Here is a 57,671-nt window from a genome sequence, read left to right as displayed (position 1 = left end):
GACAACTGCCACCAAGACATTTGGCCTTTGCTTGTTTTTGACTCCATAGAAATCACCTCTATACCGATTTTCGCACTAATGGTAATGTCATACAGCGAATACCACCACCGCCTTTTTCAAGCTCTGTCACGTCAATTTCCACAATATTTTTCTTTTGTAATTTTGGATGCGCTTTAAAATGCTGTTTAGTCGCCTTTTTACTGACTAACAATGTTTCGGGATTGAGATTTAAAAAATTGATATCAGGAATGGTGTTATACTTTTCTAACCAATACAACTCAAACCCATGACGATTGAAAAATTGTTCGGTCATATCAAAACGAGTCCCACTTGTTGTAATTATTTGGATAGGAAAATAACGCATAAAACTTTTCGCTATGACGACATCGTTGTTGGCAATATTACAATTCATATCTAAATGCAGTGTATCCGAGCTTCGAGGCAAATCAATAATGCCTATTTCAGAGAAACCTGCTTGAAAAATACTGTCTTTTATCTGCTCTACACCCTGCCTTGTCGTTCTTACACCTATATTAATAAGCACAGCATCACGATTTAACACCATCACATCTCCAAACTCTAATACATGGCTACTTTCCTTAGCGGGCATAAAGTGTTGCGGAAACCATTTCTGAAGTAATGTGTGCGCATGTCCATATTCAGGTCGTCTAATCGAGCTACCCGCTGCACCTGGTAGCATTCGGTTACCAAACACACATGCAAGATCACGCACAAAATAACGATTTAGAAGTTGTTCGCTAAGGTGCTGTGCATCTGCTAATAGATGTGTTGCGTAATCTATTACGTGCACGCCTGCCTGTTGTAAAGTCTCTTTCAACTCCATAAAACTGTCCATTGCTTGGGTATGTGAAACAGCCGCACTCCATTGTACATTTTCTGCCGTTTTTAAATCGGGTACATCTAATTTGGAAGGCGCACAAAGCATAACCGCAGTAAGCTCTCCGTGCTCCGACCAACAGCTTGGTTGAAATGACATCATGATGGTAACTCCCCCTTTTCGTCGCGATTATTGTTAGCCTTACCAGCAACTTAAAGATTATACGATGCAGCGCTACAAGAAAACACACCATACATAACGGTGTGTCTGAAAGTGTAAACAAACTCATAGAATGAAACTGTTTCTGGATTTCCACTTCGTACAGACGCTTTCAAGGAACAGCAAAAAATGAAATACTTCTTTTAAACGTTTACTATGACAATCTCATGACCACGTAGAATTCTTTGCAAAGGCGAGGAGGTATATTGTTACCTCAAAAATATTCGGCATGCTAGGAGCTTGACTAGTTGAGTGGAGTGGAAGGCGCGACACTCCAGCTCAGAACAACACGAGCTGAAAATCCATTTTTTACGGCTTTTGTCGCAAAAATTAGTTAAAGCCGTGCCTGCGGAAAGGGAGCGCCTGGAACGGAATTCAACGATATGTTTACGTAAAATACTCTAGTTTCGCATTGGGGAAAAATTTTTTCATATAGCCATAAAGATGTTCTTTTATGTCTTCCTCTTCTTCTTTTTGATAAATATATTTACCAATCCCATATTTCCCCCACTTGTATCTTCTCGCAGTTTCATCCAATTCTAATTTTGTCATCGGATAGTTTTTTTCGATTACCTTTTTCGCAGGCTTTGTAAAGCGATGTTGAATAAATTCAAAGGTAATATCGTCCCTTACATCATGGGGCAATTCCGCATCTAGACGCTCAAACATATGATAATAGCCTTCCTCCCAACCTTCGTGCAGATAAATGGGCGCAACAATAAAACCTAGAGGATAGCCTGCTCTCGCTACTTTTCCAGCCGCTTCAATGCGCTTATCTAAAGGAGATGTGCCTGGCTCAAAGTTTTTAATCACATAGTCCGCATTTACACTAAAACGAAATCTTGTCTTGCCATTATGTTTGGCATCTAATAAATGGTCCACATAATGGAATTTCGTTACAAATCGCAGTAAACCAAACTCACTTTGTCCAAAATGCTCAATCGCTCTTTTTAACGTATGTGTTAAGTGATCAATTCCAACAATATCTGATGTACACGATGCTTCAAAGCGCGTAATTTCAGGTGCTCGTTCTGCCATATAGTTGTCTGCAGCTTCAAGTATTTCCTCAACATTGACATATGTGCGAATATAAGGTTTGCTGCCCATCGTTGTTTGCAAATAACAATAATGACAATGCCCCATACATCCAGTGGCAAAAGGAATAGCATACTCTGCTGACGGTTTAGAAGTATCAAATTTTAATGTTTTTCGAATACCCACGACGAGCGTTGACTTGGCAATCCGATACTTTTGCAAATCATTGTCTCCAGGAAGATTGCGCACTTGATTATGAGATGTAGTATAACGAATTTCTATGCCCATTTGCTCAAACTTCTCTTTTAGTTCTTGTCCAAGCGGATAGTCGAGCGCATCAGGTTCAAAATAAACGAGCTGAGGTGTAAATGGTTTTCGCATCCTCTACCTCCATCAATGAAAGTATTGATGATATGCTTGCTCCGCATCCATCTCACTTGAAAAAATAACAAAGTCATTCGTTAACGGATAGTAAGTTTCAAAAAGAAATAACGCCAATTCATTTGGATTTTCCGGATTAGTAACAACTGCCGCTTCCTGTATATTTGCGACATCTTGAATATGTGGATTGCGGTAAAAGATATAAACAATATCCCCTGCATTGTATGATTGCTGTTGCATTTCTTCATCCTCCATTAGTCATTTCTATTAGTTTGGCTAAAGAAAGTGAAATTATGTTGTGTATTGAAATCATATTTCCACCTAGCTATTTACTCGAAGAAATTATTTCAAAATAACAAATCCTAAGACAGATCTTCTTATAATTAGATAAGTAATTATTTCCTTTTTCTACTCTATTCTTTTTATCAAATTCCGTTAACAAGCAGAGTTTACTTTATATCTCTAAGTACCAGTTAGTGCAAGATGTAAAACTGACCACTATTTTTTTTACAAAATTGATACTTTTAAATAGGCCAAGCCTTTGCTAATGTTATCCTAGCATGCAGCATTGATTTACGAAGTAAGGTTTTGCGCAACTATTCTTTGACATTGAAAAAGCAAATAAGGAAGGTTTACAACTATGCAAAAATCAATAAGCTATTCACATTCACGCACTTTTGATCTCATTCTATCAGCCATGTTAATTGCACTTGTGTTTGTAGCAACACTCACATTGAATATTAAACTACCTATTAAAGCAAATGGTGGATTGGTTCATCTTGGTACAGGTATGCTCTTTATCGCATCTATTCTTTTTGGTCCTAAAAAAGGTGCCATTGCAGGTGCAATAGGCATGGGTTTATTTGACGTTGTATCTGGATGGACATTGTGGGCGCCTATTACAATCGTAGCTCGTGGCTTACAAGGCTATATCGTAGGGAAAATCGCTTGGTCGAACGGACGCAAAGGAAACAGCATTGCTTTTAATGTTCTTGCTATGATTATTTCAGTTCCATTTATGGTAGCCGTTTATTATGTTGGGGAAGGTATTTTATATGCCAATTGGGTTGCACCATTGACTTCTATTCCTGGAGACTTAGTTCAAAATGTTTTAGGAATGATTGTGGCAATTCCGGTTTGTATTCTCTTAAGAAAAACACCGATTTTCAAATAAATATTCGTAGTTCTTTGAATTGTTCTCGCTGTTAAATCAGCGAGAATTTTTTATTTGCGATACACGCCTGTTCCCTTTACAAATAAAAACCCCCGTAAAAGTTAGATTGATGTCTAACTTTTACGGGGCAGTTCGCTTGCGCGAATGTGTTTTTTCTATTTGGATAAATCTATTTTTTTATTTAATAAGTAAATGGTCACGCCACCAACAGTCATCGATAATAATTCTCCGACACCAACCGTAAACCATGTCGCCCAAAATGGCAGATCATACAGTATCGTTAATTGGCCTGCAACAGTAAACATCGATAGTGCAAAAATCACTGCTGTGATGACCATTTTCCAACTATCCTGCTTAATGTTTTTAGTTACCATTCGACAAAGAATTAATACTAGAAATGTTGCAATTCCGCCAATAGGCACATCAAGAATCCAAGTCGGCGACATAAAATTTGCTAATACAACACCTAGAGTTACTGCTACTACATAGCGTTTATTGTACAGCGCCAAATAGTTGAACATCTCTGACAAACGTAGCTGCACTGCTCCAAAGCTAATCACTGACAATAATACAGTTACAGCCACATATAAGGCTGCGACAAGTGCTACTTTAGTAAGTTCCCTTACAGAAGTACGCGGTGAATCTTTTACAATAGATGTATTCAATTTACATTCTCCTTTGTAAAATAGCAAGTTGCTATTTTAGTAATAACTACGACCAAAGGAAGAGAGCATATTGCCCTAACTGAAGTGCCGTAGTGTAAGCTGTTTTTGCTTACTTGCGTATTATAGCAGAAGAATGATTCATTGACCAATACTATTTCGCAATCCAACCACCGTCAATTGGTACCACAGCTCCATGTATATAATCTGCGGCATGACTCGCCAAAAAAAGCGTTAAATTCGCCACTTCGCTTGGTTGTGCCCAACGACCCGCTGGCGTCTCATTGGCAACCCATTTTGCCATTTCACCATCGCCTTCAAAATCCGCTTTGGTCATAGCTGTTTGAATAGCTCCTGGTGCAATGGCATTCGCACGTATCCCCTCACGACAATAATCTAAATCCAACTGTTTCGTATAGCCCACAATGGCATGCTTGGATGCTGTATAAGCCGCACCCCCACCTCCTGCAATCAGCCCAGCAATAGACGCCATATTAACGATGATGCCCGATTTACGCTTTACCATATGAGGCAAAATCGTATTCGTTACAAAAAAAGTACCCTTTACATTCGTATTCATAATTTTGTCCCATAGCGCCTCATCGGTATCTAGTGTTTTGGCAAAACCATCTAAAACGCCAGCTGTATTCAGTAAGATATCTACGCTGCTAAAGCTTGCCATTGCTGCTTGAAAAGCGTGCTCTACATCACTTTTCTTACAGACACTTCCTAGCGTATAAGCAAAGCGCTCAGGGTATTGCTGCTGTAATTGCCCTAACCCTCGCTCATCTACATCCAAACCAAAAACATAAGCACCGTTTTCTAAAAAAGCAATAGCTTGTGCTTGGCCAATACCTGACGCAGCACCTGTAATAAACACTGTTTTACCATTATATTCTGCAAACTTCATAGGATCTCTCCTTTATAAAAAGTAATCTACTACTAAAAACACTGACACAAGTCGCAGCTCTACATGCATTGTGCCAGCTCTTATCAACTATACCGCCTACAAAGCTTAACCTTCATATCAAAAAAATAGCATACTAAGAATCACTTAGCATACTATTATAACCTTTGAAACGACACTGAATTTAGTTTACGATTTTCCAATCTTCGGCTAATAAATCACATACTGTTGGTGTGAACATCGTGTAACCCTCGCCACGCACATTAATTAAAAAATAGGGGTTCAAATTCTCTCCGTCGTGCACGCTTTGACCTACAAGCTTAACATATAATTCAGCACCGCCCCATCCTTCACGAATTACTTTCTCGCCCGCCTTTAAACGCGGTAATACTTCTTCAAACGTCATCTATACTCATCCTTTGTTAATCTTTTCTAATATGCCATACGAAAAAAGTATACTGGATATTTATTTTGTTTACAACAGAAGCTAGTTCATTTATAATTTTCATTCCAACTACTTTTTTGTTATATTAGTTCCTTATTTAGTAATATATTGGAAATTTAGAAACAACAGCAATATAAAAAAAGAATAGCTTCTCTACTTTTGCTCAACGTACCAACTCATTTCCTACCCCATGAAAAAAGAACCTTCAATCCAAAATGGATCGAAGGTTCATAAGTTGATTAGTTTTTGTTTAGACCTAGAGTCTCTGCTGTTGAAGTATGAACTTCTTCAAGAAGCTCTGGATTTTGTAATAATGAGATACCGTAAGATGGAATCATTTCTTTTAGTTTTGGCTCCCACTCTTTAGCTTGTTGAGGGAAACATTTTTGAATAACTTGCAACATAACGTGAACGGCAGTAGATGCACCTGGTGAAGCACCTAATAATGCAGCGATTGATCCGTCAGCAGCACTTACTACTTCGGTACCAAATTGTAATGTTCCTTTACCGCCAGCTTCAGTATCTTTGATAACTTGTACACGTTGACCTGCTACGACAATATCCCAGTCCTCGCTTTTAGCAGTTGGGATAAACTCACGTAACTCTTCCATACGTTGATCTTTTGATAATAACAGTTGTTGGATTAAATATTTTGTTAAAGACATTTCTTTAACCCCTGCCGCTAATAATGTTGTAATATTATGCGGTTTTACAGAAGCAAATAAGTCCATGTTTGAACCTGTTTTTAAGAATTTTGGTGAGAAACCAGCAAATGGTCCAAATAGTAATGATTTTTTGTTATCGATAAAGCGAGTGTCTAAATGTGGAACAGACATTGGTGGTGCACCAACTGCAGCTTTACCATATACTTTTGCATGATGTTGTTCAACCACTTCTTGGTTTTTACAAACCATAAACAATCCACTAATTGGGAATCCACCAATGTGTTTTCCTTCAGGAATGCCTGATTTTTGTAATAATTCAAGACTTCCTCCGCCAGCTCCAAGGAAGACAAATTTTGCTGTATGGTATTCCATTTTACAGCCATCTTTATCATGTACTTTTAATTCCCATAAACCGTCTTTCGTACGTTTAATGCTTTCGACACTATGGTTGTAGTTGATATCTACATCTTTCGCTTTTAGGTGGTCAAATAAAATACGTGTTAGAGCACCGAAGTTAACGTCTGTACCAGTGTCAATTTTTGTTGCAGCAATGGCCTCATTTGCTGGGCGGTCTTCCATAATAAGCGGAATCCATTCTTTAAGTTTTTCTGGATTATCAGAGAATTCCATCCCTTTGAAAAGAGGATTATTTGACATTGTTTCATAACGTTTTCTTAAATACTCAACGTTTTTTTCACCTCTTACCATACTCATATGTGGTAATGGCATAATAAAATCTTGCGGATTTTGGATCAGCTTGTTCTTTACAAGATATGACCAAAACTGCATCGAAACCTGGAACTGTTCATTAACATTAATTGCTTTGCTAATATCAATAGTACCGTCTGGTTTTTCAGAAGTGTAGTTAAGCTCGCATAGTGCTGCATGCCCTGTTCCTGCATTATTCCATTCATTAGAGCTTTCCTCACCGGCGTTTGAAAGTTTTTCAAACACAGTAATATTCCAGTCCGGTGCTAATTCTTTGAGCATTGTCCCCAAAGTCGCACTCATAATTCCGGCACCAATTAAGATGACGTCTGATTTAGTTACTCTGTTACTCATTTTTACCATCCTTATATTTTAAGATTTGCAGAAATGATGTAGGTGTAAACTAGTCACACACCTTTTCTGTATCAACTATAAACTTACAATAGTCTATCACAACTATTTAAAGAATAAAATATCTACTACAATATTATAGTAATAAACTAATTAAAAAGTAGTAAAAAGTGCGAAGTCCGCTCATAATGTCCTTTGTACATATTTAAAACAAAAACCTTCCCCCTGTTTCCAGGAGAATGGTGCATTGATCAAATCGGATAAATGCATCGTCTGAAAGATGTTATATGTTGTATAAAGTCAACTGATTGAATTTTAGTATGCTACTACTAAAATAATTTATCCATCATTTTTTAATGAAAGATATTTTTTAACTTCACTCATACTAAAAGCACTAGACCTTTTAGTCTAAAAGTGCTTAATCGACTCTATTTTACATGATTTGCTAACATTCACAAGGTACCTTCAAACTAATTTTCGCTTTTTCGACGGGATATTCCAGCATTTTCACTCCAATTATGTATAAAGGTCAAAAGACACACTTCTTTAAACAAACGAAACAATTACTTCCAATCCTCTTCAATAACAAAAGCTCAACAATTATTTTTTCTCATTAAGCTAAGTGTTACAAACCAAACGATTATCTGTCACTTGCCTCATTAGTTACTGTATACGCTTCCATTAAATCTATCAAGACTTAAACCTTGGTTTTATTATTCTCTTCCTTTTTAAGGAAATCATATACAACCTACAAAAATATTTTCTTCATATTGTTATATAACACAATCAAGTTTACCATACAACAACAAAAATTATTAGAATATTTTATTTTTTAAATAACTTATACATCAAGGAATTTATCTTTTCCAATAAATTCATTGCCCTAAACAGACAACTAAGGTAGGTCACTCAATGATAAGTGACCCGCCCTTTCGGTATACAAAATACAAATAATTATAAATTTAGATGTATATTTAATCGATTTTTATAATCTACCATACTACAGCGTACCTTCCTTATCTACGAAAAATAAGAAAACACCATAAGCTCTAATAAACGCAAGAAAAAAACGCCAATCCTGTATATGGATTAACGTCTCTATAAATCGGTATCGTACTTTTTCGTCGATAGAATATTGAACTATTGGTTGCCACAAACTATTACGCCCGTGCATATTAGTCTGACAGCACAATGACATTTTCTGCAACCTGCTTTTGATCAGTAGAATTGGGTATTTCAATTAAATCAAAGGAGACTTTTTGGCCTTGTTTCAGAAAGCGAAATGCATTTGGAAATCTTTCCTTATCCGGCAAAATCGAGCTAAAATGAACAAAAACATGATTGTCTTCCTCACCATTCAGCATAATACGTCCATAGCCTTTTTCATTTTTATACCATTTTACAATTCCTTCTCGTTTCATTTCTATCCCCCAAAATTATTATTGTAACGTCCCTAAGGTTGCTAAATCGGCTAATGTTAGCTGTTTTACAATTTCATAGCCATTACCCACACCTTTGGGCTTAATAATAACGGTTCCCATGCTTGTCATTTCACCTATGGCAGTCCCTTTCGGAAAACTGTGTGCAATAATTACTTGATTAGTCCCAGGTGGTGGTTTTACTTCTAGATGTTTTTGGGCTTCCATTACAATTTGTTGTTGTTCCGTAGTGAAAATCGTTTCTGCTAATTTAGTAATTGAAAACCAGAACGGGTCAATTTGTAGATACATTGTTGGAAATGCAAGCTGTGCGGTTTCAATTGTTCGACAAAACGGACTTGTCATTATAGGTGAACTAATTGGAATTTGCCAATACCGCAGCATTTGTCCATAGTAAACGGCTTCTCGCCGACCGTAATCAGATAAATTTCTTTGCGTATAGCAGTTTTGAAAATTAACATATGGCTGATCTTCACCAACAGTTGCTTCTCCATGTCTAACATATAAAATCAATCCACCTGCTCTTAGTAAATCAAGGATTGGCTGTTCCAAATTGTTTTTATCCTCCTAACCTGCCCTATTAGATTTACTGTTAATGTATGATTGATATTAGCTCATACATGCTATGCAAAAACATCCGCATTTTCTTAGCAACAAAAGCCTCCTACTCTATATATGTAGGAAGCTTAAGCTATTATTCTATCCTGTTAAAATGACTTTGCTTCACGCGAAAATTAGCCGTGAAGGAAAAAACTGCTAATAAACAGCCCTATAGACAAACCACATCAAAAAATTTTAATACTATCAGCCAAGTACATTTGCCCATTTACTTTAAAGGAATAATGACAATCGCTGTTGTCTCAAATTGTGCAGTAGATTGGATAGAAATGGTGCCGTTGTATTTTTTCACAACTTCTTTCACAATAAACAAGCCTTGGCCTCTAATTTTTCCTAGTTCAGCTTTTTTCGTTGTAAACCCTTGCTTAAAGATTTGATCAGGGTCTGGAATTGTTGGTCCTGTATTAACAATTTCAAATACATACTTCATTTCATCCGCATGACAACAAATTTTCATTTTGCGTTCACTTTCAGGCAATTCAGTTGTCGCATCAATCGCATTATCAATTAAATTTGATAATAATTTAATGATATCAGTTGTTTTTATTTTATCGAAAGTATCCTGTGAAACCGATATATCCATCTCAATATTATGATTTTGAGCAGCTAACTTTTTTGTTTGCAATAAAATTGACAGCCCCGGATGGTTAATATTTAATTTCAATGACTTTATTTCCTGTACCTCTTTAGATAATGATGATAAATACTGTTTCGCTTGATCTGGCTCTCCCAATTGTAAAAGCCCATGCAACACTTGAATATGGTTGGTAAAGTCATGTCTTAAGGACGATACAGAGGTAATTAACGCTTTTATTTCAGTTTGGTAGGTATCTTCTGTTACCTCTACTTCTTTTGTCACTTCTTTTTGATACCATCTCTGTAAAAAGAAAAACGATGCAATAACGATTACTATAAATATTCCATTGTAAATAAACAAGAATAAATTATTTTCTAATACTTTTCCTTTGTTACCATTAAGTTTGTCTGCGCTTATATCAATCCCGAGATAGCCAATAACGTGACCTTCTTCATTCTTAATAGGAGCGCCTACAGAAAGATAATCTCCGTGTTGAGGGTCATTAATGACATTCGTAACATATGTCAACCCTTGATAAGCTAGTTTGATTTGCTTTTCTGGAACAGTACAAATTTGTCCAATATCAAAGCCTACTGTGAGATGATTAGGAACACCGGCAATCATCGTTTTTGATACTTTAGGATTATCAATTTCTAACGTATAGACATTTAAGGCCCCTATTTTTTCTCGTGCATCATTTAAGTATTTTCTTATTTCCCAATAAGTTGCATTTTTCACAGGATTATTTGCAAATTTTTGATACAACTTAACATCAATTGATGATGCGATGGAAATAGCCGCTTCTAAGCTTTGGTTAGCGATAGATTCTTCCACCGTCTTTTTCATTTTCACATATGAAGTGAGCACATTTAAACTTGTGAACAATGACAATAAGACTGTCGCTAATACTAATATTAGTTTAATTTTACGATTTTTCATACAAACTGGTACTTCCTCATCTATTGTATTCATTATTTAACGATGTGTAATTACTCCTAGAACAAATTAATATTTATATTAATAACAATAATATTATACTATAGTAATTTTCGTTTTTTCATGTATATTTTTTAAAGTACGTTGAAAACAATACTTTTATCCAAGTTTATTTTTAAAACTTAGTAATTGTTATGCAAAAATGGAATAATTTATTTTTCTTTCGAAAAGCGAAATAGCTACAAAACGAAAGGAGAATAGCCCAACAAATGTTACGCCATTCCCCTATTTATTCTATTAAATTATAAACCAAGCCTAACAAATTAGATAGCCTGAATTATGTTTCCTTTAATGGTTATCGGAAAAATAAGTTTACCTTCGATAAATTGTTGGAGAGAAAATGATTGCGGCTCACAATTTTCACCTATTCCAACAACTACCTCTAATTGCTTCGGTGAGTATATAACAGTATGGAGAGTACCAAAATATTCTTGATATTGTTTAAAAAATAACGGAGAATCTCCATTATTGAAATGGTGATAGACAGACATGGTCGTACGCGCATCTACTACATAGCGATTTATAAAGCTTTTTCGTTGTTTTGAACCCTCAATGCAAGCTTTGTTTTTCCCTGCCAATTGTTGAGACTCAAAATGATTTGTGCATATAAGCGGATGTTCAGCAGAAACTACCCGCTCTATTGGTGTAGCCTCCACCACAACTGCTTTTCCACTTTGATCTGTCATGGAGTAATTGTAGCAATAGCGATGTGGAATTTTATTTAAAAGTGCAATAGCCTCTTCAATATTTTCACACTGTTCAAGCACTATTTTAACGATTGTAGTCGCCAAAAAGCCATCTCCTTTCCAATCATTATTGACAAAATGCAGCCCTACTACAAGCCCTTTTTCATTCATTCCATCTAACCTACCAATAATTTGCTGGCTAAAACCTACACTGGCATACCCTTTAGACGGTTTAGAAAAAACGAGTCTTGCATCATACATAACTGGACTAAAATCATAATTTCTTACATACTTCCCATTGTGTACAACCGAGGTACATCCCATATTTGGAAATATTATATTATAACCGCTATACATTTTTATAATGGTTTCATACGGCTGTTTTAAGCCAAACGCTAATCCCTTCATCTCTTGCAAAAGATTGGGCGAAACATGTCGCAACAGCTCTTGTACCCGCTGTGTATTACAAGTAGCAGATAAAGCTAACAGTTGTTCATTTTGCGCTAAATGTGCATTTGTTTTTATTTCGTTACTTTGTTGAAAACCTATTTCATAAGCATCGCCTCTTAAAGCTACTACAGATACGATTAATTCTTGATATTTATTCATTGAAATCCCTCCCATACAGCTATTCAATCTTCAGTATCATCGTAATCCTTCAAGTAACTGGAAGGTCAAGGGTATAAAAAAAGTTGCCTTCCTATAGGAAGACAACCTTTAACGTGACCAAATCAGTAGTAAAAGGTATAGATAAATTATTTTGGTGAAATAAAGATATTATCTTTATTTACATTATCCAAAACAAACGATACCCATTAGCTAAAGTTTTTTTCTTTTGATTTGAATGTTTTACAACACGTATCGGATGATTGAATGGCTGCTGCCTCTTCTGACATTGTATGCATTTCAAAGTCAGAAGCAAACTCCGCATCACGTTTGTTCGTATTACGTTTATCCATGTCGATTGCAATTTTTTCAGCTCCGCAATAATTACCTTTGGCATGGAAAACACAATTTGATACTGCACAGCTAACTTGGACATTCGGCATAACTATCCACCCCTTATGATTGGTCTTGAAAAATATAGAATGGAAAATCTAATCTATACTCTTCACTTTGTATTTTGTCCAATCCATAGGTTTTTACAAGTCAAGCTTAAAAATAACTTCAACATAATCGGTCAATACGATTGCAAGCAGCACATGTGATAGATGTAAATTGTCGTGCTACTGAAAGACATCTAATTTTTGCTCGATGACCTCGTCTCATCTTGAGGATGTAAAAATTTTGGTCGTTTACTATATCCTTTTGGCGATAGACGTATTAATGTTTTCTTGGTGTCGGACCAGTTTAAATTGGCACCAATATTTAAGTACGGAACGCTTAATACACGGATATTGGCAAAGTAAATAAGAATGAAAAACAAGGACAAAAAGAAACCAAATAATCCAAAGAAAGCGGCCATTGAGATAACAAATAACCTAAAAATACTCATTGCAGTTACAAAGGATTGATTGACAAGAGTATAGGCGGCAATACTTGAGATGGCAATCACCACGATCATGGAAGGACTCGTTATGCCTGCCTTGATTGCCGCATCTCCGATGATTAGTCCACCTACGACACTCATTGTTCCACTCAAAATAGACGGTAAGCGTAGATTTGCTTCGCGAAATATTTCAAACATAAATAACATTAGCAATATCTCCAATATCGTTGGAAAAGGCAAGCCAGTACGTGATTGGACAACCGTCGCTAACAGTAATATTGGCATCTGCTCTTGATGATAAGTCGTTAATGCTAGCCAAAAACCGGGTAAAAGCATACTTATTAATATCCCTACGATTCGTAACAGACGCTCTAATGTACCGACCATAGATGGATAATCATTATCCTCACCTGATTTAAAAAGTAGAAACATATTAGGCGGCGTAATAATTGCGTAAGATACGCCATCGACAAAAAGAAGTATTCGTCCTCTGACTAGCGCTTGTATTGCGAAATCTGGTCGCCCTGTATAATCATGTCGCGGTAAAATTTTCGCGGTTTTTTCCACACTTTCCATCATTATATCGCCACTAAAGACAACATCTGTATTAATTTTCCTTAATTGCTTTTTTAGTTCCGTGACCATATTTTTGTCCGTTATATCACCCATGTATAGGACAGCCACTGTCGTTTTAGAGCGCTTTCCGACTTCCACTGTTTCCACGCATAAAGAATTTGTAGGCAATCGCTTACGAATTAAGGCCACATTAATAAAAACATCTTCTATAAAATCATCTCTCGGCCCTTTTACCACTAGTTCTTGCTTTGTTTCTTCAGGATTTCGATTTGGTTTTTTTGTAATTTTACTTGAAAATAAAATTTTTTCCCCTTCAAAGTAAAGCAAAACAAACCCTGAATATACACGCGTAATAGCATCATCTAAATTGGTTACTTTTTGAAGATTAGGAATGTGTAAATCGTTTTTTATTTTTTCCTCTAATAAGTTTACAGAGCTGTCTTCAAACAAAGATTGAACTCGATCGATAATGACCTTATTCAATAAAAACTGATCGACCATCGACTCACATGTAATAAAATAAACATGCTGTTGTTGAAAGGTAAAAGATTGAAAAATTACGTCAGCAGAGCGTTGAAATAATTCTTTCAACATTTTCAATTCGATTTCTTGTTCTATTGATTGAATATTCCTCATCTCCTACTGAACCAAATTCAAACAAATTATTTTACTAAAATACTTATAAACATATATTTCCCAATGTCCAAAAAATTATGCAATAAATTTTACGACCATGCATCCTTTTAGCCAATCATTTTTTGTAAATTAGCCATTTCAATTGCAGACATCGCTGCATCATAACCTTTATTGCCAGACTTTGTTCCAGCACGTTCAATCGCTTGTTCAATATTTTCAGTTGTGACAATACCAAAAATCACTGGTACATTTGTCGAAAGCGATACGTTTGCAATGCCTTTAGCTGATTCGTTACACACATAATCATAATGCGTTGTAGAGCCACGAATAACTGTACCTAGACCTATAATGGCATCATATTTTTTCGTTTCAGCTAGTTGCTTTGCGATAAACGGTACTTCAAATGCACCTGGTACCCACGCAACATCTATTAAATCATCGTCTACACCATGACGCTTTAGCCCATCTAATGCACCACTTAATAATTTACTTGTTATAAATTCATTAAAACGACCAACAACCACCGCTATTCTTAAATCATTGCCAATTAATTGTGCTTCAAATGTTTTGCCCATCATTTCATTCTCCTCTTTTACATAGTAAGTGAATTTTCTATTTGCATATGTTGACGACGGTATGTTGCTAATGCGTCAATCGAAATCATTTTTAATTTATGTTTTTTTGCATATTTCACTAAATCATCAAAGCGTAACATTTCCCCATCATCGCCCATAATTTCACATATCACGCCAGCTTGTACACTGTTGCAAAGTTTAGCCAAATCGATAGTAGCTTCCGTATGCCCTCGACGCTCTAATACCCCATTGTCTTTTGCTATTAGCGGAAAAACATGTCCAGGTCTACGGAAATCCGATGCTTGTGCATGTGACGCTAGCATTTTTTGAATCGTCAAAGCACGTTCAAACGCACTAATGCCTGTTGTTGTCTCTTTATAATCAATACTGACAGTAAACGCTGTTTGGTGATTATCAGTGTTATCTACGACCATTGGCTGCAACGCTAATTTTTGTGCAAGCTGCTGTGAAATGGGTGTACAAATAAGCCCCCTACCATATTTCGCCATAAAATTAATCGTTTCTGGTGTCATGAACTCTGCAAGGGCCAGTAAATCTCCTTCATTTTCACGGTCTTCATCATCCACGACAACAATCATATTGCCCTGTTTTAAATCGGCAATCGCTTCTTCAATTGAATGTAGCAACATTGCCACCTCCTAATAGATATCACTTTATAAATTATGTTTTTTCTTTCTATAGCAGGTTAAAAACCATGCTTCGCTAAGTAATCTTTTGTAATAGTCGACGATTGCTGACTACCCTTTAGCTGGTGAATAATGTATTTGCCTACTAAATCGGTTTCGATATTGACTAGTGCCCCAACATTTTTAATTCCTAGTACGGTTTCTTTGTATGTGTGTGGAATAAGCGATACTGTGACACTGTTTTTTTCAACATGAAAGAGCGTTAAACTCGTTCCATCAATTGTGATTGAACCTTTAGGAATACAATAGCTTGTTAAGTCTTCTGAAAGTTCGATCTCAATATAGACCGCATTTGCCATTGGACGTTTACGTAAAATTTTCCCTACACCATCTACATGCCCTGAAACAAAGTGGCCACCAAATCGTCCATTGGCTGGCATTGCACGCTCTAAATTGACCGCATTTCCAACAGTTAGTTGCTGTAAATTCGTCGCTTTCACTGTTTCAGGCATTACATCCATTGTTAGCTCTTGGTCATTATAATGAGTTACTGTCAAACAAACCCCATTTACGGCTATACTATCCCCAAGCTTCACATCCGCCACTATTTTGGGCGAAATCACCGTTATTTCCATACTTCTCCTATCGCTTTGCAAGGTTTTTACTGTACCAATATCCTCAATAATACCTGTAAACAATTTTCCACCTACTTTCTTAACCCTATGTCGTAAACCTTTTGATAGTGATTATTTTAATTCCCCTTTCATTTTTTATAATCGAAACAAACAAAAAACCCCTTTCACATAAAAGGGGTTTTGGGAGTACTTGTCCATAAGACGTCACGAAATAAACCTAGTGGATACAAAAATTTTCCACAGGCTGCCATCTCATTGTTCTTCTCCCATCCAGACTATCACTGTCGGTTTTGGATTTGCACCAAATCAGCTTGCGCTCACGGACTTTGAATTGCTTCATCACCGCCGATTGGGAATTTCACCCTACCCCGAAGAACAGATATTTATTCAATTTTTGCCTAAATAAAAAACTTCCCAACAGAAGCGATGGGAAGTAGTATGCTATATAAGCGTAGCCAAATAGACCTTTTAAAGTCATACGAATTTAAAAAGCTTATACTTTCACCCTTCTCCCATCCAGACTGTAACTGTCGGTTTTGGATTTGCACCAAATCAGCTTGCGCTCACGGACTTTGAATTACTTCATCACCGCCGATTGGGAATTTCACCCTACCCTGAAGGATATATTATTTAGTTACTTCATACGATAACATTATTTTAATAGATTATCCACCTAAAATTTTATTAATATTCTCAGATCCTTACTTACTTTGGCACACAAACTATACGAGCAGATTTAAAATAATGATTTATCCTTTGTTTGGATAAAGCTCTTTAACAAATACTTTCATGACTATATCTTTAGGCTATATCCAATTTAAAACACCATCAATGTATGCTTCATTGTTTCTTAAAAGAAACTTTCATCTGTTATAAGCGTTACTTCTTACATGACCACATATAACCAGCTTGACATCTAAAAATTGGAATGTTAGTGTGTGTTATTATTCAACGCTACTCATATAACACAGTCGCTTGTTACTGGCATTGTCAAATTCCCCTCATAGGAGGTTTTTTTATTGTTTACTACTATTTTTAATACAATATCAACCCAACGGATAGTAATAATTTTTTTCTTGGTACTATGCTTTATAGCTTCTGTTATTTTCGTTCAACATAACGAAACATTTTATGAGCGTCCAATCGCAGAAGTTATAAAAACAGAATTGGAAGATTCAACATCTGTCTCAGATATGTACAGTAATGACGATTATTTATACACGCAGCGGATCACAGCAGTACTAAAAAATGGAAAAGATAAGGGGCGGCTTGTTTCTTTAATAAATGAGTATTCTTCTTCTGCCGCTTTTGATCACGAATACAAGGTCGGGAATAAAATATTTGTCTCTATTAAGGCAAATACAGATAATAACGGGACTTTAACAGGTACGATTTTAGACGTCAAACGTGACCAGTACGTATTAGTGGTTGCATGGATTTTTATTTTTTCTTTACTGATTGTTGGAAAAAGACAGGGCTTATTATCAATCATCAGTTTGATGGTGAATGCACTAATATTATCATTCGCATTGGATTTATATATAAAACACGCTAACGTTAGTTTAGTATTTGTCAGTGGTGTATGTATTCTATTATTTACATGTGTTTCATTGATTCTTATTAATGGATTAAATGAAAAAACCTATGCTGCTATGCTTGCAACAATACTAGGCACTTTCGTTTCATTACTTATTACCTTTTTCGTGTTATGGATAACATCGGAAAACGGCCTACGTTATGAGGAAATGCAATTTTTAACACGACCATATCGCATAGTGTTTATGGCTGGGTTATTTATCGGAGCACTTGGGGCTGTAATGGACGTTTCGATTACCATGGCTTCTTCCATGTTTGCTTTATATGAACAAAATCCTACTATTTCAGACAAAGCCTTAAAAGCTTCAGGTCTTGATATCGGCAAAGATGTCATGGGCACCATTACGAGCATTTTATTTTTCGTGTATATTTGCGGCTCCATCCCTATGCTTATTTTATATTTAAAAAATTCTTCTACACTAGGGCTAACACTTTCCATGAATCTTTCATTAGAAATAGCTCGCGCTCTAGCAGGTGGCATCGGCGTTGTTTTAACAATTCCAATTAGCCTTTACACTTCTATTTTTTTCATTAAACGAAAGAGGGTAACAGGATGAATGTATTAGTGTGGCTATCAACCATTTTATTTATTTTGATGCTCGTTATCGGTGGTAAAAAAGGGGTACGTTCATTTCTTTCGTTATTTTTAAACTTCGGGGTACTCTTTATAACAATTTTTTTAATGACCAATCCTAAGAACAGTCCCATTGTGTTAACGTTTATTGCCTGTACAATCATTAGTTGGATTAGCCTATTTTATATTAATGAAAAGAACAGCAAAACAATTACCGCATTTATTTCGACAATGATTACCATTGTGATACTGCTAATTTTTATTGTGGTTGTCACAGAGAAATCTATGATTCAAGGATTTGGAGAAGAATCTGCTGAGGAGATTAGCATATTTTCGCTTTATATTGGCGTTAATTTTGTTCAAATAGGCGCTTCAGTTATTATTATGAGTACAATTGGAGCTATTTTAGATGTCGCCATCTCCATCTCCTCGTCAATGCATGAAATTTTTCACCACAACCCATATATGACTAGAAAAAAATTATTCACATCTGGTGTAAATATTGGGAAGGATATTTTAGGAACAGATACAAATACGCTATTTTTTGCTTTCTTTGGTGGATACCTAGGTCTTTTAATATGGTTTAAAGATTTAAACTATTCGATTGGCGAAATTATCAACTCCAAAGTGTTTAGCACAGAACTTATTACAATTTTTTGTGCGGGTATTGGTATAGCAGCCATTATTCCTATCACGTCCTCAGTTAATGCCTATTATTTAGTCAAAACACGGGAAAAAGAAATTGCCAGTCAATCCAAGTGACAGGCACTTATATTCCTTTTTTGCATTCATGTCATCATGAACGAATGACTATATTGATTTAAGTATTATGAATGGTAAAGCCAAATACCCTTTAAGGAGAAAAATACAATGAAACATATAATATTTGATTTTGATGGCACACTTGCGGATTCCACGGCAGTGTTTGCTTCTGTATGGAATACGATTGCTAAAAAACATGCATTCAAAGAAGTACAGTTAGAAGATATTGATGCACTAAAAAAATTATCGATTGCTGAACGAAGTAAATTATTTAACTTCCCGTTACACAAACTACCTACTATACTCCCGCAATTTTATCGTTTATATCAGCAATCATTACAAGATGTTCATTTATTTCACGGTATGAAAGAGGTCATACAGGAACTTGATAAGAAAGGATATACAATTGCCATTATTTCCTCCAATTCAAAAGATAATATTTTGGCGTTTTTACAAACTAATGGTATCGACCATGTGTCCGAAGTACTTTGTTCGAGCCGTATTTTTGGTAAAGATAAAGTGATAAAAAAGTATTTAAAACAAGCCAATTTAAAAACATCCGATGTTTTATATATTGGGGATGAGCAACGAGATATCGTCGCCTGCAAAAAAGTAGGTATTCCAATTATTTGGGTTGGTTGGGGGTATGATGCCATTGAGATTGTCCAATCCGCAGAACCCGATTACAAAGTATTTACTCCTGCAGAAATACTAACTATTATTTAAGGTTTATGAACTCTATCACCACTGCCTAGGCTCTAAAAAAAGACACTCTTTATAAGTGTCTTAAAATACAAGAGAAGTTGATTATTATTCCTACATCAACTTCTTTCTTATTGTGGGGGAAGCTTTGTTAAAATTTCTTGGTATTTTTTTGCTGTCCTTATTTCCACTGTCAGAAAATCTTGTCCATAGGTCGCCTTAATTAAAAATGGTACATCACTGGTGTTTTGAAATCTAAAATCTAAGCCACCATAGGACACCGTTGCATCTCTGCCCTTTGGAACATATCCTACATCTAATGAATGATGGTGTCGCTCCACAAATTTAATCGGGAGTTGATCGACTGCATTAAACAATGTTGAAGATGTTTGGCAAATCCCCCCACCAATGCCCATAACAAGCTTTTTATTAATAATTTCAGGTGCGGGCTGATAGCCATTCGCTTCATCTCTAGGGCCTACAACAGTATTAAACGAAAAAGTATCTCCGCTACCAACAATCACATTGTGAATGGCTTTTGCTGAAAGTTCAATATTTTTATTTCTTCCAACATCCGCTCCATTGAAGTAGGTTGTATAAGAAGCCACTACAACATCTTCTAAATAGGGTATGTCTTCAAAATAATAGCCACTTTCAGTAATATACAGTGGCATTTCTACTGTGCCACCCGTTGCTGATGCTGCCATAATTTTTTCTACCAATTCACTTTCTTTTAAAATAACTAATGGACTACCTTTTATAATCCGACCATTGTCATCGACTTTATCAAGCATCATTCGCTTATCAAAACCAACTTTTGTTTCTGTGCCTCTCGCTAATTGTTGTGCCAATTGTTCAATGTTCTTTTTATACAAGACTGGGTCTGTTTCAAAGCCTAATTTTATGGGCGATACGATGTGGATGATTTCTTTAGATTGTGGATTAACAATTTCAACCACTACAGGACCTACTTCCTGCCCCTTGTCCTGCGTGTACATAACGGGTTGTTGAACGTCGTCTTTTTCAATTTGTTCATGCTTTATTTTATCCTGACAACCTGCTAAAGCCATTACACTGCCTAAACAAAATACAACCATCCATTTTTTCAATTTAAACACCTACCTCCGACTTACTTACAGCAACATCTTATTCGACTCGTTAAGATAGTGTGTTTCTTTTTATGGATTATTATTGACTGTTGCTTAAATATTTGTTCGTTTACTTTATCTTTTGCAATTAAAAACACACCCATTAAGATTTTGCTATTGCTTTAACAGCATTTTGTAATCTTTACAAGACTATAGTTATATATGTGTCGTTTCCCATGTGTCCTGTGCAAAAATAAGAGAGTACAGCCTTATTTGAGGTCTTTTCTCACTCATCCACCAAACGGAACATATGTTTGTTTATTTTCACTGTATTCTGTATAATAAAACAGAAATGGTGCTAAGAGGAGAAATTTGGATGTATTGGGGATGATGTTTTAATGACATTTGCAGTGGCGGGAAGGAACATTGCCAGTATGCCAAATTAGAATAAGATATTTTATAGGAGCATGCTACACTTACTATCCATAAAAAAAATTCCCTTCACGGTTTCGTTTTTTGTTCTCCACTCCCCTGAATTACACTAAAACTAGAGGTAGGTGCATAGATGATTCACTTAACAAACCGCCAGGCACGACAATTTCTGTTGTTGAAACATGGACTTTTGGACGACTATAAATTTAGCGGGAAACGGGGTGTAATGGACTTTACTCGACAAGTTGGTTGTATTCAATACGACCCTATCGATGTTTGCGGAAAAAATGCCGAATTGGTGTTACAGTCCCGAATCAAAGAATTTACTAAAGAAATGCTCGCCGATTTGCTGTATGAAGAAAGAAGCCTTGTCGATTATCCCGACAAGAACCTCGCTATTATGCCTATTGAGGACTGGCCGTATTTTGAACGCTATAGGGAAGCCGCCCGACAACATGCCAAACGCTATCCCGAAATGGAAGCGTTGACAACGCTAGTACGGGCTCATATCCAAAATCATGGTGCACTAAGTTCAGATGATTTAAAATTGGATGGAGATTTCTCTTGGCAATCAGCCATTCACTGGAGTAGCGGAAACAATCCATCTCGCTCAGTACTGGAACAGATGTATTCAACGGGTGAGTTGATTATCCATCATAAAAAGGGAAGCCGTAAATATTACGATTTAGCCAAGAAGTACATAAAGCCAACTCTGCTGACTGCATCAGAGCCCCTAGTTGATGAACTTGCGCATTATAAGTGGCGGGTACTACGTCGAATCGGCTCGGTCGGTCTCTTATGGAATCGTGCGTCAGATGCATGGTTGAATATTTGGGGGTTGAAAGCAGCACAACGCAAAGAGGTTTTTAGCCAGCTATTGCAGGAAGATCGTATTGTTGCCGTTACTGTGGATCAAATGAAGGATATGCTGTATTGCCTTGCGGAGGATTTACCGCTTATTGAAGTGGTTTTGCAAAATCCAGAACCAAAATGGCGTTGCGAGCTGATTGCGCCGCTCGATAATTTCCTTTGGGATAGAAAACTGATTACCGCATTATTTAACTTTGATTATACGTGGGAGATTTACACACCTGCAAGCAAACGAAAATTCGGCTACTATGTGCTCCCCCTCGTATATGGCGAACGCTTCATTGGACGAGCTGAGATTATCGCGGAGCGAAAAACTAACACACTCGTTGTTAAAAACATCTGGTACGAGAACAGTGTGAAGCAAACAACTCAATTGCGTACAGCTTTAAACAGCTGTCTCAAAAAATTTGCTACCTTTAACGGGTGTGAGACTATTTCGGTAGAGTCTTTGAACGAATAGCCATAATTTTTTACCATATAGGCGATATAACATACTTAATCTCTCCACTAGTATCATCATATAATTGTTACAGAGTTGGATGCCCAAAGTAAAAACGGCAGTTCTGAAAGATTCAAAACTGCCGTTTAGGTCTATAGCTATTCGCTACATTTTAAAATTAATTCATATCATCACGCAGTGCATCGACGATATTTTCTTTTTTAATTATGCGAAGTGCGTACATTGTTGTAATAAATATGACAAGGAATACCCCCAGTACACTAATGCCCATACTGCTCCAAGGGAATGTGAATGCAACTTCCGCTCCACCGATAAACATCCCTTTATAGATTAGCCAAGCTAAAATACCTGAAATAGGGAGTCCAAATAGTAATGTTTGGAACCCATAAAGAACACATTCAAAGCGCATCATCTTATTGAAATCACGATTGGACATACCAACTGAGCGAAGCATTGCAAGCTCTCGTCTACGTAATCGAATATTCGTAGAAATGGTGTTAAACACATTGGCGATTGCAATAAGTGACATCATTATGACGAAAACAATGGTGAACAAATCAATGATGAAGATAATATTGCGGTTCTGGTCAAATATTTCATTGGCATTGTATATCGAATATTCGTATGAGGTTTCTTCCGATTCGATTATTTTTTTCATTTCATCAACTGACTGCGATGCATCCTTTGATAGGAACGTTAAGCCCCAATCCATCGGAACATCAGCTAGTGCCCATGTATCGATTAATTGATATGGTGCAACAATCATAAACGTGTACGGTCTTACTTCAGACGGTAACTTTGGTAATGGATCGACAGGATACGTATCGACAAATGTAATCGTTACATTTCGCTCTTCATTTAAGATTGCGCTAGTATTTACGTTTGGTGTAATATCTAAATTCATCGACTGTTTTGTAAACATATCTATTATGTTGTCTTTTTCCGATGCAGTAGCCGTTTTATTTTTCACTTTGGCAACGGCAATGACTTTCGCATTTTCCCCTGTATATTCAGCTATATCTAAACCTAAGCTTTTAATAAAATCTAGGTAAACACTATCCTCTAAAAACTGCATGTCTAGCGGTACATCAATCGTCTTATCGAGCTCAACATAACCTGCTGCTTGACGGTAGTCTGCTGAGAAATCATGTAAGTTAATTTTACTTGCATATTCCATCATGGATTGATAAGAGCCTTTATAAACCCCATCTACATTTTGTAGTTTGTCAAATAGCTGAAATGAATCGTTTTCTTTCATGTTCTCACTAAAGAACATAATATCGTAATCCGTATTGACAACGGATGACTCTGCAGCCTGCTGGAGCGTTGTTTTAAATGCGCTAGACGATACAAACATAACTACACTTAATATAAGTGATAGGACGATACTGCGATATCGTCTTTTGTTTCGTTTAAAGTTTTTAAGCGCAAGTGTGCGTTCTAAGCCGTAAATACGCTCCATCCATTTAGACGTATTAATGGCTTTTGATTCCACTTTAATTTCATTTGTTTGACGAATACAAGCCATAACTGGAGTATTAGCAGCTTTGCGTGCTGGGATATAAGCTGAAATTAAAATGGTCATCAAACTAATAACGACTGTGGCGATTATGATAGGTATTGAAACGGTCAAAGTTAATGGTACATTATCATAGGCAATATTTTCAAAATTTTTCGACACAAGAGAAAGAACACCTTTGATACTTGGGATGCCAACTAGCACACCGATTGGTATACCAACAGCACCAATACATAGTCCTTCAAATAATACAGAATTTCGCAATTGTTTTGCCGTTGCACCTACTGACATCAGAATTCCATATTGTCGCATACGTTCGTTTAACGAAATGGAAAAGGCATTGTATATAAGGAAAACTGAACCGAGCATAATTAAGGCAACTAACATGCCACCAATTGAGTAGAGGAGACGATTAAATAGTTTATCATTTGACAGACCCATAAATCGTAACACGTTGTCATTTGTAACAAATTGATGTTCAGTTGCGAATTCATCTGCATAATCATGCACTTTACGAGGACTTTTCATTTTAATAAAGGTACTAAAGCTACTCGCTTTTTTCATAGCATCAGTTGTTGTAATTAATGTATAACCAGGTGCCCTTACCTCTTCGAATCCAGGTCGTTTGAATGTCCCAACGACTGTATAGTGTTTCTTACGCTCAGCTACAAAGCTTTCTGGATTAGTTGAAAGATAAGGGTCATATTGTGAGAGCTGTTTATCCTCGCTTATACGTCTTCCAACATTCAATGCAAGGGTATTACCTACAGAAATCGTCACGCCCCCATTTTCCTTAAGGTGCGAAGGAATGAGAATTTCCGTGTTATTTTTAGGGTATCGACCAGCAGTAAGTGTTATTGGTAAATGGGCATACGTGTCTTGGTCAAAGCCAGCAATAAAGAGATACGGCTTGTTGACGTTTTTACCTCCCTCCAGTTTGGCATAACCAATGTTTTCAAAGGTAATGGTATTGGCTATTCGATTATCTTCATTTTGTTGTTCGATAAATGTAGCGTCAACATCAGAAAATCCAACGTGCCAATCGCCGTATTTTATTATCGAGCCATTAATCATATAGTTTTGTAGGGAGGTCGCAAAGGTCGTAACGCCTGTAATCATCGCTGCAGATAAAATAACGCCAATAATGGTCACAATCGTTCGCGTGCGGTTTTTTAGTAAACTTTGCAAGGCGACTTTATTGAAAATATTCATTATCTTGCCACCCGTTTCTCATCTCGAATGACTTTGCCATCAGACATGGAAATAATCCGATCCGCTTGTAAGGCGATATTTTCATCGTGCGTGACTACAATCAGCGTTTGCTGATATTTTTCGTGGCTGGATTTTAACAAACGCATAATTTCATGCCCATTTTTGCTATCTAAACTACCTGTAGGTTCGTCAGCTAACATCACGGCTGGCGCGTTCATCAGTGCACGTCCAATCGCAACGCGTTGCTGCTGACCACCTGATAGTTGATTTGGTAAATGGGTTTTTCGGTCTTCGAGGCCAAGTAAGTTTAATAAGTCCATTAATCGTTCTTCATTCACTTTACGTCGATCCATCAAAATCGGTAATGTAATATTTTCTACGACATTTAACGTAGGAATAAGGTTATGAAATTGATAAATCAGACCAACTTCTCGACGACGGAAAATTGCCAGTTTTTCATGATTTTGAGCATACACATCTTGTCCGTTCAAGTAAATTTTTCCGCTTGTCGGTACATCTACGCCAGCTATTGCATGTAGTAATGTCGATTTACCTGAGCCAGATGAACCGATAATGGCAGTAAATTCCCCTTTTTCTATCGTAAGTGAAACATTGTCCAATGCTGTCACTTGATTTTCACCTTGCCCATATGTTTTGTATAAGTTTTCAATTTTTAAAAACTCCATTATGTGAGCCTCCTTTTGTGCTGTACCCTTATAATAGAATTTTTAACTTACATCCTCGTGACTCTAAAGTGAGAGATTCGTCACTTTGGGAAACGAATAGAAAAAATTGCGCCACCTTGCGGATGATTTTTGGCACTAATAGTTCCCCCTTGGCGCGTAATAATGGTTTTGCAAAGCGCTAGGCCAATGCCATATCCTGTCGTGCTCGTATTTTTCCCACGGTAAAATCGTTCAAATAAGTAGGGCACATCTTCTTTTTTAAAACCTGGTCCACTATCATGCAAGGTGATTTCTGTATACAGTATATTTTCCTGACAAACAATTTGAATCGTCCCGTTATTGCCTATACTCTCTATGCAATTTTTTAAAATGTTTTGAATGGCCTCTAAAAGCCAACCGAAATCTCCATGAATAACTAGTCTGTCCGCTGTATTCACTTGAGGTGTAATATTATGTAAATCCATCGACATAAGAAATGGATGAAGCGAATCCTTTATTAAGGTTGTGACATCCAATGGTTTCATTTTGAAATTTACAATATCTGCATCTAAACGTGATAATTTTAACAGAGAGGTTAATAGCCAATCCATTTGTACAAATAATTTTTGAATATCCCATAGCAACGTTTTACGCTCATGTTCCTCTGGATTGTTTTTCAGTAAAGATACAATCAAATTCGCTGAAGTTAGTGGTGTACGTAGTTGGTGTGCAATATCGGCTAGTGAATCAGCTAGATATATTTTCTCTTTTTTCAGTGCTTCATTTTGTTCTCGTATGCGAAGCGTCATTTTAGTAATTTCATTTTGTAAAATAGACAGTTCGCCTTCTTCTGCATTACCAATAAACAAATGATCTGTATTATGCAGCACTAAATTTATTTGCTCTGAAATTTGTGTAATCCTTTGATAATGCGCTTTTGTAAATAGGAAAAATAAGGTACCAAATGTAGCACAAGTAGAAAGTATTAATAGGCCAGCTACGGGCTGAATAGTAAAGCCTAAAATGGCGGTAATGATTGTGATGCCGGTAAATAAAAGTGTAAATTGTCGAATCTCCCTATTCCGCAACATAGCTAGCTCCTAGTCGGTATCCTGTACCACGAACAGTTAAAATATATCGCGGGTTGCCAGGATCTGTCTCAATTTTTTCTCTTAAGCGTTTAATATAGACAGTTAGAGTATTGTTGGTTACAAATTCGCCTGATGCATCCCATAATTCGTCCAATAGCCTGTCGCGCGTGATAATACTTTTAGGGTTATTTATAAACACTAATAATAATCGGTATTCAAGCGCAGAAAGAAAAACTTCTTGCCCATACTTTTTGACTACGCCACTCAATGGATCAACATGAAGGTCCCCCATTTCAAAGACAACTGGAGAATGGCCGTTTTTTCGTAATGCTGTTCCAATTCGAGCAATCAATTCGCGTGGACGAAAAGGTTTAGTAACATAGTCATCAGCCCCTATGTTCAGCCCCGTTACAACACTGCCTTCATCGCCAGAAGCTGTTAGAAAGATTACTGGAATGTTCTGAGTTTGCTTGATATCCGTACAGACTGCAAAGCCGTTGCCATCAGGAAGTGAAATATCAAGCAATGCCAAGTCATATTTCTGCGCAGCAAGCATGAGTATGGCTTCTTTTTGCGTCGCAGCATGGGTGATGGTAAATCCTTCAGAGCGGAGTAAAAGAGCGAGGTTTTTCGCAATTTCCAAATCGTCTTCAACTAAAAATATATGTTTCATTTATTATCACCAACCTTTATTAGCATATTTTGTATTTTTAATATATAGATTTTCTGTTTTAATCGGACCATAATCCATACTTCAACACCTCTGAAATTGATTTCAAGAGAAATCATACCATGTATCTCAATGATTCCGTACAGACTATAAAGTTTTTACATTCAATTAAGCTATGGTACCTGTCACACACTTTTCATGGATTACGTCGCACTTATGCAACGTTTCGATTAAAATAGACAATGATTGGAACTGTGAAGTGTTGAAACGAACCTATCCAATAAAGGCGCCAAGTGTGCCGAAATCGGGTCCGTTTACTTTAGGAAAAGAGGTTGAATATGGCGAAACAACATTGTTGTGAGTATATGGATTACCATGCAAATTTCAAATGTGACATGCATATCGAACCATTTGATTGTCCTGACAAAATAATCATTTTTTCGGATAAAGATAATACATACGGTTTGATTATTCATGATGGTGGTTCTTCAAGTATAGCAATTGAATTCTGTCCATGGTGTGGTTCAAAATTATAGTTAGTTGTTGGTGCATGTGTTTATCGAATACATGAATAGTAGAATCAGATACTGAAATTGTATTGAGGGAGAGTTATAAATGAAAAAAATTAGAGCAATATTTATTGGCGATGTCAGATTTGACCAATGTCCAGTGTTTGAACTTAATGTTGAAACAAATTATTTTGAAATGCTGATTGATAAAGAACTTAGATATGAAAAAGAAGTTGTAGAAGAAGATAATGATTTTTTAGTTTTTGAAATAGAAAACGATGTCGCAACATTGATTAAATAAAATTATGGCATTTCACAATGGTGAATATAATTTTCGAAAAAACGTTGCGAATATAAATATGAATAATCTATACCTTCACTCGAGTCTAGCATGTTTAACTAACGATTTTGATAGCGGTTTTGGACTTCCTCACGTCTTGTAAATATTAGATGTTTGGGGTAGTTCCCAACGTAAATACAAAAACCAATATTAGTTATATTAAGTAAATAATGTTATATTTAAATCATAAGTAATTGAATACTATGCATGAAGGTGCTCCACACACAAGCCTGCTTAATTAATAAACTTATTGATTTAAAGGGGGTTACATTTTTGAACAAAAATATATTAGGCGTTTTATCAGTTTTGACAGTAGCAATAAGTATCATTTTTTTCTTTATCATCAGAGGACCTAACGCAAACTTAACTTTGGGTATAAATGTGTTTACAGTGCTTTCTGTACTAGGCATTATCTTTGCTATCTTATCTAAAAAACTATGGTTTATTATTACAGGAATCTTGTTAAATGGTGCCGTGTTAGTATTTGTTTATTTTCTGTTGCTTGCAGTAGGAATTAGTGAACCATAAAAAAATAAACGTCAAGAAAATGGCGTGATTGTTGTATATCCTCGTTCCTGATTCGGCTAACGTGTGCTTAAATTTTAAGGATTTATAACATTTACATAAATAAACCTACTAACGTTCCCAAATACTGTTACGTTAGTAGGTTTATAATGAATATAAAATGGTTTTAGGAGTTACTTATTTATATCTTTCGAAATGGAATAAAACTAAAGACGATTTGCGTTCAAGAATGGATTTTCAGTTCATTCATAATAGATGTGCGCATGACTGGCTGGCAGAGCCGTCATGACTTTGATACTCTCTATTCTCGCTAGCTTGGGAGAACTTCCGTTGAATTCAACTCACATTACTTTAAGTTCATTGCTTCCTCTTCTTTTAAAATCGTTCAGAACCCAAACTTCCCTCTTTTTATTCCAATCGGCAAGTAATACGATAAATTGTTTGTAATCATTCCACCTATGCGTAAACCAATTGCGCTTGGCTTTCCGCTAATTAAAAAGCTACCAACCAATATGTCTCCTGTTTGTTTGCCTTTTTCACTGTGAAATGTTGTTTTTGGTTGCTCGATATATTGCTGATACACCTTTGTATAGTGATGATAAGATTTTTGTGCATCCGCCTTTAGTAAATGTCCATCTGCTTCATAAATCTCTATCGTATCCCCTTCACGACCGAATACAGGTTTTTTTACATAGCGCAGCCCTTTGTCCATAAAAGGGCTTTCTTCTAAATAGGTAGGTAACAAATAATCGGCAATCCACTCATGCTCTTCAGCAGAAAAAAATTCATTTCCTTCCTCGTGCAAGCCCCAAATGACAGCTTGTACTGCTTTGTTTTGTAGTAAAAAAGCAGAGGGTGGGTTGATAATCGTTAACAAATTTTGTTCAACTAACTCTAATAGCCACAAGCCGATTTTATTTTGTGCTTCATCCTCGTCTAGAATTAAATTTTCAATCGGAAACGTTTGACGATACAGGATATCGATTTGCTTCCCGTCCTCATCAAATAACCCGACACCTCTTTGAATTTGTAATTGATGCAACGGCGTAAATTTGGCTCCAGATATAAATTGCATTAAGTAAAGCGTTGTATAGTAGTCTTCTATATTTTGTTCATGCGCAGTAAAGACGATATGTGTTTTTGGAGAACATTTATTTTGTTTAACGCTTTCCTGAATCAAATCTTTTAAAACCTGCTCCGCTTCAGCATTCGGATTTTCCATTGCGAACGCATGACAAATGCGTTCGTTGACAAAAAATAATTCCTTAATAAACGTCGGTGTATCTGCATTCATTTCAATACATTTATAGCTACCGTTATGTGGAATAAAGTCAAAGCGCGCAATTACGCTTTCAACCTCCATCGTTTTTAAACGGAGAAAATGGAGCGTTTCTTCTGGATAACCCATTTCAAGTAATGTCTCATTGGATACGTTGCGTAATAAATGAGCCGTTTTAAAAAAAATTTTACCCGTTCGTTCCGTTGCTAACCGAATCTTTTCAACTTCTTCCTCTGTTATTTCATACATATCATAAAGGGCATATTCCTCGTCATATAAATCTGCCCAAAACTGTTCAATTTGCGTATAAAACTGTTGGCGCTCGCTTTTATACATGAAACCATTCAGCTCACTTTCAATTCCGTTACATAAATCACATAAACGCCACGGTCCTCATCAATTTCAGTAGAAGTAACAAGCATTTGTCCGATATTAGGAATATCTACAACATTCTTTAATAAATAGCGAATAACTTCAGTATGTGTCTCACAAGGGATACGTAAGAGCAATGGATAATTTTCACGTTCATTTGGACTTCTAAATTCGATATGTATGCCTCGTTCACGAAAGCTTCGCTCATCCTCACCTGATAAATTACGGCCCATCTCTCTTAATACAAGCACTTCCACATTCCCTTCCATCTCATTCGATATAAGCTCATATTGTATACCTTGCATGATAAAATATGTACAAAGCTGTCGCGCATAAAATTCATCTAGGCCAACTTTGGGTTCCATATATTCAAAAAACGGCTCAAAATATCCATTTCCTTTATCAATATAATAAATTAACTCCTTCAGAGCTACCCCTCCTCAAACTAATATGATAAACATTTCGCAACAATCCAACCAACTGCTAATGATAACGATAATAAAATTGTTCCAACTGCTCGATTATCTTCTTCAATTGCTTTTTGAATGCTAAAACGAATCGTTATTAGTTCTGCTATGAAAAACACAACGACTTGCGCTACAATGCCGATTGCACCCCAGATGACCATATCAAATAATGAAATCGAATACTCTACAGCCGCCCCTAATACGATGGCTAAGCCGATTACTTTACCACCTAATAGCATCGCAGCACTTACATTTTTTTGCGCAATTAATTGGAACTCTTTAATTTTTGGTGTACTTAGCGTAAATAGCAACATACCGATTACTAATAAACTAATGGATACACCTAGATATGATAAAAAATTTAAATACACATTCATATTTTTCGCCCTCTCTTATCCTCCGAAACTTTTTAATCCACTGCCAAACCCTGAGCTGGATCGCCCTGCTTTAGAGCTGGTACTGCTTTTATAATTTTTGTAGTCGCTGCTACTCTTTAACGCTGACTTGGTATTATAATAGCTTCCCCCGTAATAGTAGGCTCCATAATGCCCTGAACGACTTTCATCACATTGCCATACGCCCTCTTCCTCTGACCAATCCCAGTCATTACAGCTTTCATCTGTTGGCTTTGATGGTAAGCTACTTGTTGATGTGTCACAACCAGCTAAGCTTAACGTTAAGGCTGTTGCTGATATACCAACCATCATTTTTTTCGTTTTCTCCATTTCTATGAGCCTCCACTTCCTTTCCTACTTTAACGTACGAAAGAAGAACGAGAAAAGATTCAAAAAATTTAACATCGTATAAATCTTGGAAAAAAGTGAAACTGCAATCATCGGAAAATTCACTAGTATAGGTTTTTTTGCAATGTTAACTATCTTTGTGATTTTTCCCATGAAAAAAAGACCGCAAATGACGGTCTTTTTACTAAACATTCAAATCTCTTTTTTTATAATAAACATAGGTTATAACCAAAAATGATAGAATCAATATTAGGGAGATTACGACAAAGCTTATATCTAACCCACCGCCATACATTACATTTTTCGCTTCAAAATATTTAAATGGTGTAAAATATCTTATTCCTTTTATACTCTCATTCAGATCAATAATCATTGATAACACATACATAAGTAAGAGGATTCCAGTAGCCACTGATGCAGACGTTTTTGGTTTCTTCATTACAGCAGCAATCGCACTGCCAATAACCATAAACAACACCTGCAAAATGAACATTGCTACCATTAAGATAGCGATTTCACCATTTACCGCTTCGCCATCGCTGTATTTCCCTAAAAGAATAATAGACGAAACGAATGTTGCGAGATTGAAGATCACAATATTTATCAACGCAGCCAATAGCTTGGCTGTAATAACTTTACTTCTAGATACTGGTTTAACGAATAAAAACTCAGATGTTTTATCTCGCTCTTCTTTGGCAATAATGGTCGCTCCGAGCATGACTGCATGAATAGTTGCCATTAACACTAAATAGAGAAAAAGCATACCATAGTAGCCGCTAGCTTTCGTTAAATCCAAATCATTGAAACCGAATACAGCCCGTAGCGATTTTGGCATATCTGCCATCAATTTATTTATCGATTGGCCCGATGACGAATACGCTTCATATTTAGTCATTCCTGATGCCACCATCAGGAAAACACCGATGCTCCAAAATATGAGTGATTTTCGATGAGACTTCAATTCTTTTAAAAATATATTCATTACCGAACCCCTCCATTTCGCTTTCTACAAGCAAAGCTAACATTTTTAAACCGCATGGATATCCTTCTTACTATAGACAACATAACTAGTTGCAATTGCAAGAATAATAATCATTGCACCAGCAATTAAAAATGTTGTTTCATAGCTGGAATGTTTCATGATATAAGCAGTGTCGAAGTATTTAAACGGCGAAAAATAACGTTTCACTTCATCACCAGTCGTATCGCTGAACATTCCGACAAAGTAGAAAGCAAAGACGGTAGCTAGCGAGACGGTCAGCACAGATTTGATTTTTTGGACAGTAACCGAAATGATTATTCCTAAGGATAGAAATATCAGCTGAATAAAGAATATTGTAAGTGAAAGCAGCAAGAAAATTTTTAAGCTAAAATCATCCGTCTGAACTTGTAATGCCACAAAGCTAGCGGCAGCGAAATAAAAGATATTCGTCACGACAATCGAAACGAAGGCTGCTAATAACTTAGCTGTCAAGATTTTTGTACGGGTAACAGGCTTCGTTAGCAAAAAGTCCGCTGTTTTTTCACGGACTTCCTTATTGATAATGGACGTGCCGAGATTCATCGCCTGGATTGCTGCGCAAAGAGTAATAAACGATAACGGGAAACTATAGAATCCTAAAATAGTAAAAAAATTTTCTTGATTAAACCCCATTGCATTTCTGATCGCCTCTGGATAGTTTTCAACGATTTTCATAAAACCATTTGCATCTTCAGCAAATGTAGAATACATTGACATAAAAATAATCATAATGGCAATTAACGATAGCGACCAAATAATTGTAGACTTTCGATACGTTTTCAATTCATGTATCAAGATATTCATTAATGCTTAGACCTCCTTCTCATAATAATGTAAAAAGATCTCCTCAAGGTCTGGTTCTTCAATCCACAAATTCGTAATTTCAATGTCAGCGATTTTTTTCATCACCGTATTAATATTACCTTTAAATAAAAAGCTAGTTACGTTATTGTGAATATCTAATTTATTGACCCCATCGATTTGGAAGTAATTTTTGTCTAGAGGTGCATCCGTCTCAACTTTAAACTTTTTATAGTTATTCTCTTGTAACGTACTAATCTTTTCTACCGTTACAATTTTACCTTCTTTAATGATGGCAACACGATTACATAATCTTTGAACCTCACTGAGGATGTGCGACGAAAATAAGATCGTAGCACCTTTTTTATTCTCTTCCTCTAATAATTCAAAGAATTTTTGTTGCATTAATGGGTCAAGCCCGCTTGTCGGTTCATCTAAAATAATGAGTTTTGGCTCATGGAGGAGCCCTTGAACAATCCCGACCTTCTTCTTATTTCCTAAAGATAGGTCATCGATTTTTTTATTCAGATCCAAGTCCATCATTTTTGCTAACTCTTTCATTCTCTTACTGCAATCTTTTTTATAAAAGCTAGCTGAGTATTTTAATAGGTCCTTTACTTTCATATTGTCATAGTAAAAGATTTCTGATGGTAAATAGCCGATCTCCTTTTTTATTTCGGGTGCAAATTGAATGCAGTCCTTGCCAAAAATCGTGGCGCTGCCGCTCGTTGGGTAAATAAGCGATAATAATGTGCGAATTGTTGTCGACTTTCCAGCACCATTAGGTCCAATAAATCCGAAAATTTCACCCTGTTCAACGTTAAAACTAACATCAGCTATTCCCCTTGCTTTGCCGTAAGTCTTCGTTAGATTTTTAATTTCTATTACGTTCATTGATAATACCTCCCTTTTTCTTCTCAAACAGTTTCGCATTATGACTAATAGGATTGGATTACTGTCTTATTCGTAAGTCAGCTCACAGTCAACAACGATATTTCTCTTTTCACTTTATATATACATACATTAGTATTTTTGTAAATTACAACTTGCAACATTCATTTTCTCTAAATGGAATCTATAATAAAAGGGGTGTTAATATGAATAAAAGACTTTTGTTTTTAAGGTTGAGGTAAAATAAAAATTACAACTACTAATTTTAAGTATTTGCTGTTAGGGAGAGGTCACGAGGTAGCTCTTTATATAGGGGTGCTGTTGAAGTAAGCTTACTGTTAAGCCTAGAAGCTTGTTCTCTAAAATCATAAAAAAGTCAGATCACTGTGACTATCCGAGTTTTTTGTGAAATGACCTTTATTAGTAAGGTTCACCTTCTACTTTTATTACTTAAAGGTATATACTGATTTTCCACATTAGGGGGTAAATTCGTGAAATTGAAATGCAAGTGTTTGCTATCTATCGTCTTATGTTTGAGTATATTGAGTGGATGTAGTAATGAGAATCGTTCTAACGGGACATACGTTTCTTTTGCTAGAAAAGAAAATTTATCAGACGCGTTACGAAAATCGTTATTCGAACAATTAAAAGAAAATGATATAGAATATATAATAGATACTGAAGGTTCCGTGTATGTAAGTGAAAAAGATATCAATAAAGCTGTTTCGTGTTGTTCATAATATAACAAAACTTGCTATACGTCGTTAGGCTATGGAACAGTTATCAACGACACCGTCAAAGAGAGTTACATCCATTAATGGATGTCATCAAACTTTTGCAATGATTCTAATAAATAATGGGTATAACGAAAAAACAACATTGCTGAACGATTAGGTATAGCTCAGCAATGTTGTTTAATTTTACGGACTTGTAATGAGAGCGTTAGAGAAGCAATCAATAGAAGTGTGTAGCATCATTTATTTTATTAATATTAAATCTGGGGATTGTGATTTTCAAGATTATTAACAAATCGCTGAATACGTTTCATCGCTTCTTGTAGTTGTTCCATAGAAGCAGCGTAGGAGCAACGAATATTTCCTTCACCGCTTTCACCGAAAACATCTCCTGGAACAACAGCAACTTTTTCAGTTAATAACAACTGCTCTGCGAATGCTTGAGAACTTAGTCCTGTTGACGCAATGGATGGAAATGCATAGAATGCTCCGCCCGGATAATGACAACTTAACCCCATATCATTAAAAGATTTAACGATAAAATTACGACGTTGGCGATAAATGTTTCTCATATCCTCTACATTGGATCTACCATGTTTTAGCCCTTCTAGCGCTGCATATTGGGCCATCGTTGGAGCACACATAATAGTGTATTGATGAATTTTTAACATGCCCTGTGATATTTCTTCAGGAGCACAAACAAATCCTAAGCGCCATCCTGTCATCGCAAATGCCTTTGAAAAACCGTTAAATAAGATCGTTCGCTTGTGCATTCCTTCTATAGAGGCAATGCTCGTATAGTTTTCATCATAAACAAGTTCTGCGTAAATTTCATCAGAAAGTACAAGCAAATCATGTTGTTCACAAAGTTCAGCAATCTTCTCTAATTCTGTTTTATTAAGCAAAGAACCAGTAGGATTATTAGGAGAACAAATCATAATCGCTTTGGTCTTTTTTGTAATAGCTGCTTCTAATTGATGCGGAAGAATTTTAAATTTATTTTCTTTTAATGCTTGCACAGTAACAGGTACGCCTCCAGCCATTGTTACGAGTGGAGCATACGAGACAAAACAAGGCTCCACAACAATGACTTCATCACCTGGATCTAGTATTGCTCTTAAAGCTATATCTATTGCTTGGCTAGCACCCACAGTCACAATAATTTCTGATTGCGGAGCATAAGTAACTGAAAAGTATTTTTTCATATATAAAGCAATCTCTTCTCTTAGTTCAAGTAGTCCAGCATTTGCTGTATAAGAAGTATAGCCTTGTTCTAACGATGAAATTGCAGCTTCTCTGACATGCCAAGGTGTGACAAAGTCTGGTTCTCCTACGCCAAGAGAAATAACACCTTCCATTTTTGTAGCCAAGTCAAAAAAGTGGCGTATACCAGAAGGCTTTAATTGTTCTACAGCGTTTGCTAAATAAGATTTTGTTTCGATCATTATGGGACACCACGATTCTTTTATCTTTATCTTTTGTTCGTATTCTATTTCAATAATATGTAAAAATATTGCTAAGGCTAATATCTGCTTATTATTGCTCTATCCATCATTTCTCTTTACTTTAAGTGATTTTTCAATGATTAAGTCAAGTAGCTGAGGATACGGAATACCTGCTGATTGTGCACTTTTAGGTAACAGGCTGTTTTTCGTCATTCCAGGTAATGTATTAACTTCCAATACATACGGAACGCCGTTATTGATGATCATATCAATCCGGGCATAAACGCTACATTTCAATGATTTATAGCAAGAAATCGCTGAAGCAACAACACGATGATATGTTTCAGGCGGTAGCTGAATCACCTCTTCAACTGTAGTCACATCATTATATTTAGAGGTGTAGTCAAAAAACTCGTTCTGATGACGAATAGAAATTACCGGCAAAATTTTGCCATCCAATATCGAACAAGTGATTTCCTTGCCCGTTACCAGCTTTTCGATTATCACTTCGGAATCCCATTTGAATACTTCCGCAATCGTAGATTTTACCGCTTTTTTGTCATACACAATTTTTACGCCTACACTTGAGCCACCTGCATTAGGTTTCACTACTACTGGGTATCCCATGTTATCTAGTTCATCCATATTAAGCTCTTCAATACTCATAAGATGAATCCAATCTGGTGTTTGCACACCTTCAGACCTCATGATTTTTTTCGAAATATTCTTATCCATACATAAGCTACTGGACAGGACACCGCTTCCTGTATAGGGAACTCCCATAGTTTCAAGGGTACCTTGAACGGTGCCGTCCTCACCATACTTGCCATGTAACGCCAGTAACGCAACGTCAAGATTCCGTGCATTTTCCACTAAATCTTCTTTTTTCTCTATGTGGATTGGTACAATTGTATACTTATTTTTATCTAAATTAGCTATCATTTCTTCACCTGTCATAATCGAAACTTGCTTCTCGGAAGAAACCCCACCCATAATGACGCCAACTCTCATTTTTTTAACCTCCATAATTATTTTTTAAAGTGTCTCCTATGATTTTAATTCCTTGAATAATTTCTTTCTCATGTAACCTAGAAAATCCTAACCGCAACGTATGTTGTCCACTACTGTCTGTGTAAAATACATTACCTGTCGAAAAAACAACTCCCTTTTGGTAACACTTTTCTAAAAGCTTTTGTGAGTCAATGTTGTGATCTAGTTCTATAAAAAGGTGGAGCCCACCGTCACTTGTGATTCGCTTACATGGAATATATTGCTTACAATAATGGACAGCTAGTTCATATTTTTTCTTATAGACTGCTTTTGCTTTTTTTATATACTTTTCAAAGTAGCCATCATTTAAATATTGATATAGCACAGCTTGATCTAAAGTTGACGTATGCACCGTTCGAGCTCTTTTCATACTTTCCAAATAATAAATCAACTCTTTGTCTGCTAAAATCCAGCCAACTCGCAAGCCAGGAAAAAGAATTTTAGAGAAGCTACCAATATAAATCACATTATTGCCGTTTCCAGCAAAAGCAGCTAATGGAGCCTGATGGGACCCTGAGTAACGTAATTCTTCATTAAATCCATCTTCTATAATAGGAAGCTGATAGGCCGAAAACAGGTCCATGATTTTCTTTCTTTTTTGAGAGGATGTTACGATTCCAGTTGGATTATGATAAGACGGAATGAAATAGGCAAAATCATATTCCTGTTTAGATAAGCATTTTTCTAGCTCACTAACATTGACACCGTCATCCTCCATTTCAATGCCATCAATCTCATAGCCATGTAATCGAAAGAGCTTGAGGGCTGCATGATGGGTTGGATTTTCACAAATAACACGGCCGTTCTTTTTATTTAAGGTGGATAAAAGAATATCCAGTCCTTCTGTAAAGCCATTGGTAATTAAAATATCTTTGTTTCGAATGTCTACTCCCTTAATCTCCATGTAGTTAAGGAGGTAATCGATAAGCGGTTTATAGCCCTTTGCATAACCATAGTTAAGAACAATGTCTCCTTCAATGGACATACGATTTAAAAATGCCTTTTTAAAATTTTCTACATCAAATAGCTTTTCATCGGGCGCGATACTTGTAAATGAAATCATTTCTTTATTCCAACGTACTCCGTGTTTCATGAGATCTAATTTTTCAGATAAAAAGGTTTGCTCATTGATTTTTTCAGTCCAATTTAACTCGATAGTTGGAGCTTGAAAGGTCTCTACATGACTTACAAAGTGTCCTTTTCCTTTTACTGCATAAATCATGCCTTCTTGTTCTAAATCTGCATAAGTCGTAAGAACGGTATTTCGACTGATAGCTAATAATGAGCTGAGTTCACGAGTGGATGGAAGCTTTTGATGTTCAAGTAAATGCCCGTTCGTCATCATTCTTATTAAATATTCCTTAAGCTGAATATACAAAGGCCTGCCTTCCGTTATCTTAAAATCCTTAAACACTGAATTCATCTCCTTATTTACATTTTTACATTTCTGCACCGATTCCAAAAGGTCCACTCAACATGGATTTTTATGGTCTGGTGGTAGGGTGTGGAACGATTCTTTTCTTTCAAATAACCTACAAACGATGAAACACGTAATTTTGGTAGTATACTCACCAACATGTGAATACAATCAGGACAATTTGTTACTTCACTATTTTCTACTCTATTTCTTTCACATCACTATCGAAGAATCATCTATTATTTGCCAAGGAGGATGTGATACTTATAATCCTTGCCATGTGCTTTCCTTTCGTACGGCGTTGCTAACCAAACTTGATTTCATGGTACGATTGTTTTTTCTTGTTGTGCTAGAACCTGTTTGGCTCTCTCTATTACGAACGTAGCCATTCAAAACTATTCAGTTATTCCATTATAGAGCGCCTTTCCAGTGTAACGATAAACTAAATTTCTCGAGCAAGTTGGTTTGTTATATTGTACAGGTTCTATTGTTGTAGCTATAAAAAGAGTATTATTACATCAACCTGTTCTTAATGGTTTTTAGGATGCAGCGATTACTTCGCAAGATATATCAAAAAACGAAGGAAGAACCTTGATATTCTATATTTAAAGGAGGTGTCTTCGTTGTATAACCATGAAATTATAATTAAAAAAATTATTTTATATGTGGAAGAAAATCTACATGAACCACTTACATTAAAAAATATTGCAGCACAATCAAATTTTTCATTGTATCACTTCCATCGAATATTTCAAGCCACGGTTGGCATGACGGTAACTGAATATATTCGGTTAAGAAGATTGGCTAATGCTTCTTCCGCCTTGCTTTACACAAGTAAACGCATTCTGGATATTGCTTTATATTATCAGTTTGAATCACAAGAATCATTTACGAGAGCATTTAAAGAGATTTATAAGCTACCACCTGGTAAATATCGCAGAATAATGTCAGACGTGATGAAAATGAAGGAGGAAACAAATATGGATACAAAGGTGAAAGGTTGGTTTTTAAGTGGATCAAATCCTTTTAATTACGAAATGGGAATTGATTATGAAGTTGTTCATCAGGGGAAAGCATCAGGTTATTTAAAATCCAAAACAGTGTTAGATTCAACTGAATTCGCTACCATGATGCAAACATTTAAGGCTAATCAGTTTGTTGGAAAACGTATTCGACTCTCTAGTTTCATCCGTACGGAAGAGGTAAATACGTACGCTGGGATGTGGATGCGAGTAGACAACACAACGGAAGATGTTCTTCAATTTGATAATATGAGTAATCGCCCCATTAAAGGCACAACAAAGTGGAACCACTACTCTATTATTTTAGATGTTCCCACCCAAAGTGCTGTTATTTCGTTTGGTATCATGCTGTGTGGACAAGGAACTGTATGGGCAGATCAATTCACTTTTGAAGAAGTAAATAAAAATATTCCAACAACTAATTTAGATGTGCATGGTGAACTGCTGGACGAGCCAGTAAATTTATCGTTTGACGAAGAAATATAATTTAAGAGATGGTGATAACATGGATAATTCTGGTAAAAAGGCTATTGGTGTAGTATTAAGTATTATCGTTATACTTATAATTATGTCTGTAAAGTTTGCAGGAATTAATACGTTAGTACATTACTTAACGTTTTGGTGAATATACGCCTAACTACACTGCAAATGTGCGCATTTCTTTAATAAAATAAAGAGATGCGTATTTAAAGGCTATATTGTAGTCATTCCGAATATCATTTTTGAAATTTAAGGGGCAAATTGAAGAGTCAACTTACTAACTAGAATAAATGCATCGAAACATTTGATTCGATGCATTTTTTTATATCTAATTTGTAAACTGGTTATCTTTTGAAGTAGTTTTAGAGCATGTCCTACCCATCACTATCCTGTTATAAAGTATATTTGTCCATTAAAGCATTTAAATCTCGATTTAATTCCGTTAGTGTTTCAGCAGCACTAGCAACATCAGCAATTGCTTTAATGTGCTCATCTATGGACGATGCAATTTCCTGTACTGAAGCTGCCGTCTGTTCTGATACACTGGACGCACTTTCGATTCCTTCACTCATCAACTTATTATAGGATGTCATAACGTCCATTTCTTTATTTACTGCTAATATCGATTCTACTATTTGTTTAACAGAATCAGACATCTGATTGAATTTGCTTTGTGTTAGAACAACATCATCATTTAACTTTTTAGCAGTCTCCATTGTTACTTCTACAGTTTCAACTGTTTTAGTAGTTTCTGAAACAATGGATAAAACGACTCCTTGTACTTGATGAGTAGCATTTTTTGATTGTTCCGCTAGTTTCCTTATTTCATCGGCAACAACTGAAAATCCTCTACCATACTCACCTGCTCTTGCTGCTTCAATACTCGCATTTAAAGCTAGTAAATTTGTCTGTTCTGCGATTGTTTCAATTGTTTCCATTACCTGTGTGATTTGATTTATTTTACTATTTAAATTTTTTATTTCATGACTGACTTCTTGTGATGCTGCTAATGAATCCGTATTTGATTTTTGTAATTGGTGAACGATTTCAATTCCCTCGGATGATAGTTTTTCTGCATGTTTTGTAATGTCGTACATAACTTTACTTTGTTTTTCCGTAGTATCTATTGAACAAGATAATAGCTCTACTGTTTGGTTTATCTTGTCCAAATCATGGGCTTGTTCTTGTGTACCAGTAGCAATTTCGGTAATTGCTCTACCAACTTCATCACTACTAGCTGATGTTTCTTCTGAAATTGCTGATAAGTTTGTCGCTGAATCCAATAATTGTTCACTAGTATTTTTAGTATTTTCGACAAGCGTACGTAATTGCTGTGACATTTTATTAAAAGCAATCGCAAGTTGTCCAATTTCATCACTTGATTCAGGCAAATTGGTAACCATTATATGACCATCAGCAATTTTTGATGATGTTTCAGCTACATCTTTTAGTGTATTTATTTTCCTGCGAATACCTAAATAAAACACAAGTGAGCTTAAAATAATAAGTACAACTGTTGTACCAAAGATAATATATTGTAAAATGTTTAATCCTTCATAAAATTCATCTTGAAAAACAGCAATTCCAATAGTCCAGTCCCAAGGCTCAAAATATTCTGTATAGGCTGTTTTATCTTTAAAAGAACCATCAGGCTGTTTGTCGGAATAAACGACATATCGATCTGATTCATTTTTGGACTTACCACCTGCAACTATCTTTTCTCGATTGCTTCTGTTAAGTTCATCGGTAGGAGCTCCACCTATTTTAGAAGGGTGCAGTTGCAACACTAAATCTTCGTCAAAAGCTAATATATAACCATTTTCTTTGTAAGTAAAATGGGATTTTTTATAATCGTAGTCTCCATTTTCATTTACTGGTCCATTTAGAATAATTCTCGCTTTTTCTTTCCCTTCCGCTAGTGTTATTTTGCCACTTTCTACTTCTTCATTAATCAATTCTAATGAAGTATAGGCCCCCTTAACAATGCTTTGTAGTTCTCTTTGACCTGATTCTAAGAGCTGATTTTTGGCAACCAAATAACTTGTTGAGCCGATAATCACAACTGTGACAAGTATAATAGTTGTGATAAGTAGCATTAACTTCCCTGAGATACTTCGTAACTGTAAATTTTTCTTCTTCATTTGCTTCCTCCCACAACTATATATAGGTATATTTCGACAATAATCTACATAATTCAATAGTATCGAAATTATTTTTTATATTAGGAGAATGGATCTACGAACAGCTAGAAGCAAATTCTTTTTTAATCATTTGTCTTTTTCCACTGCCAACAGCCTTTTAAAGTTGTAACACTCTTGTGAAATGTCATCTAAAAGCAATCGCGTATAAATAACTATACATTGCTCATTCTTTAGTACTTTATGGTCTCCATCTTCCACAATCGTGCGTTTTTTGTGAGAAGCTATGAAAGTGTTCATCTTGTTAAAGATTATATTGTTGAGGAACGCTCATTTTTTTATAATTCATTCATAAAAAACATGTTAGGGGGCATTGTTATGGAAATACATTGGGTAAATGGACAATATAGAGAAGATAATAGAATTTTTGATTCTCCGTTTGAAGTATATGAATGGACGGACTCTTTGTATCAAGATTTCTCAAATCACTTTTTGAGAGAAGAAAATGTCGGTTATGCCAGTCCTGATGTAAAGGTTATTGATTGTTTAACTGAACTAATACCACAATGGGCGAGATACATTAATGTGGTTGTTATATTACATAGAGATGTGATAGAGGTAGATGGTAAATATTTATATAGGGTTTGGACGTCATATAGTAGATAAAGTTAATCAACAATCGGGCGCATTTCTTTAATAAGGAATGCGTATTCCTCTTTTAAAGAGCCATTTTGTTGATTAACATGCTTTTGTGAAAGGTTTCAAACGGAAAAGATGCGCTTATTATGTATCATTAATATGTTCTTACCGAGACCGGTGTAAATTCTTTTATATATTGTTCCATTTTTGTAATGGAATCCGTAAATAACATCGCTTTTTGGTCAGCCATTGTTAAAAATCCACTTGTTACCATACCATTGTAAAAATCCTTTAACTTATCGTAATAACCTGCTACGTTGAACAGGATACATGGATTTTTGTGCTGCCCAATTCTTGCCCATGAAATAACTTCTGATATTTCTTCTAACGTCCCTGGTCCACCTGGTAAAGCAATATAACAGTCTCCTAATTCAATCATTTTATTTTTTCTTTCAGACATTGAATTGACAATTTCTAAACGAGTTAAATTTGGATGACTTAGCTCTCGGTCTACTAAAAATGTCGGAATAATTCCGATTACTTCACCATTATGGTATAAAACTTCATCAGCAATGACGCCCATTAATCCTGCTTTTCCCCCACCATACACTAGCGTATGACCATGATTGGCAATCCACTTACCTAACGCTTTTGCTGCTTCGATATAATCTTCATTGTTTCCTAAACTCGCGCCACAATAAACTGCAATATTCAAATTTAACGCCTCCTTCATGCTATTATTATCATTATAGAAAAATAAGGAGTAGATTGCATTGAATATTGTAGAATATCAAAAATGGATTACAGAATTTTATAAAAAACGAGGTTGGTATGACTTAAATCCATTTATTCGTGTGAATTTTTTAACAGAAGAAGTAGGTGAAGTATCAAAAGCCATTCGTACACTTGAGATTGGTCGCGACCGTCCAGATGAAATTACACAATCTAAAGAACAACAAATCGAAAACTTGAAAGAAGAACTGGGTGATGTATTGGATAATTTATTTATTTTAGCAGACAAATACGAAATTGATTTGACAGAAATTATGGAAAGTCATAAAGATAAATTAACGAAACGCTATCAATAATACATATAGAAAGCGTCCCAAACACTGCTTGAAAAAAAATGCGGATTATCAACGTTAAAAATAGGCAAATTCTTATTCACTAATGATGAGATTGAAAGGTTTCAAATGCGCAATGCTTTTATCATTTAAATAGTGGGATTGTTAAAAAATTTACTCTGTTGGTTCCTTTTTTGGGTCGTCCAAAGTCTCCTTTTTCACTTACTAAATAGCATAGAGACCACCATTAATAGAGTAGTCTCTATGCTATGTTGATTAACTGTTGAATCACTTCTTTTACATTTTTTTCGATTTCATTTCTTTTATTTTCTATGACTTTGCTTAATCCAAAATTAAATGATATTTTATATGGCTCAATTCCAATTAGATAACCTTTAATTTGATTTCTCAATTGATACAATACTTGGAATAAATGAAGATTATGAACTGAAAAGTCGAATGAACGAGATACAACAACATGATCTAATGAATGAATTGTTATCTCTCCTGGTTGCCCACCTGTAATGGTACAATCTATTATAATAACAAACGTTGCATTTTCGATTTGTTGAATACAATAGTCGATGTCTGACTCTCCGATAATATACTGGATATTTTGTGCACTTGCATCTCGCATCATTTCTTCCACTAAATAAATGCCAATCCCATCATCCATCATTAACCGATTTCCAATACCAAGTACGATAACTTTTTCCATTAGAACACCTGTATAGTTTTCACTTTTTTTCCGGGGCTGTATACATGTGTTGCACATGACATGCACGGGTCGAAAGAACGTAGTATTCTGCCAATCTCAACTGGTTCATCGGGATTGGCTATCGGTGTACCAATTAGCGCTTCTTCAGCTACTCCTCTATAACCATTCTCATCTCGGGTTGAAAAATCCCATGTTGATGGTGTTATAATTTGATAGAAGGAAATTTTCTGATTTTTAATCTCTAGCCAATGCCCTAATGCTCCTCTTGTAGTATCTACTAGTCCCCTACCAGATGCTGATAAAGGGAGGTCGTATTTTTGCTGCATTTCCACATCCGGTATAATTTGTTTCAGTAGTATTTTCATAATTTCTGCAATTTTCTTTGTTTCTAATGCTCTGGCAATTGTACGGTCCATTGCTGAAATACGATTTATATAATTTCCACTTAAAATTAGTCTTGCTAGTGGTCCTACTTCAAAAGGAAGTCCATTATATCGTGGTGCCTTTACCCAAGAATATGCCCCTTTTTTATCCATGTCTGGTTCTAGAGCCAATTGATTTTGTTTATCAGTTTTCTCTGACAACTTGTAATAAGAATAATCTATTTTTTCTTCTATATTATTTTCGTTAAACACTTCTAGTCCTTTTTTTGATAGAACAAGTGGATTCGTATACAGTGTTCCTAACTCTTTATAATTATGAAATGAACCATAAGATAATAAGTTACCGTACCCTCCACCTAGTTTAAAATATTCGGGATAATAATGAGCAATATCATAAACGTCAGGAATCATTTTTTCGTCTATAAATTCTACAATTTTTTGTAATAGTGAATCAATCAATACTACCTTCTCAGATGTTGCTTTTGTTGTAATACCACCGATAAACACCCCATGATTATGTGGTGCTTTCCCTCCTAATACCGCTAACATTTGGTGTGCTGAACGACTGATAGCGAGTGAATCTAAATAATGCTGTGCAATCCGATTATTCATTTCTTTAGCTAATCGAAAATCATGATGATCTGTTTCTAAGAGTGTATTTTGACCTAATTTAACAAAATCCGGAACAGTATATTGATAAAAATGACGAATGTGATTTTGTAAAAACTCACAGCAATGAATGATGTCTCGTAAATAGCGTCCTTGTTCCATAGGCTCAATTTTTAGTGCATCTTCTAAAGCTAGTGAGGAAGCCATAGAATGAGCCGCCGAACAAATTCCACATATTCGTTGTGTAAAGTAAACCGCATCAAAAGGACTCCTACCTACTAACATTTGTTCAAATCCTCGAAATAAGTTTCCTTTTGTTTTTGCATCCACAACTACATTGTTTTCAATCCGAACGTCAATTTCTAAAAAACCACTAATACGTGTCAAAGGATTTATGATAATTCTTTTATTCATCTTTTACCACTCTCGTTGTGTCATAGCTAATAAAAGGAGCCATCGCATCTGGAAAACCAAATTGCGCACACCCAATACAAGGTGTATCATCCCCAATTGGCCAATTTACGTGCCCGTTCCATTGCCTTGTCGGACAATCCGTTCTCGTTACTGGGCCACGACATCCAAGTTTGAATAAGCAAGTTTTATCACTTAATTTCTCCGCAAAAATTCCCCGATCAAAAAACGGTCTTCTTGGGCAACGGTCATGAATAAGCGTACTATAAAACATCAATGGGCGGTTTAAGTTATCTGTATCTGGCTCCCCATATAATAAAAGATGGGCTAAGGTTCCTAAAAACCAATCTGGGTGTACAGGACAACCAGGTAACATTATCATCTTTTTATTTGTTAGAACTTTGTTTATACCTACTGATTCAGATGGGTTTGGTTTTGCTGCTGACACTCCACCATGTGTAGCACATGCACCGACTGCCAATATGTGTGATGCTTTTTCTCCTAACAACTTGATTGCTTCTAGTCCTGTTAACGGTTTTCCTTTCCAACTACCAATGATGTTGTAAAGACCATTATTTTTTAAGGCTACTGCCCCTTCAACGGCTAAAATATAATCTCCTTCTAGTGCGTTCATTAATTTTGCAATAGCTTTTTCACCCTCCGAAACCATTAACGAATTACTGTAAAGAATATTGACCATTGATGTAAAAGCGTATTCGAAGTCTGGATTTTGCCCGTTTAACAAAGATATTATATTTCCTGAACAACCATTCAGTTCTAAATACACAAGATTCTTTTTGTTAATCAGTCCATTGTTCACATTATTTAACGCATTTGTCGTTAACCTTTTTGAAATAGCTTCATTACTTATATCTTCCGGCGGTAAAATAAGCTTATTCAAGATATAACCTCCCCACAACAGGTAGAGTTGTTAAAATAGATTGTTGTCCAGCATGACATGAAGCAAATTCTTGTGAATATTCTTTACCAGCTAGTAAACCAAAGTGGGTCGCTGCTGCCCATGCTCGATTATTGGTGATATCATAAACAGTGCCGTTGACAGCAACATAAGCAGGATTTCCATTTTTACCATTGAAATTTGCTAATTCTCCTATTGTAAAATTACGTTCGTTTAAATGTGGAATGGATTGATTTGGCGATTGAGGTGTAGTAGGTGGCACTTGAGTGTTTTTAGGGGTACTGTTTACAGAAATTATTTGTGAATTATCAGATATTGGCTGGTAACAATTTAAAGCTTGATTGACAAGTAATTCACCAATGAAATGGATACTAGAAGTTGTATCCCATAACCTTTGAAGAATTACAGGGGTTATTGATGATTGATTAGTTGTAGAAAGTGTATAAATATCTTGTTGTACTTGCGAAACAAGGCTGTTCAACTGCCATCGAAGCATCTCGATATTTTGCATGTTTTCCTCCTAATTAGAGAGACTCCACACATTTTATGCTTCATGTTTATTTTCATTAACAAATTCTAGGTAATAGCAGGCCTGAAAGACGGAAAAGACGTCTTGTAGAACCTATAGGTGTTTTTAATAACACCTTCCCCTCTTCTTTTTGACATTCAGTAATTTGGCCAATTACTTTTGCATCTTTGCCTAGTTCATGATTTTGTAGGATATCTAAAACACAATCTATTTGGTTTTTGTCAACAATCAGCAATACTTTACCTTCATTAGCAAGATAGAGTGGGTCAAAACCTAAAATATCGCATGCTCCTTCTACCTCTTGCCGAATAGGAATTGAACGGTCTTCTATTTCAATTGTACAATGCAATTCTTCACATAGTTCGACAAGTGCCGTTGATACACCACCACGTGTAGGATCACGCATTACACGAATCCCATCCACTTGCTCTAAAAGCTCTTGTAGTAAATGATTTAATGAAGCACAGTCACTTTGTACATCTGTCATCAACCCCAATTCCTCGCGTGCAGATACGATAGCAATACCATGGTCTCCAACTGTTCCACTTACAATTACCATATCGCCCACGCTTATATTTTCTGGATACAATTGATGTGTTTCTTTTATAAAACCAATCCCAGTTGTGTTAATAAATAATCCATCAACACTTCCCTTTTCTACTACTTTCGTGTCACCAGCTATAATTGACACACCTGCATTTTTGGCTTCTTCCGCCATACTTTTAACGATAAGTTTTAATTGCCTTATTGGAAATCCTTCTTCAAGAATAAAACCTGCAGTAATAGCTTGAGGTGTTGCACCACTTACTGCTAAGTCATTGACTGTTCCCGTAATAGCAAGCTTACCAATATCTCCACCTGGGAAAATAAGGGTTTTACAACGTAACAATCTGTTGTAACTGCTAATTTTGAAGCGTTTAATTTAATGATTGCTGCATCAAGTTGTGTGTGCTGAAGATTACCAAAAGATTCGATAAAAACATCTTTAATTAACCGATGAGTTAACTCGCCGCCTTCTCCATGTGTTAAACTAATACGCTGCACCAAATTATCCCTCCTTCATATATTGGTAATGTGCTGCACAAGTACCTTCTGCCGAAACCATACAAGGACCAATTGGAAATAATGGTGTACACCCTTTACTAAATAGGATACATTCCTCAGGTGTTATTACCCCTTGAATAATTTCACCGCAGCGGCATTTTGTTTTTCGCGGCTCTTCAACAGACACATTAAACTTTTTCTTTGCATCGAATATCGCATATTCAGGTTTTAAAATGAAGCCACTGTTTTGAATTACGCCTATACCGCGCCATGCTTCATCGTGGTAATCTAAATATTTTTCCATCAACTTTTTCGCGACTATATTTCCGTCATTTTTGACCATATATTTATAATCATTAATAATTTCATTTTTTCCGCTTAATAATTGCTGTAATAGTTTATAAATCGCTCTTAACAATTCAACTGGTTCAAACCCTGTTATTACACCAGAAATACCGTACTCTTTTACTAAAAAATCAAAACTATTCTTTCCTGTCACCACAGAAACATGACCAGGTAATAAAAAACCATCTATATTAATCTCTTTGCCATTAAGTAGCGTCCTTAGTATAGGTTCCACTAATTTCGTTGTCATCCAAATAGTGTAATTTGTTAATCCCTTTTTTTCTGCCTCCTGAATAGTTGCCACAAGAATAGGTATAGTCGTTTCAAAACCAATACCTAAAAAAATGACTTCTTTTTCTGGATTCTCTTCTGCAATTTTAATACTGTCTAACGGGGAGTACACAACTCGTATATCCTTGCCTTCTGTTTTTGCCTCCATTAAAGAAAACTTTGATCCTGGGACACGCACCATATCACCAAATGTACAAAGAGTGCGATTGGTATCTCGCGATAATTCTATCATGGTATCTATGGATTTTTGATCTGTTACACAAACTGGACATCCTGGTCCTGCAATTAAACGAACATGATCTTTCAGTCTTGTTTTAATACCAGTTTTTGCAAAAGCCATTGTATGTGAACCACATACTTCCATCAGTACAGGGATTCTACCTTTTTCTTTCTTATATTGCTCAGCAAGTTGAATGACTGCTTCCAAAGATTTTCGTAGAATAATAGGATTAGATAAATGTATCAGATGTTCCATTCATTATATTCCTCCATTCTTCCATACTCTCTTTTGCAAATTTCTCATCAACTATAGTCATGGCTTGCCCAGCATGTAACAAAACAAAATCGTTTAATTGAACTTCTGGTACAAAAACGATTCCAACAAACATCTTTGATCCCATTACATCCACTAATGCTTTCTCCGCTTTTATTTTTATTACTTTAGCAGGAACCCCTATACACATTGTTTCTAGTCTCTCCTAACTATTTTTATCTATAATTTTATGTGCAGCAATTAAAAGTTGTCCTATAGCTAAGCCACCATCATGACATGGAATCTTTTGATGTGTATATACTTGAAACCCTTCCTCACGAAGCTTATTCGTTATTTCAATTGACAAATAGTTATTTTGGAACGAGCCACCCGAAAGAACGACATTTCTATTTAAAACAGGGGATTTTTTCACAATTAATACAATCATTTTAACGCAACTTTCAACAATCGTTTGATGGAACTTTTGGATAATTTGGACAATAGGTTTTTGTTCTAATTTATCAATGACTATTTGACGTATCATAGCACTCATATCAAGTACAAATTCTTGAGGATTTTCTATAATTTCGAAGGAATACATATCCTTCGTTGATTTATTCATTGTGTCACGAGTTAAGTAATCAGATAACTTGATTGCTGCTTCTCCCTCATAAGTAGAACTTGTACAGATGCCCAATATTGCACTAACCGCATCAAATAAGCGTCCACAAGTTCCTGCCATTGCTGTATTTAATTGTTTTAGAATCATTTGTTCTATGACATGAATTTCGTTTGATTTTTCAGGGAAAAGTTGTGTAGCAAATTTATTTCCTTCTTCTTTCAAAGATGAAACAATCATCCCAACTGCATTTCGCCACGGTTCTTTAACTGCCTTTTCACTTCCAGGTAAAGGTGTGTACTTTAAATGGCCTAATCTTCTGATTCTTTTTGCATCTCCATATAAAAATTCAAATCCCCAAATATGACCGTCATTACCGTAACCAGTACCATCTAAAATAATACCCAAACATGGTTCTTTGAGATTATGTTCTGCCATACAAGATACGTGATGAGCGTGATGATGTTGAATCGGTATTACTTCACTTTTCGATTGTTTTGCCAGTATAGTAGTTGCGTATAAAGGATGCATATCAACGGCGATATATTTTTCGTCAACAGTGTACCATTCTTTAAAAGATTGAAGCTGTTTGTTCAAGCTATTCATCATTTCCTCATTTTCTAAATCTCCAATTTGCGGACTAAGTATCAGACCTTTTTGACCCCCTATAGCAAATGCGTTTCTTTGATTTCCACCAAGAGCAATAATATTTGAAACATTCATATTGGATTCAATTACTTCAGGTGCGAAACCTCTAGCACTTCTAATAATGACCGTATTCTCTCCATTATGTTGTATTACTGAATCATCAATTGGATGTGCAATTTCACGATTATGCGTTAAGATATAATCACTAATTTCACTCAAACCGTCATAATCTGAATCTTTGTAATAAATGGGAGAGCCACTTCTGTTGGCACTTGTCATAATTAGACATTCCAGTTCTGGCGTATCAAATAACAGATGATGAATAGGTGTATAGGGTAACATAACTCCAAGCTTGGTTAATCCAGGAGCAATATTAAGTGGTAATAAATTTTCTTTCTTCATTTCCAATAAAACGATAGGATTTGCTGAACTTGTTAATAATGCGGCTTCATCAGATGTTACATAACAAAATTTCCGCGCGACTTCTAGTGATTTTACCATTATAGCGAATGGCTTTTGAGGACGTTTTTTTCGATTCCGTAGTAAATCTATTCCTTTTTCTTGGGTGGCATCACAAACAAGATGATAACCGCCTATTCCTTTAACGGAAATGATTTTCCCGAGTTTTAATAACTCTGTGGTTTTGGCGATTGCGAAAAGGTTATGCGCTATTAACTCACCTTTTGTATTTAGTAGATTCAATGTTGGTCCACAATTAGGGCAACAAATTGGTTGTGCATGGTGCCGTCGATTATTTGGGTTATGATATTCATTTTGACAGTCTGAACACATCGGAAATTTACTCATAGTCGTCTGAGGACGATCATATGGAAAACGATGTATTATCGTATAACGTGGACCGCATTGAGTACAATTAATAAATGGATGTTGAAAACGGCGATTTTGTGGATTCATCATTTCTTCTAAGCATAATTCACAAATTGCAGCATCTGGAGTAATAGCAAGAGTCGTAGGATGTTTGCTTTCTTTACTTTGAAGAATAGAGAAATCTTTGTAATAATGAGGCGGTATTTTTTGTATTTCCAAATCCGTGATGTTGCATATTTTTGGTGGATTACTTTTTAATTCGTGTATCATCTCGTGTAGTCTTTCTTCTTCACCCTCTATAATAATCGATACACTGCCTACGGTATTTTGTACAGTTCCTTTTAAGTCGTACTTTTTTGATAGATCATACACAAAAGGACGAAAACCTACACCTTGTATTTTTCCCTGCACAACGACATTTAATGCTTGATACATGTACGATAAACATCCTTAATCCAATTAATCCAATCATCTATACCTTCCCCTGTCGTTGCAGATACTAATTTGAATTGTGCGGTGGGATTAATTTGTGCTAAATCTTGTTTCGCCTCTTCGATGTTGAAAGCTACATATGGCAAAAGATCTATTTTATTAATAATCGTTAAATCGGTTCTTCGAAACATGACAGGATATTTCGGTATTTTATCATTACCTTCTGGAACACTTAAAACGACAACTTTATAATCTTGGCCTAAATCATAACCAGAAGGACAAACTAAATTACCAATGTTTTCTATAAAGAGTATATCAATAGATTCAAAGTTGAATTCTGGAATAGTCTTGGCAATCATTCTTGCATCTAGATGACAACCACCCACAGTATTAATTTGAACTGTTTTGATTCCAAGAGAGCGTAATCTTTCTGCATCTCGTTCTGTCGCTAAATCTCCTTCAATCACAGCAATATTGAACTTGTCCTCTAGTCTTTTAACTGTTTCTTCTAATAGGGTTGTCTTACCTGCACCAGGTGAACTCATTAAATTAATTACTAGTGTTTTATTCTCTTTAAACAAATTCCGATTAAATGTTGCCGCGGCATTCAGATCGGTTAATACTTCTTCTTTAAGTTTTATTTTCAAACTAATCACTTCCTTCATAAAATTCAACTTGAAATGTTTCTCCTGATATAATCAGACCATCTAGTAAATTGCATTTTGGACAAAAGGCGATGCGATAGTCCGGTTCAAACTGAAATAAACAGTTTTGGCATTGTGATATTGCCTTTTCACGGATAATTGTTAGTTGTGATTCTTCATTCAGAAGACAGGCTCTCTCTTTACAAAAATACAAAAATGCCCATTCTAACGCATCTGGCAACACGTTTGATAAATCTCCTACAATCACTTGGATTTGTTTTACTTTTTGAAAACCTCTTAATTTCGCATCCTCTGAAACAAGCTGAATGATTTCATACATTAATGACATTTCATGCATCTAATAGGCGCCTTTCTTCAAACTTCTATAAAAATTTTATGTTTGATATTACTAAAAAGAACTTAAATTATAAATTAAGGATTATGCTTATTTATTTCTCACTTTGTCCATTTTAGTATGGTTGCTTCAAACGAAAGAAATGGATATTAAAACACTCTAAGATAAGTAGAAGTAAAGAAAAGTCGACTGCCATCTAGAACCATTTGTAAGTCTGTATATCAAAGCCGCTAACATCCCTTCTATGAATCAATCCACTTCTTCATGCAGTTAACAAATTTCATAAAGGAATTTCTCCATTAGCCCTAGCGTAATTCCCTATAAAACATATTATGGAGATAATAAGTTGAAACTTTTTGGGGTGAGTTTATGCATAGAAATAAGACCTATAAAATCGTTCAAAGATGCTGTTCAGAACAAGAATGTAAAAAATATACTAAGATAAAAGCAGTTTGTCCACCAGAGCCACAGAGAGAAAAAGAACCTCCGGCAAGCAGCGGGCTATTGACGGAATTTGATCAAAATATCGTTATACCTACTTTTATTGAGCTTACGTTGTTACCAACACTGTTAGCTACTGTCACATTAAATATTGACGACTTAGGTGACCGAGTATGGTTTACTGGAACAGTTCAGACAAGGGTATCTACAGGTGCGCCTGCACCAGGTTTTGTACAAATTGCTCTCCAAATATTTAGAAATGACCCTACGTTCACTTCATCAATTTTCCTGATTGAAGATGTAGTAGTGAATAGCGGGTTTGTAAATGGCAATGCTACTACCTTTACCTTTGTAGACCTCTCACCGCCTACTGGTGTGAATACTTACTATCTTACTGGACAAATATTATCTACAGATCCCCAAGCTACAGGGGCTTTTGTAGAAAAAACTGTTTTTACAGGGGCAGAAATTGAAGCAAATAGTTAGCTATTTTCAATTTATTTAAAAAGTGTTTATTATAAGAATGCCAAAACCGTTATATGTCCCAAGCAGCAGCCGAGCGTTCTTCAATACGCTTTCCTGCTGTTTCTTTATCCACTGAATTAGAGAGCAGGCAATGGAAGTGTTTAGTAGAAGTGTAGCAATCGGGGGAATTAGTTGAAAAAAAGTATGGGTCACATATTAAAGGTAAAGAATGTTATAGCATAGGGCTCCAGCTAACCTCCCAATACTTCAACATCATCAGAAATAAGGGGGAAAGGTCCGCTCCATGTAAATGATGGGCTAGAGTCGCGCCACAAGAAATGAAGCCGGTCACCAACCAGTACGACCGATAACTTCAAGATTACCACCACCATTATTTGAAGTTACTAAAACATATCTTAACCGATGCTGGAACAAAATTATGAAGATAACCTTGTGAACCTTAAGTGAGAGGCCTTACAACATGTATGTAAAAAAACAGAGGAAACCGAAGAGGCAAAACGAATATAATATAGCGAATGGGGATTATGATGAAGAAAAAGATCAGTACACTTGCCCAAACCAACAACAGCTTGAATTTAAATACGTACCACGCTACTGGATTTATGAAAATACAAGAAGGATCTGCTCAATTACAACAAACAACAGAAACATTTAAATCTATTAATGAAGCAATGCAACAAGTAGCGAATCATGTAGTGCGTATGATGCAAAATGTTCAAGGTATGGCGGAAGAAGGACAAGAAATCAATGCTTCCATTCAAGAAATTACCGCTATTACACAAGAGGCATCAGCTGGCGTTCAAGGAACAGAGCAACTAGCTACCCTGTCTACAGAACTAGATGCATTAGTCAAACAATATAAACTATAGCCATTACCTTAAACATACAAATAAAATAGCATTATAAAAGCGCAATAATCCTTACAATACAAGGATTATTGCGCTTCTATTTATTACTAAAGTTCTTTCTCTAAATCCGTTAATAAACCCAAAACAATTTCGGAATATTTCTCTAATTCTTCAAAGGCTTTCTCTATTCCTATAGGATCATTCATTTCAAAACATTTCACTGCCAGTTGAGCACTTTGATGTACTTTCATATGCGGTTGTTCCAAGTCTTTAAATGTTTTTTTGCTTTTCACATGATTAGGTAAATCTCCGTAATACCAATTGCCTAGCCTACATTCTTTATGTGAAATCATTTCTTTTGAGTCGATCGTCCCTATGCCTAAAATTAAGTTATACACTCGCCATTTCCATAGTAAATGGTCCGTTTTCGCCACTTTTAAAATATCTTTTGATGTTAGTTTCACATTGATATTTAAGAATTTTTTTCGATACGTATCCATTTTATTACTAATTTCAAAAAATGTTTTTGCTGTTCGTTTTGATATTTCTTGTGATTCCACACTATTATCATAGATACTGGCATTTCGTGAAGCGATGTCCACAATCGTAGCGGTTTGCTCTTCACTCATCGCTGCGATTTGGGAGGTTGATTCATTAATCCCTTTCATCATTTCAACGATACTGATTAATGCTTCACTTGCACTTTCTGCCCCTACAACACTCTTTTCAACTAATTTTTCCGTTTGGTCAATCCCTTCAATGACTTCCAAAGATACATTTTGCAATGACTCCATATTAGCAATAATCTTCACGATTTCTTCCTTCGTATGCTCTGACAGCTTTCTCACCTCTGAAGCAACTACCGAAAAACCACGTCCATGCTCCCCTGCACGAGCCGCTTCAATGGATGCGTTAAGTGCTAATAAGTTGGTTTGATCAGCGATTTCTTTAATGATTCTCACAATATCCTGTGTATAGTCAATTTCTTGATTCAGTTGTTCTACATTCTTTACAATTTTTCCATATACATGACCGACTTGCTTTATATCTTCCATCGTTTCATCTACGACTTTTCCGCTTTCTTCCGCTGAATGAACCGCCTCATCTGTTCCTTCTGCTACTTCAACTGCATAATTTGCTACCCCATGTATAGAAGCGCTCATTTCTTCCGTTGCCGCAGTTACACTATGGGTCTCATCTATCTTTTTCTGCATATTCGAAAGCAGTTGTTTGATTGTATCTAAACTCATCATATCATTTAACATGTCGGATACTTCGTTTAAAAAGTATTTAAACGTATTTTCCATATATACTTCAACGATTAATTGTTTGTCATAGGCTGCTAGCTTTTGTACAGCAACCACACTTTCTATCATACGCTTAGGATGTCGATGTAGTTTTTCCATTAAAATTGTGGTCATTATCTGAATCAGCAAATCATGTGCAGCAACAAAATTTTCTGCTGTCAAATTAATTCGACTATTGTACTCCCCTATTTTTATTCGCGTCACGATATAATGCTGATCTACTTCCGCTTCTAAAAATTGATCGATATATTGTTCTATCTTCTCTCTTAGACGATCGACTGTGGCGTGTTGCACAATAAGTTGATTAAATATATGTTCAGATTGTATTCTTCCGTAAAATTTATCAATCATTTCCTTCTTAAAAGGAGCTAATATATTCGCTGATTGTTTTACCCTATTAAGCGTTTCTTGGTCAACACCTAAGAACGATAAGCGCTCCTTCGCTCGTTCCCCCACTTTAGGTAAGTCTGTTTCTGAAGCATTTATATATTGATCCCAGTTGTTA

General features: G+C 35.8%; 57 protein-coding genes, 2 pseudogenes and 2 riboswitches (2 of these 61 cut by a window edge). Of the genes and pseudogenes, 13 read left to right on the top strand and 46 right to left on the bottom strand.

The genetic code is table 11. From position 1 onward, the window contains the following. From I5435_RS08180 to I5435_RS08165, 4 genes are all read right to left on the bottom strand, one after another. Nucleotides 1-47: the 5' end (the start) of an amino acid permease gene (locus I5435_RS08180; RefSeq protein WP_337983574.1), read on the bottom strand. 1,279 nt of this gene lie to the left of the window's left edge; 47 of the gene's 1,326 nt are visible here — the first part of the coding sequence; the start codon lies at nucleotides 45-47; its stop codon lies off the left edge, out of view. 11 nt (nucleotides 48-58) lie between these two features. Beyond that, nucleotides 59-1,000: an arginine deiminase family protein gene (locus I5435_RS08175; protein ID WP_337983573.1), complete on the bottom strand. Its 942-nt coding sequence runs from the start codon at nucleotides 998-1,000 to the stop codon at nucleotides 59-61. A gap of 444 nt (nucleotides 1,001-1,444) precedes the next feature. After that, the gene (gene splB, locus I5435_RS08170; protein ID WP_024363350.1) at nucleotides 1,445-2,473 is read right to left on the bottom strand and encodes a spore photoproduct lyase; all 1,029 of its coding nucleotides are present in this window, start codon (nucleotides 2,471-2,473) and stop codon (nucleotides 1,445-1,447) included. 12 nt (nucleotides 2,474-2,485) lie between these two features. Continuing rightward, nucleotides 2,486-2,713 carry a transcriptional regulator SplA domain-containing protein gene (locus I5435_RS08165; RefSeq protein ID WP_024363349.1) on the bottom strand — a complete coding sequence of 76 codons (228 nt, stop codon included), beginning with the start codon at nucleotides 2,711-2,713 and terminating at the stop codon, nucleotides 2,486-2,488. Between the two features lie 400 nt (nucleotides 2,714-3,113). Between I5435_RS08165 and I5435_RS08160 the strand changes: the two genes are divergently transcribed. Beyond that, entirely contained in the window at nucleotides 3,114-3,647 is a 534-nt protein-coding gene (locus I5435_RS08160; protein WP_024363348.1) for an ECF transporter S component, read from the top strand. Between the two features lie 155 nt (nucleotides 3,648-3,802). Here I5435_RS08160 and I5435_RS08155 read toward each other — a convergent pair whose 3' ends face one another. From I5435_RS08155 to ribE, 13 genes are all read right to left on the bottom strand, one after another. Then, nucleotides 3,803-4,312 (bottom strand): QueT transporter family protein, encoded by a 510-nt coding sequence (locus I5435_RS08155; RefSeq protein WP_024363347.1) that lies wholly within the window; start codon nucleotides 4,310-4,312, stop codon nucleotides 3,803-3,805. Nucleotides 4,313-4,463: 151 nt separating this feature from the next. After that, complete coding sequence (locus I5435_RS08150; protein WP_024363346.1) at nucleotides 4,464-5,219, bottom strand: 3-oxoacyl-ACP reductase; 756 nt, start codon at nucleotides 5,217-5,219, stop codon at nucleotides 4,464-4,466. 181 nt (nucleotides 5,220-5,400) lie between these two features. Further along, entirely contained in the window at nucleotides 5,401-5,622 is a 222-nt protein-coding gene (locus tag I5435_RS08145; RefSeq protein ID WP_024363345.1) for a DUF2829 domain-containing protein, read from the bottom strand. Nucleotides 5,623-5,900: 278 nt separating this feature from the next. Next, a complete protein-coding gene (locus I5435_RS08140; protein ID WP_024363344.1) occupies nucleotides 5,901-7,388 on the bottom strand; it encodes a malate:quinone oxidoreductase in 1,488 nt (495 codons plus the stop codon). Nucleotides 7,389-8,560: 1,172 nt separating this feature from the next. Then, a complete protein-coding gene (locus I5435_RS08135; RefSeq protein ID WP_024363343.1) occupies nucleotides 8,561-8,806 on the bottom strand; it encodes a cold-shock protein in 246 nt (81 codons plus the stop codon). Between the two features lie 18 nt (nucleotides 8,807-8,824). Then, a complete protein-coding gene (locus I5435_RS08130) occupies nucleotides 8,825-9,376 on the bottom strand; it encodes a histidine phosphatase family protein (RefSeq protein WP_337983572.1) in 552 nt (183 codons plus the stop codon). A 274-nt stretch (nucleotides 9,377-9,650) separates the two neighbouring features. Further along, nucleotides 9,651-10,958, bottom strand: coding sequence for a sensor histidine kinase (locus tag I5435_RS08125; RefSeq protein ID WP_337983571.1), 1,308 nt, complete (start codon nucleotides 10,956-10,958; stop codon nucleotides 9,651-9,653). 320 nt (nucleotides 10,959-11,278) lie between these two features. Next, nucleotides 11,279-12,310, bottom strand: coding sequence for a C45 family autoproteolytic acyltransferase/hydrolase (locus I5435_RS08120; protein ID WP_024363340.1), 1,032 nt, complete (start codon nucleotides 12,308-12,310; stop codon nucleotides 11,279-11,281). A gap of 206 nt (nucleotides 12,311-12,516) precedes the next feature. Further along, nucleotides 12,517-12,750 (bottom strand): DUF1540 domain-containing protein, encoded by a 234-nt coding sequence (locus I5435_RS08115; RefSeq protein ID WP_025219139.1) that lies wholly within the window; start codon nucleotides 12,748-12,750, stop codon nucleotides 12,517-12,519. Between the two features lie 191 nt (nucleotides 12,751-12,941). Then, nucleotides 12,942-14,402 carry a spore germination protein gene (locus I5435_RS08110; RefSeq protein WP_029747299.1) on the bottom strand — a complete coding sequence of 487 codons (1,461 nt, stop codon included), beginning with the start codon at nucleotides 14,400-14,402 and terminating at the stop codon, nucleotides 12,942-12,944. Nucleotides 14,403-14,509: 107 nt separating this feature from the next. Continuing rightward, complete coding sequence (gene ribH, locus I5435_RS08105) at nucleotides 14,510-14,977, bottom strand: 6,7-dimethyl-8-ribityllumazine synthase (RefSeq protein WP_024363337.1); 468 nt, start codon at nucleotides 14,975-14,977, stop codon at nucleotides 14,510-14,512. Between the two features lie 17 nt (nucleotides 14,978-14,994). Continuing rightward, the gene (gene ribB, locus I5435_RS08100) at nucleotides 14,995-15,624 is read right to left on the bottom strand and encodes a 3,4-dihydroxy-2-butanone-4-phosphate synthase (protein ID WP_024363336.1); all 630 of its coding nucleotides are present in this window, start codon (nucleotides 15,622-15,624) and stop codon (nucleotides 14,995-14,997) included. Nucleotides 15,625-15,683: 59 nt separating this feature from the next. After that, nucleotides 15,684-16,322, bottom strand: coding sequence for a riboflavin synthase (ribE, locus tag I5435_RS08095; protein WP_024363335.1), 639 nt, complete (start codon nucleotides 16,320-16,322; stop codon nucleotides 15,684-15,686). Nucleotides 16,323-16,513: 191 nt separating this feature from the next. Then, nucleotides 16,514-16,639, bottom strand: a riboswitch (FMN riboswitch). 120 nt (nucleotides 16,640-16,759) lie between these two features. Further along, a riboswitch (FMN riboswitch) is annotated at nucleotides 16,760-16,885 on the bottom strand. Nucleotides 16,886-17,278: 393 nt separating this feature from the next. Between ribE and I5435_RS08090 the strand changes: the two genes are divergently transcribed. From I5435_RS08090 to I5435_RS08080, 3 genes are all read left to right on the top strand, one after another. Further along, on the top strand, nucleotides 17,279-18,412 hold the full coding sequence (locus I5435_RS08090; protein ID WP_443136940.1) for a YibE/F family protein: 1,134 nt from the start codon (nucleotides 17,279-17,281) through the stop codon (nucleotides 18,410-18,412). Further along, complete coding sequence (locus I5435_RS08085) at nucleotides 18,409-19,191, top strand: YibE/F family protein (protein ID WP_025219135.1); 783 nt, start codon at nucleotides 18,409-18,411, stop codon at nucleotides 19,189-19,191. The genes I5435_RS08090 and I5435_RS08085 overlap by 4 nt, the downstream gene beginning before the upstream one ends. A gap of 108 nt (nucleotides 19,192-19,299) precedes the next feature. Next, nucleotides 19,300-19,917: an HAD-IA family hydrolase gene (locus tag I5435_RS08080; protein ID WP_025219134.1), complete on the top strand. Its 618-nt coding sequence runs from the start codon at nucleotides 19,300-19,302 to the stop codon at nucleotides 19,915-19,917. A gap of 107 nt (nucleotides 19,918-20,024) precedes the next feature. Here I5435_RS08080 and I5435_RS08075 read toward each other — a convergent pair whose 3' ends face one another. Continuing rightward, nucleotides 20,025-20,990 carry a VanW family protein gene (locus I5435_RS08075; protein WP_337983855.1) on the bottom strand — a complete coding sequence of 322 codons (966 nt, stop codon included), beginning with the start codon at nucleotides 20,988-20,990 and terminating at the stop codon, nucleotides 20,025-20,027. A 556-nt stretch (nucleotides 20,991-21,546) separates the two neighbouring features. Between I5435_RS08075 and I5435_RS08070 the strand changes: the two genes are divergently transcribed. Then, complete coding sequence (locus tag I5435_RS08070; RefSeq protein WP_025219132.1) at nucleotides 21,547-22,743, top strand: winged helix-turn-helix domain-containing protein; 1,197 nt, start codon at nucleotides 21,547-21,549, stop codon at nucleotides 22,741-22,743. A 157-nt stretch (nucleotides 22,744-22,900) separates the two neighbouring features. Here the strand turns inward: I5435_RS08070 and I5435_RS08065 are convergent, their stop codons facing one another. The 4 genes from I5435_RS08065 to I5435_RS08050 form a co-directional block, all read right to left on the bottom strand. Beyond that, the gene (locus tag I5435_RS08065; protein WP_337983570.1) at nucleotides 22,901-25,474 is read right to left on the bottom strand and encodes an ABC transporter permease; all 2,574 of its coding nucleotides are present in this window, start codon (nucleotides 25,472-25,474) and stop codon (nucleotides 22,901-22,903) included. Beyond that, a complete protein-coding gene (locus tag I5435_RS08060; protein WP_024363325.1) occupies nucleotides 25,474-26,160 on the bottom strand; it encodes an ABC transporter ATP-binding protein in 687 nt (228 codons plus the stop codon). Before I5435_RS08060 ends, I5435_RS08065 begins: the two co-directional genes overlap by 1 nt. Nucleotides 26,161-26,240: 80 nt before the next feature. Next, complete coding sequence (locus tag I5435_RS08055; protein WP_337983569.1) at nucleotides 26,241-27,230, bottom strand: sensor histidine kinase; 990 nt, start codon at nucleotides 27,228-27,230, stop codon at nucleotides 26,241-26,243. Further along, nucleotides 27,217-27,903 carry a response regulator transcription factor gene (locus I5435_RS08050; protein WP_337983568.1) on the bottom strand — a complete coding sequence of 229 codons (687 nt, stop codon included), beginning with the start codon at nucleotides 27,901-27,903 and terminating at the stop codon, nucleotides 27,217-27,219. The genes I5435_RS08055 and I5435_RS08050 overlap by 14 nt, the downstream gene beginning before the upstream one ends. A 335-nt stretch (nucleotides 27,904-28,238) precedes the next feature. Between I5435_RS08050 and I5435_RS08045 the strand changes: the two genes are divergently transcribed. From I5435_RS08045 to I5435_RS08035, 3 genes are all read left to right on the top strand, one after another. Beyond that, a complete protein-coding gene (locus tag I5435_RS08045) occupies nucleotides 28,239-28,436 on the top strand; it encodes a DUF6980 family protein (protein WP_025219127.1) in 198 nt (65 codons plus the stop codon). Between the two features lie 79 nt (nucleotides 28,437-28,515). After that, complete coding sequence (locus I5435_RS08040) at nucleotides 28,516-28,710, top strand: hypothetical protein (protein WP_024363321.1); 195 nt, start codon at nucleotides 28,516-28,518, stop codon at nucleotides 28,708-28,710. A gap of 312 nt (nucleotides 28,711-29,022) precedes the next feature. Further along, complete coding sequence (locus I5435_RS08035) at nucleotides 29,023-29,277, top strand: hypothetical protein (protein WP_025219126.1); 255 nt, start codon at nucleotides 29,023-29,025, stop codon at nucleotides 29,275-29,277. A 382-nt stretch (nucleotides 29,278-29,659) separates the two neighbouring features. On the opposite strand, the gene I5435_RS08030 is transcribed toward I5435_RS08035, so the two are convergent. The 11 genes and pseudogenes from I5435_RS08030 to I5435_RS07980 form a co-directional block, all read right to left on the bottom strand. Beyond that, complete coding sequence (locus I5435_RS08030; protein WP_337983567.1) at nucleotides 29,660-30,889, bottom strand: glutathionylspermidine synthase family protein; 1,230 nt, start codon at nucleotides 30,887-30,889, stop codon at nucleotides 29,660-29,662. Nucleotides 30,890-30,897: 8 nt separating this feature from the next. Continuing rightward, entirely contained in the window at nucleotides 30,898-31,290 is a 393-nt protein-coding gene (locus I5435_RS08025) for an RNA helicase (protein ID WP_227665424.1), read from the bottom strand. A gap of 80 nt (nucleotides 31,291-31,370) precedes the next feature. Beyond that, nucleotides 31,371-31,769, bottom strand: coding sequence for a DUF350 domain-containing protein (locus I5435_RS08020; protein ID WP_025219123.1), 399 nt, complete (start codon nucleotides 31,767-31,769; stop codon nucleotides 31,371-31,373). Nucleotides 31,770-31,784: 15 nt separating this feature from the next. Then, nucleotides 31,785-32,117 (bottom strand): hypothetical protein, encoded by a 333-nt coding sequence (locus I5435_RS08015; RefSeq protein WP_024363316.1) that lies wholly within the window; start codon nucleotides 32,115-32,117, stop codon nucleotides 31,785-31,787. A gap of 202 nt (nucleotides 32,118-32,319) precedes the next feature. After that, nucleotides 32,320-33,117 (bottom strand): DUF2705 family protein, encoded by a 798-nt coding sequence (locus I5435_RS08010; protein ID WP_337983566.1) that lies wholly within the window; start codon nucleotides 33,115-33,117, stop codon nucleotides 32,320-32,322. Between the two features lie 45 nt (nucleotides 33,118-33,162). Next, nucleotides 33,163-33,960, bottom strand: a complete 798-nt coding sequence (locus I5435_RS08005; RefSeq protein ID WP_337983565.1) for an ABC transporter permease subunit — start codon at nucleotides 33,958-33,960, stop codon at nucleotides 33,163-33,165. A gap of 6 nt (nucleotides 33,961-33,966) precedes the next feature. Beyond that, a complete protein-coding gene (locus I5435_RS08000) occupies nucleotides 33,967-34,851 on the bottom strand; it encodes an ABC transporter ATP-binding protein (RefSeq protein WP_024363313.1) in 885 nt (294 codons plus the stop codon). A gap of 988 nt (nucleotides 34,852-35,839) precedes the next feature. Beyond that, complete coding sequence (locus I5435_RS07995) at nucleotides 35,840-37,027, bottom strand: aminotransferase (RefSeq protein ID WP_337983564.1); 1,188 nt, start codon at nucleotides 37,025-37,027, stop codon at nucleotides 35,840-35,842. A 99-nt stretch (nucleotides 37,028-37,126) separates the two neighbouring features. After that, nucleotides 37,127-38,038, bottom strand: a complete 912-nt coding sequence (locus I5435_RS07990; protein ID WP_337983563.1) for a D-alanine--D-alanine ligase — start codon at nucleotides 38,036-38,038, stop codon at nucleotides 37,127-37,129. A gap of 4 nt (nucleotides 38,039-38,042) precedes the next feature. Beyond that, nucleotides 38,043-39,491, bottom strand: coding sequence for a MocR-like pyridoxine biosynthesis transcription factor PdxR (pdxR, locus tag I5435_RS07985; RefSeq protein WP_337983562.1), 1,449 nt, complete (start codon nucleotides 39,489-39,491; stop codon nucleotides 38,043-38,045). Nucleotides 39,492-39,508: 17 nt separating this feature from the next. Then, a pseudogene (locus tag I5435_RS07980) lies at nucleotides 39,509-39,712 on the bottom strand (transposase); the annotation flags it as partial. 405 nt (nucleotides 39,713-40,117) lie between these two features. Here I5435_RS07980 and I5435_RS07975 point away from each other — a divergent pair. Next, nucleotides 40,118-41,002, top strand: coding sequence for a helix-turn-helix domain-containing protein (locus tag I5435_RS07975; protein WP_337983561.1), 885 nt, complete (start codon nucleotides 40,118-40,120; stop codon nucleotides 41,000-41,002). Nucleotides 41,003-41,388: 386 nt separating this feature from the next. Here I5435_RS07975 and I5435_RS07970 read toward each other — a convergent pair whose 3' ends face one another. Next, nucleotides 41,389-43,137, bottom strand: coding sequence for a methyl-accepting chemotaxis protein (locus I5435_RS07970; protein ID WP_337983560.1), 1,749 nt, complete (start codon nucleotides 43,135-43,137; stop codon nucleotides 41,389-41,391). A 375-nt stretch (nucleotides 43,138-43,512) separates the two neighbouring features. On the opposite strand from I5435_RS07970, the gene I5435_RS07965 reads away from it, so the two are divergent. Next, complete coding sequence (locus I5435_RS07965; RefSeq protein ID WP_337983559.1) at nucleotides 43,513-43,800, top strand: hypothetical protein; 288 nt, start codon at nucleotides 43,513-43,515, stop codon at nucleotides 43,798-43,800. 127 nt (nucleotides 43,801-43,927) lie between these two features. Here I5435_RS07965 and I5435_RS07960 read toward each other — a convergent pair whose 3' ends face one another. Beyond that, nucleotides 43,928-44,488: an LOG family protein gene (locus I5435_RS07960; protein WP_337983558.1), complete on the bottom strand. Its 561-nt coding sequence runs from the start codon at nucleotides 44,486-44,488 to the stop codon at nucleotides 43,928-43,930. Between the two features lie 58 nt (nucleotides 44,489-44,546). Between I5435_RS07960 and I5435_RS07955 the strand changes: the two genes are divergently transcribed. Then, nucleotides 44,547-44,861 carry a MazG nucleotide pyrophosphohydrolase domain-containing protein gene (locus tag I5435_RS07955; protein WP_024363304.1) on the top strand — a complete coding sequence of 105 codons (315 nt, stop codon included), beginning with the start codon at nucleotides 44,547-44,549 and terminating at the stop codon, nucleotides 44,859-44,861. 238 nt (nucleotides 44,862-45,099) lie between these two features. Here the strand turns inward: I5435_RS07955 and I5435_RS07950 are convergent, their stop codons facing one another. The 10 genes and pseudogenes from I5435_RS07950 to I5435_RS07905 all read right to left on the bottom strand — a co-directional run bounded on the left by I5435_RS07950 (nucleotide 45,100) and on the right by I5435_RS07905 (nucleotide 54,087). Next, nucleotides 45,100-45,555, bottom strand: a complete 456-nt coding sequence (locus I5435_RS07950) for a hydrogenase maturation protease (RefSeq protein ID WP_337983557.1) — start codon at nucleotides 45,553-45,555, stop codon at nucleotides 45,100-45,102. Continuing rightward, nucleotides 45,555-46,961 (bottom strand): nickel-dependent hydrogenase large subunit, encoded by a 1,407-nt coding sequence (locus I5435_RS07945; protein WP_337983556.1) that lies wholly within the window; start codon nucleotides 46,959-46,961, stop codon nucleotides 45,555-45,557. The genes I5435_RS07950 and I5435_RS07945 overlap by 1 nt, the downstream gene beginning before the upstream one ends. Continuing rightward, entirely contained in the window at nucleotides 46,954-47,859 is a 906-nt protein-coding gene (locus I5435_RS07940) for a hydrogenase small subunit (RefSeq protein WP_337983555.1), read from the bottom strand. Before I5435_RS07940 ends, I5435_RS07945 begins: the two co-directional genes overlap by 8 nt. Beyond that, nucleotides 47,852-48,388: a cytochrome b5 domain-containing protein gene (locus I5435_RS07935; protein WP_337983554.1), complete on the bottom strand. Its 537-nt coding sequence runs from the start codon at nucleotides 48,386-48,388 to the stop codon at nucleotides 47,852-47,854. Before I5435_RS07935 ends, I5435_RS07940 begins: the two co-directional genes overlap by 8 nt. Nucleotides 48,389-48,443: 55 nt before the next feature. Beyond that, nucleotides 48,444-49,450 (bottom strand): annotated as a pseudogene (gene hypE / locus I5435_RS07930) (hydrogenase expression/formation protein HypE). Nucleotides 49,451-49,454: 4 nt separating this feature from the next. Beyond that, a complete protein-coding gene (hypD, locus tag I5435_RS07925; protein WP_337983553.1) occupies nucleotides 49,455-50,561 on the bottom strand; it encodes a hydrogenase formation protein HypD in 1,107 nt (368 codons plus the stop codon). Next, complete coding sequence (locus tag I5435_RS07920) at nucleotides 50,536-50,769, bottom strand: HypC/HybG/HupF family hydrogenase formation chaperone (RefSeq protein ID WP_024363297.1); 234 nt, start codon at nucleotides 50,767-50,769, stop codon at nucleotides 50,536-50,538. The genes hypD and I5435_RS07920 overlap by 26 nt, the downstream gene beginning before the upstream one ends. 15 nt (nucleotides 50,770-50,784) lie before the next feature. Continuing rightward, the gene (gene hypF, locus I5435_RS07915; RefSeq protein WP_337983552.1) at nucleotides 50,785-53,088 is read right to left on the bottom strand and encodes a carbamoyltransferase HypF; all 2,304 of its coding nucleotides are present in this window, start codon (nucleotides 53,086-53,088) and stop codon (nucleotides 50,785-50,787) included. Further along, a complete protein-coding gene (hypB, locus tag I5435_RS07910; RefSeq protein WP_337983854.1) occupies nucleotides 53,073-53,732 on the bottom strand; it encodes a hydrogenase nickel incorporation protein HypB in 660 nt (219 codons plus the stop codon). The genes hypF and hypB overlap by 16 nt, the downstream gene beginning before the upstream one ends. 1 nt (nucleotide 53,733) lies before the next feature. Next, nucleotides 53,734-54,087, bottom strand: coding sequence for a hydrogenase maturation nickel metallochaperone HypA/HybF (locus I5435_RS07905; RefSeq protein ID WP_337983551.1), 354 nt, complete (start codon nucleotides 54,085-54,087; stop codon nucleotides 53,734-53,736). 366 nt (nucleotides 54,088-54,453) lie between these two features. Here I5435_RS07905 and I5435_RS07900 point away from each other — a divergent pair, with 366 nt between their 5' ends. Both I5435_RS07900 and I5435_RS07895 read left to right on the top strand, forming a co-directional pair. Next, the gene (locus I5435_RS07900) at nucleotides 54,454-55,011 is read left to right on the top strand and encodes a hypothetical protein (RefSeq protein WP_108030438.1); all 558 of its coding nucleotides are present in this window, start codon (nucleotides 54,454-54,456) and stop codon (nucleotides 55,009-55,011) included. A gap of 527 nt (nucleotides 55,012-55,538) precedes the next feature. Next, entirely contained in the window at nucleotides 55,539-55,880 is a 342-nt protein-coding gene (locus I5435_RS07895) for a hypothetical protein (RefSeq protein ID WP_337983550.1), read from the top strand. 86 nt (nucleotides 55,881-55,966) lie between these two features. Here the strand turns inward: I5435_RS07895 and I5435_RS07890 are convergent, their stop codons facing one another. Then, on the bottom strand, nucleotides 55,967-57,671 hold the 3' portion of the coding sequence (locus I5435_RS07890; RefSeq protein ID WP_108030436.1) for a methyl-accepting chemotaxis protein. 23 nt of this gene lie beyond the right edge of the window; only the last 1,705 of its 1,728 coding nucleotides appear in the window; its start codon lies beyond the right edge, outside the window — the gene reads right to left on this strand; the stop codon is at nucleotides 55,967-55,969.

This window comes from Lysinibacillus sp. C5.1 (genome assembly GCF_016350185.1).
GTDB lineage: Bacteria > Bacillota > Bacilli > Bacillales_A > Planococcaceae > Lysinibacillus > Lysinibacillus sphaericus.
The sequence above is the reverse complement of the archived record's forward strand: the minus strand, read 5'-3'. Positions and strand labels throughout refer to the sequence as shown.

Excerpts from the sequence above, each read along its gene's own strand:
- I5435_RS08125 (WP_337983571.1), bottom strand. The coding sequence starts at position 10,958 with ATGAAAAATCGTAAAATTAAACTAATATTAGTATTAGCGACAGTCTTA.
- splB (WP_024363350.1), bottom strand. The coding sequence starts at position 2,473 with ATGCGAAAACCATTTACACCTCAGCTCGTTTATTTTGAACCTGATGCG.
- I5435_RS08110 (WP_029747299.1), bottom strand. The coding sequence starts at position 14,402 with ATGAGGAATATTCAATCAATAGAACAAGAAATCGAATTGAAAATGTTG.
- I5435_RS08160 (WP_024363348.1), top strand. The coding sequence starts at position 3,114 with ATGCAAAAATCAATAAGCTATTCACATTCACGCACTTTTGATCTCATT.
- I5435_RS08070 (WP_025219132.1), top strand. The coding sequence starts at position 21,547 with ATGATTCACTTAACAAACCGCCAGGCACGACAATTTCTGTTGTTGAAA.
- I5435_RS07935 (WP_337983554.1), bottom strand. The coding sequence starts at position 48,388 with ATGCAAAATATCGAGATGCTTCGATGGCAGTTGAACAGCCTTGTTTCG.
- I5435_RS08010 (WP_337983566.1), bottom strand. The coding sequence starts at position 33,117 with ATGAATATATTTTTAAAAGAATTGAAGTCTCATCGAAAATCACTCATA.
- hypF (WP_337983552.1), bottom strand. The coding sequence starts at position 53,088 with ATGTATCAAGCATTAAATGTCGTTGTGCAGGGAAAAATACAAGGTGTA.
- I5435_RS07970 (WP_337983560.1), bottom strand. The coding sequence starts at position 43,137 with ATGAAGAAGAAAAATTTACAGTTACGAAGTATCTCAGGGAAGTTAATG.
- I5435_RS08045 (WP_025219127.1), top strand. The coding sequence starts at position 28,239 with ATGGCGAAACAACATTGTTGTGAGTATATGGATTACCATGCAAATTTC.
- I5435_RS08015 (WP_024363316.1), bottom strand. The coding sequence starts at position 32,117 with ATGGAGAAAACGAAAAAAATGATGGTTGGTATATCAGCAACAGCCTTA.
- I5435_RS08120 (WP_024363340.1), bottom strand. The coding sequence starts at position 12,310 with ATGAATAAATATCAAGAATTAATCGTATCTGTAGTAGCTTTAAGAGGC.
- ribH (WP_024363337.1), bottom strand. The coding sequence starts at position 14,977 with ATGGGCAAAACATTTGAAGCACAATTAATTGGCAATGATTTAAGAATA.
- I5435_RS08055 (WP_337983569.1), bottom strand. The coding sequence starts at position 27,230 with ATGTTGCGGAATAGGGAGATTCGACAATTTACACTTTTATTTACCGGC.
- I5435_RS08150 (WP_024363346.1), bottom strand. The coding sequence starts at position 5,219 with ATGAAGTTTGCAGAATATAATGGTAAAACAGTGTTTATTACAGGTGCT.
- I5435_RS07905 (WP_337983551.1), bottom strand. The coding sequence starts at position 54,087 with ATGCATGAAATGTCATTAATGTATGAAATCATTCAGCTTGTTTCAGAG.
- I5435_RS08050 (WP_337983568.1), bottom strand. The coding sequence starts at position 27,903 with ATGAAACATATATTTTTAGTTGAAGACGATTTGGAAATTGCGAAAAAC.
- I5435_RS08025 (WP_227665424.1), bottom strand. The coding sequence starts at position 31,290 with ATGGAACCCAAAGTTGGCCTAGATGAATTTTATGCGCGACAGCTTTGT.
- I5435_RS07900 (WP_108030438.1), top strand. The coding sequence starts at position 54,454 with ATGCATAGAAATAAGACCTATAAAATCGTTCAAAGATGCTGTTCAGAA.
- I5435_RS08020 (WP_025219123.1), bottom strand. The coding sequence starts at position 31,769 with ATGAATGTGTATTTAAATTTTTTATCATATCTAGGTGTATCCATTAGT.
- I5435_RS07995 (WP_337983564.1), bottom strand. The coding sequence starts at position 37,027 with ATGATCGAAACAAAATCTTATTTAGCAAACGCTGTAGAACAATTAAAG.
- I5435_RS08175 (WP_337983573.1), bottom strand. The coding sequence starts at position 1,000 with ATGATGTCATTTCAACCAAGCTGTTGGTCGGAGCACGGAGAGCTTACT.
- I5435_RS08140 (WP_024363344.1), bottom strand. The coding sequence starts at position 7,388 with ATGAGTAACAGAGTAACTAAATCAGACGTCATCTTAATTGGTGCCGGA.
- I5435_RS08065 (WP_337983570.1), bottom strand. The coding sequence starts at position 25,474 with ATGAATATTTTCAATAAAGTCGCCTTGCAAAGTTTACTAAAAAACCGC.
- I5435_RS08165 (WP_024363349.1), bottom strand. The coding sequence starts at position 2,713 with ATGCAACAGCAATCATACAATGCAGGGGATATTGTTTATATCTTTTAC.
- I5435_RS08075 (WP_337983855.1), bottom strand. The coding sequence starts at position 20,990 with ATGGTTGTATTTTGTTTAGGCAGTGTAATGGCTTTAGCAGGTTGTCAG.
- I5435_RS08005 (WP_337983565.1), bottom strand. The coding sequence starts at position 33,960 with ATGAATATCTTGATACATGAATTGAAAACGTATCGAAAGTCTACAATT.
- I5435_RS08145 (WP_024363345.1), bottom strand. The coding sequence starts at position 5,622 with ATGACGTTTGAAGAAGTATTACCGCGTTTAAAGGCGGGCGAGAAAGTA.
- I5435_RS08085 (WP_025219135.1), top strand. The coding sequence starts at position 18,409 with ATGAATGTATTAGTGTGGCTATCAACCATTTTATTTATTTTGATGCTC.
- I5435_RS08000 (WP_024363313.1), bottom strand. The coding sequence starts at position 34,851 with ATGAACGTAATAGAAATTAAAAATCTAACGAAGACTTACGGCAAAGCA.
- I5435_RS08080 (WP_025219134.1), top strand. The coding sequence starts at position 19,300 with ATGAAACATATAATATTTGATTTTGATGGCACACTTGCGGATTCCACG.
- I5435_RS07965 (WP_337983559.1), top strand. The coding sequence starts at position 43,513 with ATGGAAATACATTGGGTAAATGGACAATATAGAGAAGATAATAGAATT.
- I5435_RS08060 (WP_024363325.1), bottom strand. The coding sequence starts at position 26,160 with ATGGAGTTTTTAAAAATTGAAAACTTATACAAAACATATGGGCAAGGT.
- I5435_RS07920 (WP_024363297.1), bottom strand. The coding sequence starts at position 50,769 with ATGTGTATAGGGGTTCCTGCTAAAGTAATAAAAATAAAAGCGGAGAAA.
- hypD (WP_337983553.1), bottom strand. The coding sequence starts at position 50,561 with ATGGAACATCTGATACATTTATCTAATCCTATTATTCTACGAAAATCT.
- I5435_RS08030 (WP_337983567.1), bottom strand. The coding sequence starts at position 30,889 with ATGTATAAAAGCGAGCGCCAACAGTTTTATACGCAAATTGAACAGTTT.
- I5435_RS08040 (WP_024363321.1), top strand. The coding sequence starts at position 28,516 with ATGAAAAAAATTAGAGCAATATTTATTGGCGATGTCAGATTTGACCAA.
- I5435_RS07950 (WP_337983557.1), bottom strand. The coding sequence starts at position 45,555 with ATGGAAAAAGTTATCGTACTTGGTATTGGAAATCGGTTAATGATGGAT.
- I5435_RS08135 (WP_024363343.1), bottom strand. The coding sequence starts at position 8,806 with ATGAAACGAGAAGGAATTGTAAAATGGTATAAAAATGAAAAAGGCTAT.
- I5435_RS07990 (WP_337983563.1), bottom strand. The coding sequence starts at position 38,038 with ATGAGAGTTGGCGTCATTATGGGTGGGGTTTCTTCCGAGAAGCAAGTT.
- I5435_RS08115 (WP_025219139.1), bottom strand. The coding sequence starts at position 12,750 with ATGCCGAATGTCCAAGTTAGCTGTGCAGTATCAAATTGTGTTTTCCAT.
- I5435_RS07945 (WP_337983556.1), bottom strand. The coding sequence starts at position 46,961 with ATGAATAAAAGAATTATCATAAATCCTTTGACACGTATTAGTGGTTTT.
- I5435_RS07895 (WP_337983550.1), top strand. The coding sequence starts at position 55,539 with ATGAAGAAAAAGATCAGTACACTTGCCCAAACCAACAACAGCTTGAAT.